This window comes from Gordonia sp. NPDC058843, from assembly GCF_042743165.1.
Taxonomy (GTDB): domain Bacteria; phylum Actinomycetota; class Actinomycetes; order Mycobacteriales; family Mycobacteriaceae; genus Gordonia.
The window spans coordinates 1-57671 of the sequence record NZ_JBHYNC010000021.1; the positions used below are offsets into that span (position 1 = coordinate 1).

Annotated in this window: 53 protein-coding genes and 1 riboswitch (1 of these 54 running past the window's edge); of the genes, 38 read left to right on the plus strand and 15 right to left on the minus strand. The window is 67.0% G+C overall.

Annotation, left to right across the window (positions count from 1 at the left end; all coding sequences use genetic code 11):
* Window positions 1-174 precede the first annotated feature (174 nt).
* From secY to map, 3 genes are read left to right on the plus strand one after another with little or no spacing between them, the layout of a single operon-like run.
* The gene (gene secY, locus ACFW3F_RS14965; protein WP_058251974.1) at window positions 175-1503 is read left to right on the plus strand and encodes a preprotein translocase subunit SecY; all 1329 of its coding nucleotides are present in this window, start codon (window positions 175-177) and stop codon (window positions 1501-1503) included.
* A complete protein-coding gene (locus tag ACFW3F_RS14970) occupies window positions 1500-2054 on the plus strand; it encodes an adenylate kinase (RefSeq protein ID WP_388058614.1) in 555 nt (184 codons plus the stop codon). Before secY ends, ACFW3F_RS14970 begins: the two co-directional genes overlap by 4 nt.
* Before the next feature lie 24 nt (window positions 2055-2078).
* Complete coding sequence (map, locus tag ACFW3F_RS14975) at window positions 2079-2882, plus strand: type I methionyl aminopeptidase (RefSeq protein WP_388058616.1); 804 nt, start codon at window positions 2079-2081, stop codon at window positions 2880-2882.
* A gap of 43 nt (window positions 2883-2925) precedes the next feature.
* Here the strand turns inward: map and ACFW3F_RS14980 are convergent, their stop codons facing one another.
* On the minus strand, window positions 2926-3822 hold the full coding sequence (locus tag ACFW3F_RS14980) for an alpha/beta hydrolase (RefSeq protein ID WP_388058618.1): 897 nt from the start codon (window positions 3820-3822) through the stop codon (window positions 2926-2928).
* Between the two features lie 41 nt (window positions 3823-3863).
* Between ACFW3F_RS14980 and ACFW3F_RS14985 the strand changes: the two genes are divergently transcribed.
* Window positions 3864-4061, plus strand: coding sequence for a hypothetical protein (locus ACFW3F_RS14985; protein WP_388058620.1), 198 nt, complete (start codon window positions 3864-3866; stop codon window positions 4059-4061).
* A 374-nt stretch (window positions 4062-4435) separates the two neighbouring features.
* Here ACFW3F_RS14985 and ACFW3F_RS14990 read toward each other — a convergent pair whose 3' ends face one another.
* Window positions 4436-6067 carry a DUF222 domain-containing protein gene (locus ACFW3F_RS14990; RefSeq protein WP_388058622.1) on the minus strand — a complete coding sequence of 544 codons (1632 nt, stop codon included), beginning with the start codon at window positions 6065-6067 and terminating at the stop codon, window positions 4436-4438.
* 632 nt (window positions 6068-6699) lie between these two features.
* Between ACFW3F_RS14990 and ACFW3F_RS14995 the strand changes: the two genes are divergently transcribed.
* The 5 genes from ACFW3F_RS14995 (at window position 6700) to ACFW3F_RS15015 (ending at window position 13327) form a co-directional block, all read left to right on the plus strand.
* Entirely contained in the window at window positions 6700-8787 is a 2088-nt protein-coding gene (locus ACFW3F_RS14995) for a bifunctional lysylphosphatidylglycerol flippase/synthetase MprF (protein WP_388058624.1), read from the plus strand.
* Between the two features lie 99 nt (window positions 8788-8886).
* A complete protein-coding gene (locus ACFW3F_RS15000) occupies window positions 8887-9801 on the plus strand; it encodes a carbohydrate ABC transporter permease (RefSeq protein WP_388058626.1) in 915 nt (304 codons plus the stop codon).
* 89 nt (window positions 9802-9890) lie between these two features.
* Window positions 9891-10748, plus strand: a complete 858-nt coding sequence (locus tag ACFW3F_RS15005) for a carbohydrate ABC transporter permease (protein WP_388058628.1) — start codon at window positions 9891-9893, stop codon at window positions 10746-10748.
* An 85-nt stretch (window positions 10749-10833) separates the two neighbouring features.
* Complete coding sequence (locus ACFW3F_RS15010) at window positions 10834-12147, plus strand: ABC transporter substrate-binding protein (protein ID WP_388058630.1); 1314 nt, start codon at window positions 10834-10836, stop codon at window positions 12145-12147.
* 46 nt (window positions 12148-12193) lie between these two features.
* Window positions 12194-13327, plus strand: coding sequence for an ABC transporter ATP-binding protein (locus ACFW3F_RS15015; protein ID WP_388058632.1), 1134 nt, complete (start codon window positions 12194-12196; stop codon window positions 13325-13327).
* On the opposite strand, the gene fdhD is transcribed toward ACFW3F_RS15015, so the two are convergent.
* From fdhD to ACFW3F_RS15040, 5 genes are all read right to left on the minus strand, one after another.
* Window positions 13296-14156: a formate dehydrogenase accessory sulfurtransferase FdhD gene (fdhD, locus tag ACFW3F_RS15020; protein ID WP_388058634.1), complete on the minus strand. Its 861-nt coding sequence runs from the start codon at window positions 14154-14156 to the stop codon at window positions 13296-13298. The genes ACFW3F_RS15015 and fdhD overlap by 32 nt on opposite strands.
* Window positions 14157-14196: 40 nt before the next feature.
* Window positions 14197-14646, minus strand: coding sequence for a D-aminoacyl-tRNA deacylase (gene dtd / locus ACFW3F_RS15025; protein WP_388058636.1), 450 nt, complete (start codon window positions 14644-14646; stop codon window positions 14197-14199).
* 14 nt (window positions 14647-14660) lie between these two features.
* Window positions 14661-15401, minus strand: coding sequence for an SIMPL domain-containing protein (locus tag ACFW3F_RS15030; protein WP_388058638.1), 741 nt, complete (start codon window positions 15399-15401; stop codon window positions 14661-14663).
* Window positions 15398-15790 (minus strand): phage holin family protein, encoded by a 393-nt coding sequence (locus tag ACFW3F_RS15035; RefSeq protein WP_388058640.1) that lies wholly within the window; start codon window positions 15788-15790, stop codon window positions 15398-15400. Before ACFW3F_RS15035 ends, ACFW3F_RS15030 begins: the two co-directional genes overlap by 4 nt.
* A gap of 66 nt (window positions 15791-15856) precedes the next feature.
* The gene (locus ACFW3F_RS15040) at window positions 15857-17284 is read right to left on the minus strand and encodes a short-chain fatty acyl-CoA regulator family protein (RefSeq protein WP_388058739.1); all 1428 of its coding nucleotides are present in this window, start codon (window positions 17282-17284) and stop codon (window positions 15857-15859) included.
* A gap of 154 nt (window positions 17285-17438) precedes the next feature.
* On the opposite strand from ACFW3F_RS15040, the gene prpD reads away from it, so the two are divergent.
* The 4 genes from prpD to ACFW3F_RS15060 are packed head-to-tail and all read left to right on the plus strand — an operon-like array spanning window position 17439 to window position 24468.
* Window positions 17439-18944, plus strand: coding sequence for a 2-methylcitrate dehydratase PrpD (gene prpD, locus ACFW3F_RS15045; RefSeq protein ID WP_388058642.1), 1506 nt, complete (start codon window positions 17439-17441; stop codon window positions 18942-18944).
* Window positions 18941-19894, plus strand: coding sequence for a methylisocitrate lyase (gene prpB / locus ACFW3F_RS15050; protein ID WP_388058644.1), 954 nt, complete (start codon window positions 18941-18943; stop codon window positions 19892-19894). The genes prpD and prpB overlap by 4 nt, the downstream gene beginning before the upstream one ends.
* Window positions 19891-21042: a bifunctional 2-methylcitrate synthase/citrate synthase gene (locus ACFW3F_RS15055; protein WP_388058646.1), complete on the plus strand. Its 1152-nt coding sequence runs from the start codon at window positions 19891-19893 to the stop codon at window positions 21040-21042. Before prpB ends, ACFW3F_RS15055 begins: the two co-directional genes overlap by 4 nt.
* 33 nt (window positions 21043-21075) lie before the next feature.
* Window positions 21076-24468, plus strand: coding sequence for a pyruvate carboxylase (locus ACFW3F_RS15060; protein WP_388058648.1), 3393 nt, complete (start codon window positions 21076-21078; stop codon window positions 24466-24468).
* Between the two features lie 128 nt (window positions 24469-24596).
* Here the strand turns inward: ACFW3F_RS15060 and metE are convergent, their stop codons facing one another.
* Window positions 24597-26891, minus strand: a complete 2295-nt coding sequence (metE, locus tag ACFW3F_RS15065) for a 5-methyltetrahydropteroyltriglutamate--homocysteine S-methyltransferase (protein WP_388058650.1) — start codon at window positions 26889-26891, stop codon at window positions 24597-24599.
* Window positions 26892-27035: 144 nt separating this feature from the next.
* Window positions 27036-27247: riboswitch (cobalamin riboswitch) on the minus strand.
* 536 nt (window positions 27248-27783) lie between these two features.
* Between metE and infA the strand changes: the two genes are divergently transcribed.
* From infA to truA, 8 genes are all read left to right on the plus strand, one after another.
* Complete coding sequence (gene infA, locus ACFW3F_RS15070; RefSeq protein WP_004023539.1) at window positions 27784-28005, plus strand: translation initiation factor IF-1; 222 nt, start codon at window positions 27784-27786, stop codon at window positions 28003-28005.
* Window positions 28006-28122: 117 nt separating this feature from the next.
* Window positions 28123-28236, plus strand: coding sequence for a 50S ribosomal protein L36 (gene rpmJ, locus ACFW3F_RS15075; RefSeq protein WP_005207978.1), 114 nt, complete (start codon window positions 28123-28125; stop codon window positions 28234-28236).
* Window positions 28237-28447: 211 nt separating this feature from the next.
* Window positions 28448-28816: a 30S ribosomal protein S13 gene (rpsM, locus tag ACFW3F_RS15080; RefSeq protein WP_004023537.1), complete on the plus strand. Its 369-nt coding sequence runs from the start codon at window positions 28448-28450 to the stop codon at window positions 28814-28816.
* Window positions 28816-29223, plus strand: a complete 408-nt coding sequence (rpsK, locus tag ACFW3F_RS15085) for a 30S ribosomal protein S11 (protein ID WP_004023536.1) — start codon at window positions 28816-28818, stop codon at window positions 29221-29223. Before rpsM ends, rpsK begins: the two co-directional genes overlap by 1 nt.
* Before the next feature lie 24 nt (window positions 29224-29247).
* A complete protein-coding gene (gene rpsD, locus ACFW3F_RS15090; protein WP_086534445.1) occupies window positions 29248-29853 on the plus strand; it encodes a 30S ribosomal protein S4 in 606 nt (201 codons plus the stop codon).
* Between the two features lie 82 nt (window positions 29854-29935).
* Window positions 29936-30988, plus strand: a complete 1053-nt coding sequence (locus ACFW3F_RS15095; RefSeq protein WP_004023534.1) for a DNA-directed RNA polymerase subunit alpha — start codon at window positions 29936-29938, stop codon at window positions 30986-30988.
* A gap of 82 nt (window positions 30989-31070) precedes the next feature.
* On the plus strand, window positions 31071-31697 hold the full coding sequence (gene rplQ / locus ACFW3F_RS15100; protein ID WP_388058652.1) for a 50S ribosomal protein L17: 627 nt from the start codon (window positions 31071-31073) through the stop codon (window positions 31695-31697).
* A complete protein-coding gene (gene truA / locus ACFW3F_RS15105; RefSeq protein WP_388058654.1) occupies window positions 31654-32592 on the plus strand; it encodes a tRNA pseudouridine(38-40) synthase TruA in 939 nt (312 codons plus the stop codon). The genes rplQ and truA overlap by 44 nt, the downstream gene beginning before the upstream one ends.
* Before the next feature lie 183 nt (window positions 32593-32775).
* Here truA and ACFW3F_RS15110 read toward each other — a convergent pair whose 3' ends face one another.
* The 3 genes from ACFW3F_RS15110 to ACFW3F_RS15120 form a co-directional block, all read right to left on the minus strand.
* Complete coding sequence (locus tag ACFW3F_RS15110; RefSeq protein WP_388058656.1) at window positions 32776-33456, minus strand: TM2 domain-containing protein; 681 nt, start codon at window positions 33454-33456, stop codon at window positions 32776-32778.
* A gap of 72 nt (window positions 33457-33528) precedes the next feature.
* Window positions 33529-34071 (minus strand): hypothetical protein, encoded by a 543-nt coding sequence (locus ACFW3F_RS15115; protein WP_388058658.1) that lies wholly within the window; start codon window positions 34069-34071, stop codon window positions 33529-33531.
* Window positions 34072-34105: 34 nt separating this feature from the next.
* Window positions 34106-35182 carry an alpha/beta fold hydrolase gene (locus ACFW3F_RS15120; RefSeq protein ID WP_388058660.1) on the minus strand — a complete coding sequence of 359 codons (1077 nt, stop codon included), beginning with the start codon at window positions 35180-35182 and terminating at the stop codon, window positions 34106-34108.
* Window positions 35183-35446: 264 nt separating this feature from the next.
* Here ACFW3F_RS15120 and ACFW3F_RS15125 point away from each other — a divergent pair, with 264 nt between their 5' ends.
* Entirely contained in the window at window positions 35447-36073 is a 627-nt protein-coding gene (locus tag ACFW3F_RS15125) for a DedA family protein (protein ID WP_388058662.1), read from the plus strand.
* Between the two features lie 23 nt (window positions 36074-36096).
* Here the strand turns inward: ACFW3F_RS15125 and ACFW3F_RS15130 are convergent, their stop codons facing one another.
* Window positions 36097-37773 (minus strand): AAA family ATPase, encoded by a 1677-nt coding sequence (locus ACFW3F_RS15130; RefSeq protein WP_388058664.1) that lies wholly within the window; start codon window positions 37771-37773, stop codon window positions 36097-36099.
* Window positions 37774-38143: 370 nt separating this feature from the next.
* On the opposite strand from ACFW3F_RS15130, the gene ACFW3F_RS15135 reads away from it, so the two are divergent.
* From ACFW3F_RS15135 to ahcY, 11 genes are all read left to right on the plus strand, one after another.
* Window positions 38144-38524, plus strand: coding sequence for a hypothetical protein (locus tag ACFW3F_RS15135; protein ID WP_388058666.1), 381 nt, complete (start codon window positions 38144-38146; stop codon window positions 38522-38524).
* Between the two features lie 8 nt (window positions 38525-38532).
* Window positions 38533-38844: a YbaB/EbfC family nucleoid-associated protein gene (locus tag ACFW3F_RS15140; protein WP_388058668.1), complete on the plus strand. Its 312-nt coding sequence runs from the start codon at window positions 38533-38535 to the stop codon at window positions 38842-38844.
* A 58-nt stretch (window positions 38845-38902) separates the two neighbouring features.
* Window positions 38903-39211: a type VII secretion target gene (locus ACFW3F_RS15145; RefSeq protein WP_014927795.1), complete on the plus strand. Its 309-nt coding sequence runs from the start codon at window positions 38903-38905 to the stop codon at window positions 39209-39211.
* Between the two features lie 59 nt (window positions 39212-39270).
* The gene (locus ACFW3F_RS15150; RefSeq protein WP_388058670.1) at window positions 39271-40563 is read left to right on the plus strand and encodes a hypothetical protein; all 1293 of its coding nucleotides are present in this window, start codon (window positions 39271-39273) and stop codon (window positions 40561-40563) included.
* Entirely contained in the window at window positions 40560-40871 is a 312-nt protein-coding gene (locus tag ACFW3F_RS15155) for a PE family protein (protein ID WP_388058672.1), read from the plus strand. Before ACFW3F_RS15150 ends, ACFW3F_RS15155 begins: the two co-directional genes overlap by 4 nt.
* Window positions 40872-40950: 79 nt before the next feature.
* On the plus strand, window positions 40951-42012 hold the full coding sequence (locus tag ACFW3F_RS15160) for a PPE domain-containing protein (protein WP_388058674.1): 1062 nt from the start codon (window positions 40951-40953) through the stop codon (window positions 42010-42012).
* Window positions 42009-42848 (plus strand): ESX secretion-associated protein EspG, encoded by an 840-nt coding sequence (locus ACFW3F_RS15165; protein WP_388058676.1) that lies wholly within the window; start codon window positions 42009-42011, stop codon window positions 42846-42848. Before ACFW3F_RS15160 ends, ACFW3F_RS15165 begins: the two co-directional genes overlap by 4 nt.
* A gap of 118 nt (window positions 42849-42966) precedes the next feature.
* A complete protein-coding gene (locus ACFW3F_RS15170) occupies window positions 42967-43290 on the plus strand; it encodes a WXG100 family type VII secretion target (RefSeq protein ID WP_388058678.1) in 324 nt (107 codons plus the stop codon).
* A gap of 45 nt (window positions 43291-43335) precedes the next feature.
* Entirely contained in the window at window positions 43336-43638 is a 303-nt protein-coding gene (locus ACFW3F_RS15175) for a WXG100 family type VII secretion target (RefSeq protein WP_086534460.1), read from the plus strand.
* Window positions 43639-43944: 306 nt separating this feature from the next.
* Window positions 43945-45501, plus strand: coding sequence for an amino acid permease (locus tag ACFW3F_RS15180; protein ID WP_388058680.1), 1557 nt, complete (start codon window positions 43945-43947; stop codon window positions 45499-45501).
* A 106-nt stretch (window positions 45502-45607) separates the two neighbouring features.
* Window positions 45608-47083: an adenosylhomocysteinase gene (ahcY, locus tag ACFW3F_RS15185; protein WP_388058682.1), complete on the plus strand. Its 1476-nt coding sequence runs from the start codon at window positions 45608-45610 to the stop codon at window positions 47081-47083.
* Window positions 47084-47151: 68 nt separating this feature from the next.
* Here ahcY and ACFW3F_RS15190 read toward each other — a convergent pair whose 3' ends face one another.
* Together ACFW3F_RS15190 and ACFW3F_RS15195 are read right to left on the minus strand one after the other, a co-directional pair.
* A complete protein-coding gene (locus tag ACFW3F_RS15190) occupies window positions 47152-47625 on the minus strand; it encodes a hypothetical protein (RefSeq protein WP_388058683.1) in 474 nt (157 codons plus the stop codon).
* A 433-nt stretch (window positions 47626-48058) separates the two neighbouring features.
* Window positions 48059-48712, minus strand: coding sequence for a dTMP kinase (locus tag ACFW3F_RS15195; RefSeq protein WP_388058685.1), 654 nt, complete (start codon window positions 48710-48712; stop codon window positions 48059-48061).
* A 98-nt stretch (window positions 48713-48810) separates the two neighbouring features.
* Between ACFW3F_RS15195 and mtrA the strand changes: the two genes are divergently transcribed.
* The 3 genes from mtrA to lpqB are packed head-to-tail and all read left to right on the plus strand — an operon-like array spanning window position 48811 to window position 52906.
* Window positions 48811-49488, plus strand: coding sequence for an MtrAB system response regulator MtrA (mtrA, locus tag ACFW3F_RS15200; protein ID WP_004023513.1), 678 nt, complete (start codon window positions 48811-48813; stop codon window positions 49486-49488).
* Window positions 49485-51161 carry an MtrAB system histidine kinase MtrB gene (mtrB, locus tag ACFW3F_RS15205; protein WP_388058687.1) on the plus strand — a complete coding sequence of 559 codons (1677 nt, stop codon included), beginning with the start codon at window positions 49485-49487 and terminating at the stop codon, window positions 51159-51161. Before mtrA ends, mtrB begins: the two co-directional genes overlap by 4 nt.
* Window positions 51158-52906, plus strand: a complete 1749-nt coding sequence (gene lpqB, locus ACFW3F_RS15210) for an MtrAB system accessory lipoprotein LpqB (protein WP_388058689.1) — start codon at window positions 51158-51160, stop codon at window positions 52904-52906. The genes mtrB and lpqB overlap by 4 nt, the downstream gene beginning before the upstream one ends.
* Window positions 52907-53130: 224 nt before the next feature.
* Here the strand turns inward: lpqB and ACFW3F_RS15215 are convergent, their stop codons facing one another.
* Window positions 53131-53802 carry a ComF family protein gene (locus ACFW3F_RS15215; RefSeq protein WP_388058691.1) on the minus strand — a complete coding sequence of 224 codons (672 nt, stop codon included), beginning with the start codon at window positions 53800-53802 and terminating at the stop codon, window positions 53131-53133.
* A 349-nt stretch (window positions 53803-54151) separates the two neighbouring features.
* Between ACFW3F_RS15215 and hpf the strand changes: the two genes are divergently transcribed.
* Window positions 54152-54973, plus strand: a complete 822-nt coding sequence (gene hpf, locus ACFW3F_RS15220; protein WP_388058693.1) for a ribosome hibernation-promoting factor, HPF/YfiA family — start codon at window positions 54152-54154, stop codon at window positions 54971-54973.
* A 175-nt stretch (window positions 54974-55148) separates the two neighbouring features.
* Window positions 55149-57671 carry the 5' portion of a preprotein translocase subunit SecA gene (gene secA / locus ACFW3F_RS15225; protein ID WP_388058695.1) on the plus strand. Its footprint extends 300 nt past the window's final position, so only the first 2523 of its 2823 coding nucleotides appear in the window; the start codon lies at window positions 55149-55151; its stop codon lies off the right edge, out of view.

Below are 57671 nucleotides of genomic sequence, written 5' to 3' on the forward strand. Positions count from 1 at the left end.
GCTGCCGCCCGACCGGGGCGTTTCGGTGTGACTGTTAGAGTCTCAGACGTTGTCCCGCCGGACACCGCAAGACCGCCGCATCCCGAAAGATCATCGTCGATTGCCGAGCACACGGGGGCCGGGTCGCACCGGCCCGGAACGTTGACCTCGCGTGGTCGTTACTAGGAGGAGTTAGTGCTTTCCCCCCTCTTCGCGGCCATTCGGACGCCGGATCTGAGGAAGAAGATCCTCTTCGTTCTCGGCATCATCATCCTGTATCGGTTGGGTGCGACGGTCCCGTCGCCGGGCGTCGACTACCAGGCCGTTCAGGCGTGTCTCGACGAGGTCTCGTCCGGTGAGTCGAGCTCGGTCTATTCCCTGATCAACCTGTTCTCCGGTGGCGCATTGCTGCAGCTGTCGGTGTTCGCGATCGGCATCATGCCGTACATCACCGCGGCCATCATCGTGCAGCTGCTGACCGTCGTCATCCCGCGCTTCGAGCAACTCCGCAAGGAGGGGCAGGCCGGGCAGGCCAAGATGACGCAGTACACGCGCTATCTGGCGGTGGCCCTCGCCCTGCTGCAGTCGACCGGCATCGTGGCACTCGCCGATCGTGGACAGCTCCTCCCGCAGTCCTGTGCGCAGAGCGGTGAGGTCCTCAACGACCAGAGCATCTTCGGCCTCTCGATCATCGTGCTCGTCATGACCGCGGGCGCCTGTGTCGTCATGTGGTTCGGCGAGCTCATCACCGAGCGTGGCATCGGCAACGGCATGTCGCTGCTGATCTTCGCCGGTATCGCCGCTCGTATCCCGGCCGAGGGTCGGACCATCCTCAACAGCCGCGGCGGACTCGTCTTCGCCCTGGTGTGTGTCGCCGCGCTGATCATCGTCGCCGGCGTCGTGTTCATCGAGCAGGGTCAGCGCCGCATCCCGGTCCAGTACGCCAAGCGTATGGTCGGCCGCAAGATGTACGGCGGGTCGTCTACCTACCTGCCGCTGAAGGTCAACCAGGCCGGTGTCATCCCGGTGATCTTCGCCTCGTCGCTGCTGTACCTACCGCAGCTGATCGTCGAGCTGACGCGTAATCCCGATGGGACGCAGTCGACGTGGCAGGAGTACGTCACCAGGTATCTGACCGATCCCAGTAACGGTGTCTACATCGCCGTGTACTTCCTGATGATCATCTTCTTCACGTACTTCTACGTGGCGGTGACGTTCAATCCGGAGGAACGTGCCGACGAGATGAAGAAGTACGGTGGGTTCATCCCGGGCATCAGGCCGGGAGCCCCGACCGCCGAATACCTCGGGTATGTGCTCAGTCGCATCACTCTGCCGGGCTCGATCTACCTCGGTATCATCGCGGTGCTCCCGAACCTGTTCCTCGAGATCGGTAACAGCGGCAATGTCCAGAACCTGCCGTTCGGTGGTACAGCCGTGCTGATCATGGTCGGTGTGGGTCTGGACACGATGAAGCAGATCAACAGTCAGTTGATGCAACGCAAGTACGAAGGATTCCTGAAGTGAGACTTGTCATTCTCGGCCCGCCCGGAGCAGGCAAAGGCACGCAGGCGGAACTCTTGAGCGAAGCACTCGGGATCCCTCACATCTCGACCGGCGACCTCTTCCGCGCCAACATCTCTCAGGGCACCGCCGTGGGTGTCGAGGCCAAGAAGTACCTCGACGCCGGCAATCTCGTCCCGTCGGAGATCACCGTCGACATGGTCCGCGCCCGCGTCGGCGAGCCGGATGCGGCGAAGGGCTTCATCCTCGACGGATTCCCGCGGTCGACCGAGCAGGCCGATGCTCTCAACGACATCCTCGCGAACCTCGATGCCTCGCTCGACGCGGTTCTCTCGTTCGTCGTCGACACCGATGTCGTCGTGGAGCGCATGCTGGCGCGTGGCCGCGCCGACGACACCGAAGAGGTCATCCGCAACCGGATGGACGTCTACACCCGCGAGACCGCGCCGCTGCTCGCCTACTACGGCGACCACGTCAAGACCATCGACGCAGTCGGTGACATCCAGGGTGTTCACCAGCGTGTGCTGAGCGCACTCGGCGCCGGCGTCTCCTGACACACTGAGAAATCGCTGTAGGGCATGGGTTTTCGTAAGCGCAAGCGTGTCGTCCCGTTCCGCAGTGCGGGCGAGCTCGATGCGATGGCTGCTGCGGGCGCGGTCGTCGGGGCCGCGCTCGTCGCGGTGCGCGACGCGGCGAAACCGGGCGTGAGCACCCTCGACCTCGACGAGGTCGCCGAGTCCGTGATCCGCGGAGCGGGCGCGGTGCCGTCGTTCAAGGGCTATCACGGGTTTCCCGGCTCCATCTGCAGCTCGGTGAACGAGGTGGTCGTCCACGGAATCCCGTCGGCCGATGTGGTTCTCGCCGAGGGCGACCTCGTGTCCATCGACTGCGGGGCGATCCTCGACGGATGGCACGGCGACTCGGCATGGACCTTCGGGGTCGGTGAGTTGTCGACCGCCGACGCGGAACTGTCCGAGGCGACGCGCCTGTCGATGGAGGCGGGTATCGCGGCGATGGTCGACGGTGCACGTCTCACCGACATCTCCCACGCCATCGAACTGGGTACTCGCGCCGCCGAGGAGAAGTTCGGCCGGCCGTTCGGCATCGTCGACGGTTACGGCGGTCACGGAATCGGCCGTGAGATGCATATGGAGCCATTCCTGGCCAACGAGGGGGAGCCCGGCAAAGGGCCGACACTCGTGATCGGCTCGACTCTCGCGATCGAGCCGATGCTGACGCTCGGTACCGAGGACACCACGGTTCTCGACGACGACTGGACCGTTGTCACCGACGACGGGTCCCGCTCCGCCCATTGGGAACACACCGTCGCGGTCACCGCCGACGGCCCGCGGATTCTGACTCTGCGTCCCGCGGGGGCCTGACCGTCCGGTTGCCGGTCGAAGCTCCGGCCGGCCAGGCGTGCCGCTACGCGGGACAGGTCACGTCCTGCTCCGGCATGGTGCCATCGACCAGATAGTCGGTGATGACGTCCTGGGCGCATGCGTTTGCGCCGAGTGCGTAGACGCCGTGTCCGCTACCGTCGACGCTGAGCAGCCTGGAGCGGTCACCGAACTTCTCGTCGATGCGCTCACCGTTCACGTGCGGCGTGACGGGATCGCGCTCATGTTGTGCCACAAGTACATTGGTCGGTCCCTCGTCATCGACGGCCACCGGTGGTGCGGTTCGGTCGATCTGCCAGTACGCGCAGGGCATGATGTTGGCGGCCGCGGCTCCGAACAGCGGATACTTCTGCCGGTCTTCGTCGATGGCCCGCTCGTATGCTTCGGGCTCACTTGGCCATTCGACGTCGTTGCATGTCACCGCGAGGAACACCGACCAGCTGTTGTCCACGTCCGCAGCGGCCGCGCCGATGGCCAGCGGGGTGTCGTTGGGTGCACTGTCGCGCATGGCGGTCCAGTTCTGTGCTGTCGCGTCGTAGGAGGCGGGGTTGTACAGCGAGACGAAGGTGCCCAGTCGGAATGTGTGGCCGTCGATCCCGTCGACCGGGCCGCGATCGAGTTTGTCTGCGATGGCGAAGTATGTGTCGCGCACCGCCTCGGGTGTGCTGCCGAGGCCGTACTGGTCGTCTCGCGCTGCTGCCCACCGTGCGAAGTCCGGGAACGTGTCCTGCATGCCGCGTGCGTAGCGCCGCATTCCGTCCCGGTCGAGGTGGGTGTCACCGATGTTGCTGTCCAACACGATTCGGTCCGTTGCGGCCGGGAACATCGATGCGTACGCGGCCCCGAGCGCGGTGCCGTAGGAGCAACCGAGGAAGTTCCCTTCTCCTCGCCGAGTGCGGCGCGGATCATGTCCAGCAGACACGCTCGGCGTACCTGGCCATGGTCGCCGAAGGGACTCGCCGGATGGAACATTGGCTGACGGTCCTGGACGGAGAGGGCGCACTGATCAACGGTGACGTGACGCAGCACGCGAGCTTCTTGAATGCCGTCGTCAACGGGGTGTCGATCGAGCGGGCACTGCCCGCCGACATGTCGATCCTCGAGAGGGAGAACGCCATCCTGTATCTGGCCGTCGACGCAGTCGTGAAGTCGGCCGAGTAGCGACTTGCGAGGAGCGTTGGCGGGGACCTCTGCTCCCTGATCCGAAAGAACCGCATAACCCCTGGTCCCTAATCCGAAAGAACCGCATAACCCCTGGTCCCTGAGGTGCGAGGAGCGCAAGCGACGAGCCTCGAAGGGCCTGGTGAGGCACGTTGCGAGACCCTTCGTGGCTCGCTTCGCTCGCACCTCAGGGAGCAGAGGGGGTCTTTCGTGGTCCACGACGGCCGCCAGGTCGCAGATACTGGGGTGTGAGGAGTGTTGGCGGGGTCCTCTGCTCCCTGAGGTGTGAGGAGTGTTGGCGGCGACCTCTGCTCCCTGAGGTGTGAGGAGCGTTAGCGACGAGCCTCGAAGGGTCCTCTTGTGTTGCAGCGCAGTCAGTTACGTGCGAGGAGTTCGGCGAGGCATGCCTCGATGAGGGAGGGTCGGGGCGCACGTGGCCCGGGCCGTGGTGGTCGGACGTCGATGACGTGGCTGATTTTCGACCATGAGCGGCGCGCGTCGTGGGGGTGTGGCGTCTCGGGGCGTGCTTGATCGCCGGGCCGGGTTGGCGGTCCGTGGATCTCGTCGCGCACGGTATGGAGGTGTTCTGCGTATCGCCTGGGTATGTCGGGCCGGCGGTTGATGTGTTCGGGGTTGGGTGGCACGCCCGGTTCGGCGTTCAGTCGCCACGCGCACCGCCCCTCGTCGGGGCCGTCGCGCACCACCCGGGTTGTGTACTGGCCGGGCTTCTTGCCCACCATGCGGTTGTGACGCGGGCAGGCGGGTGCGAGGTCGTCGATGTCGGTGACCCCACCGTCGGCCCAGTCCCGTTGTGCGTGATGCATGTCGACGTGGGTCGCCGGTTGGTCGCATCCCGGCGCCGAGCACACCTCGCCGTCGGGTCGGGCGAAGGACACGAGGCGCTGGTGCCGGGTGGCGAAGCGCTTGCCGCGTCCGAAATACAAAGGGACGGTAGTGGCGTCCTTGAACACCGCCAGCCACGGCTGCGCATCCGCGGCGAGCGCGATGACATCTCTGATGGGCAGCAGGGTTCCGGTCGCGGTGGTGGCGAGTCCGGCTTCCCGGACGAGGTCGCCGAGGTCGGCCTTGATCAGCAATTGCACGGGGAGGCCGCGGTGCGACTTCCCGAGCGATCCGTCCGCGAACCCTGCGGCGAGTGCGGCATCGAGCGCGTCGTGGTTGATCTGGGCGAGGCTACGACCGTCACGATCGGCAGCGGCTGCCACAGCGTCGGGGTCGGCGTGCCCGGCCGGCCCGCGGGGCGAATCGGGGTCGGCGGGGTTGTTCAGTCCGGGCTTCCCCCACACCGCGAGCATCATCGTCAGTCGGGCGACGAGTTCGGGGCTGAGGGTGCCGGACAGTTTGGCCGTGCCGTCGGCGCGTTGCCGGCCGATCCACAGATTGCGGCGTCGCTTCTGGTCGGTGTCGTCGGACAGCTTGCCGTCCGGATCGAGGTGCGCCAGGAGGCGGGCGCCGAGTTGTGCGACGTCAGCGGGGGTGTGGTCGGTCGCGATCTCGGCCATCTGTCGTTCCGCGGCGACTCGCACATCGTGTTCGACGGCTGCCGGGATGCGGTCGAGGACGTCCAGTACGGCCTGGACGTGCGCCGTACCCACCGTTCCCTGCGCAAAAGCTTCAGCGAGGCAGGGGTGTTCGGGCTGTAGGACGTCGCCGCCGAGGCTGGTGCGGTGGGCGGTCGCGTCCATCTGCTTGCGGCGACGCATCGGATTCGAGACACGCAACCGATGTGTCATGAACTGCATGAGCGTTCGGCAACCGGTCTTGCGGGGAAGGTCGCGAGCCTCGATCTGATCGATCTGTCGGTCGCCGGCGACGGTCAGGCGCGCGATGGCGCGTTCGGTGCCCGCTGCGACGCCGACGAGTTCGGCATCGGTGCACGGAGACAGTGCCACGGTCTGCAGTTCGTCCAGGATGCGGTGGAGATCGGCCACCAATTCGACCGCACGGGACGGAGGCAGGTCATGATCGGTGACGGACTCGATCACTGGACCACACCCCCCGGCTGACGATTGTGTCGAATGCATGTTCCAATCTACTCGTGATCGCGCTGTAGCGCAACGACTTTCGAGAACGATCCATCGAACCGTTTTGTCGGTGGGCAATGCTATTGGGCTGAGATGCGGGCATCGCGCGTGATCCCTGCGCGAGAGGCGATGGCGACGAGCCACGAATGGTCGGCGACGCCCCGTTTCGTGACCGACAGACTTCAACTCGACTCCCAGACCTCGATCGAAGTCCATCGGTCGAGTCGAAGTCTGCCGGTCGCGGACACGACCGCCCGACCCTGTGTCGTTGCTCTGCTCGACCCCGGCGGGCCGCTCGTTCCGGACTTCGGGAACCGCACAGCTGGCGGCTCTTTCGGAGTGGGTAGGAGGGGCCACGGCTCCTCGGTTTGTCAGCGGGAGCGGCGAGCAGCAGCGCCAACGGCTTGGATGCGCGCGATGTGCAAGTAGCGCGCCTCTGCGGGCCGCGACTTCCACGCAGTCCTTTGCGATACTCATCGACGACATGTCCACGGTCTGGCGCCGTGACGACGAACGCTGGTGTGCGACGCCCACGGAGTGATCGATCATCGCGATGACCGTGTGGCCGCGGCAGTGTCGTCGTACGGTTGACCATGCATTCTGACGTGTCGTGGCTCACAGTCGTGCGCCGGCTCCCGTTCACCGTCGCCCTCGCGGCGGCCCTGTTGATCGTCGGCGCAGCGACGGGGTCGCTGTGGGGTCGGGCGTCGGACAAGTCCTGGTATCGCGAGGTCGCCTTCGGACTGCCCGCTCTCCGCGAGGGGCGGTGGTGGACGCCTGTGACGTCGGCCTTCGTCGAACCCGGCCCCTGGCTGTACCTGCTGGCGGTGGTGGCGGTCGTTGTCGGTATGGGCTGGGCCGAATGGCAATTGGGCACCGTCAGAGCTGTTCTGGTCGGTGTCGGTGGTCACCTCGTCTCATGTCTGCTGACGGTTCTGCTGCTGTGGCTGCTGTCCTCGGAGGTCACGTCCTGGCGCTGGGCCGAACAACTGGCGGACTCGCGTGCCACGGGGGTCGGGGCGCTGGTGGTCTCGGCGGTGGCGGTGGCCTCCGCGACCGTGCGTTCACCGTGGCGGTTGCGCGTGCGGGTCCTGCTGGGGGCCATCGTCTCGGTGGCTTTCCTGTTCGAGGGGACGCTCGCCTCGGTCGAGTACGTCCTCGCGGCCGTGATCATGCTGATCGTCGGGGAGAAGTTCTTCGCCTCCAACGAGCGCGGCTGGGTTCCGCGCACGCGGCGCGAGGTCCGCATGCTGGGTTGCGCTGCGCTGCTGATCATCGCGGGCGCGAACCTGCTGGTGTTCCTGTTCCCCGGCAGCGGACCGCTCGGTCCCACCGACTCCGGGGACGACTCGGTGTTCACGATGCTGATCGGGCTCGTCATCAATGTGCTCATCGCGGATCAACTGCGGCGGGGCAAACGGTGGGCGTGGTGGGTGGCCGTCGTTCTCGGCGCGCTCAACGTCATCGTGACCGTGCTGGCGGTGTTCCTCGTCATCTTCTCCGACATGTCGACCGAGGGGGCCGTCACCCTGGGCACCACCCTCCTGTGGGTGCTCGTGCTGGCCATCCTCATCCCGGGCCGGTTCGCGTTCGCCGTGCCATGGCGGGTGCGGCAGGTGGGCACTTTCGGGGACGACGACGACCCGGTCGAACGGGTCCGAGAACTGTTGCGCACCCACGGCGGCGGCACGATGTCCTGGATGACGACCTGGCCCGGCAACAGCTACCAGTTCATCGGGGACGCGGGCGACCTCGACGACCAGTGTGTGGTGACCTACCGGAAGCACGTCGGGACGATGCTGGCGCTGGCGGATCCGGTCTGTGCGCCCGACCGGTTGCGCGACGCGGTCGGCGCCTTCATCGATCTCGCCGAGAGCTCGGGTGCGACGCCGCGTTGGTTCTCGATCGGGTCGGCCACCTCGGACATCGTCACCGAACGCGGTTGGCTCAGTGTGCAGATCGCCGAGGACACGATCGTCGACCTGCCGGGACTGGAGTTCAAGGGCAAGCCGTGGCAGCACGTGCGATCCGCGATGAACAAGGCCACCAAACAAGACATCTCGACGCGGATGGTCTCGTTGGCCGAGGAGTCGTTCGCCGTCAAGACGCAGGTGCGGGCGATCTCGGAGGAATGGGTGGGGGACAAGGGCCTACCCGAGATGGGCTTCACCCTGGGCAGTGTCGAGGAGGCGATGGACCCGGCCGTGCGGGTCGCGCTCGCAGTCGACCCGGCGGGCAACGTACACGGCGTGCTGTCGTGGCTGCCGGTATACGCGGCCGGCGGTGAGGTGGCCGGCTGGACGCTCGACATCATGAGACGCCGCACCGACGGGTTCGGACCGGTCGTGGAGTATCTCATCGCCTCGTCGGCGGTCGCCTTCAAAGACGAGGGTGCGCAGTTCATCTCGCTGTCGGGCGCTCCGCTGGCGAGGACCGGGGACTTCGAGGCCGAGCCGCTGGACAAACTGCTCGACACGCTGGGGGCTGCCCTCGAGCCGTATTACGGGTTCCGGTCGCTGCACACCTTCAAGAAGAAGTTCAATCCCCGATACGAGCCGGTCTACCTGGCGTTCCGAGACGAATCCGACCTACCACGTATCGGTGTGGCCGTGTCGAGGGCGTACCTGCCCGACGCCACGACCGGCCAGTTGGTCAGGCTGGCCGCCTCCAGAGACGGCTGATCACCCCGTCGCGCAGTCGCGTCGGCTGTGTGGTCACCGTTCACCGGAGGCGTTGCCTGAGTTCACCATCCCGTCGTCTCCTGCGGACAGACTGCGCCAGTGCCATCGGTCGACGAACATGTGCTTCCCGCAACGGGGCGACGTCCGTGGCGGAGCTACGGGTTGTTCCTGGTGCTCGTCCTGCCGAATCTGATCCTGCTCGGCGTCTTCACATATCGGCCCCTCGTCGAGAACGTCCGGATGTCGTTTTTCGACTGGAACATCGCCGAACCCGGAGCCACATTCGTCGGGATCGACAACTACATCGAGTGGTTCACCCGTGCCGATACCCGGGTGATCGTGTCGAACACAGTGATCTTCACCGTCGTGGCCGTCGTCGGAAGCATGGTCGCGGGTCTGGCTCTCGCACTGCTGCTCGACCGTAAGCTCCGCGGACGCAATCTGGTGCGATCGGTGACGTTCGCCCCCTTCGTGCTGTCCGGAGCGGCGATCGGCATCGCCTTCCAGTTCGTCTTCGATCCCAGTTTCGGGCTGATCAACGACCTGATGGTGCGGTTCGGACTGGGTTCTGCTCCCGATTTCTACCAGCAACCGTCGTGGGCGCTGTTCATGATCACGGTGACCTACATCTGGAAGAACCTCGGCTACACCTTCGTCATCTATCTGGCTGCGCTGCAGGGCAAACGGACCGATCTCGACGAGGCGGCCGCGATCGACGGTGCCGGGTGGTGGACCTACTTCCGTAGGGTGCTGCTCCCGCAGCTGCGACCCACGACGTTCTTCCTGTCGATCACCGTGCTGCTCAACTCGTTACAGGTGTTCGACATCATCAACGTGATGACCCGGGGTGGGCCACTGGGCAACGGCACCACCACGATGGTGTACCAGGTCTACGAGGAGAGCTTCGTCAACTTCCGTGCCGGCTACGGCGCGACGGTCGCGACCGTCATGTTCGTCGTCCTGCTGGCCATCACCGTCATCCAGGTGCGCATGATGGATCGGGGCGCGCGATGAGGCCCGTCGCTGCGAGTCCGGTCACGAAACCCGCTACCGCACGGTCAGACAGGGAGCGACCGAGCCGTGCGTCGGCCGGCTCGCAGCCGATGCGTCCCCACGGGCCGTCGATGTCACCGGCCACACGCAGGCGGCTGGCCGACGCGTGCGGGTACGCCGCGATGGCGGTGGTGCTGGTGGTCATCGCCCTGCCACTGGTCTGGATCCTGTTGGCGTCACTCAAGGACCGCTCGGAGATCTACGTGCAACCAGCGGTGTGGTGGCCGTCGACGTGGCGCCCCGAGAATTACGCCGAGGCCACCACGTCGGTCCCGTTCTGGACCTATCTGCGCAACTCCCTCATCGTGACCGGAATCCTCGGCGTGGCCAAGTTCGTACTGGGCGTGCTGAGCGCCTATGGACTGGTGTTCCTGCGTTTCCCGGGCAAGAACATCGTGTTCATCGTCATCATCGCCGCGCTCATGGTGCCGAATCAGATCACCGTCATCACCAACTACGCGCTGGTGGCCCAGCTCGGATTTCGGAACACCTTCATCGGCATCATCCTGCCGCTCGCCGGGGTCGCGTTCGGAACCTTCCTGATGCGCAACCACTTTCTCTCCATCCCGCCGGAGATCATCGAGGCCGCACGCATGGACGGGGCCGGCCACTTCCGGTTGCTCACGCGGGTGGTGCTCCCGCTGTCGATACCCACGATGGTCGCGTTCGCGACGATCACCCTGGTCAACGAGTGGAACGAGTACCTCTGGCCGTTCCTGATGGCAGATGACTCCACCGTGGCCACGCTCCCGGTGGGGTTGACCCTCCTGCAGAACAGTGACGGTCTCACCAACTGGGGGCCGGTCATGGCGGCCACCGTGCTCGCGATGCTGCCGATGCTCATCCTGTTCCTGGCCCTCCAGCGACACATGATCAAGGGCCTCACCTCCGGAGCGGTCAAGGGTTGACCGCCCCGATCGTCCGATACCGACACCGAGGCCGGCGACCCCAGACCGGCAATCGCAGAACGAGCTTCACCGACAGGAGACGACAATGATCAACATGTCCCGGCGCGGATTTCTGGCCGCGTCCGCGACGGCAGCGGCGAGTGCACTGGTGGCCGCCTGTGCCGGTAGCTCCGGAGACGGCGGTTCGTCGTCGGGCGACGCCTCGAAGCTGACGTTCTGGTCCAACCACCCGGGCAAGTCGGTCGAGGTCGAGCGAGAGCTGATCTCGCGCTTCGAGGCGGCGAATCCCGGTCTCTCGGTGCAACTGGTCGACGCCGGCAAGAACTACGAGGAGGCGGCGCAGAAGTTCAACGCCGCGCTGTCCGGCGGCGCGGTGCCCGACATCATGATCCTGTCCGACGTCTGGTGGTTCAACTTCGCGTTGATCGGGGCGATCACACCGCTGGACGACCTGTTCGGCCGTGCGAACGTCGATACGTCCGACTACGTCGATTCACTGGTGGGCGACTACAAGTCTAACGATCAGATCTGGGCGCTGCCGTACGCCCGGTCGACGCCGCTGTTCTACTACAACAAGGACGTGTGGCGGCGGGCCGGACTGCCCGACCGCGGACCGCAGACGTGGGACGAGTTCGACGACTGGGGTCCCCGGATCCAGACCGTGGTCGGCGGCGACAAACGCGCTCACGGGTGGGGCAACGCCACCGACTACCTCGGCTGGACCTTCCAGGGCCCGACGTGGACCTTCGGTGGTGCGTACTCCGAGGGCTGGGAACTGAAGTTCACCGATCCCAAGACGGTCGCCGCCGCGCAGTATCTGAGCGATTCGATCAACACCAAGCGCTACGCCAAGATCTCCAACGACATCGCAGGCGATTTCAGCGCCGGCATCATCGCCTCGACGATCGCGTCGACCGGAGACCTGTCCGGGATCACCGACAACGCCGGCTTCGACTTCGGCACGGCGTTCCTGCCCGCTCCGCAGGGGGTCTCGGGGTGTCCGACCGGTGGTGCCGGTCTGGCGATCCCGGCCAAGGTGCCCGACGAGCGCAAGGTGAACGCGCTGAAGTTCATCGAGTTCATCACCAACACCGAGAACACCGCGTACTTCTCTCAGAACGTCGGCTACATGCCGGTACGCAAGTCTGCCCAGGACGATCCGTCGATGGTCGCGTTCCTCGCGCAGAACCCCAACTTCGCCACCGCCATCGAACAGTTGCCCCGGACGCAGCCGCAGAACAACGCGCGGGTCTTCGTGCCCGGCGGTGACAAGATCATCGGCACCGGGTACGAGCGGATCGGTCTGCAGAACGCCGATGTCGCGTCGACCCTCGCCGACACGCAGCGTCAGATCGCCCAGATCTACGAGGCGCAGATCAAGCCGAAGCTCCCGGCGTGACGGCCGAACCGACGGGGCCGGTTGCGCGGGTGTGCGGAGGCACGACATGGCCTCGGTGACCTACGACGGGGCGACCCGACGCTTCGCCGACGGTCAGCAGCCCGCGGTCGATTCTCTCGACCTGGATGTCGACGACGGCGAGTTCATGGTGCTCGTGGGCCCATCCGGGTGCGGTAAGTCGACGAGCCTGCGGATGGTCGCCGGGCTGGAATCGGTCGAGTCGGGTGCGATCCTGATCGACGACGTCGATGTCGTCGGGATGGCGCCGAAGGCCCGGGACGTGGCGATGGTCTTCCAGAACTATGCGCTCTACCCCAACATGACGGTCGCCGACAACATGGGTTTCGCGCTGCGCAACGCCGGGATGAGCAAGCCGGACACCGCAGCCCGGGTCGGCGAGGTGGCAGAGATGCTGGAGCTCACAACCCTTCTCGACCGCAAGCCGGCGAAGCTCTCCGGCGGACAGCGTCAGCGGGTGGCGATGGGGCGGGCGATCGTCCGGCGCCCCAAAGTGTTCTGCATGGACGAGCCGCTGTCGAACCTCGACGCGAAGTTGCGGGTCAGTACCCGCGCCCAGATCGCTTCCATGCAGCGCGAACTCGGCATCACGACCCTGTACGTCACCCACGACCAGGTCGAAGCGATGACGATGGGGCACCGCGTGGCGGTGCTCGATCACGGTGTGCTGCAACAGGTCGCCACACCGCGGGAGATCTACTCGCGTCCGGCCAACCTGTTCGTGGCGTCCTTCATGGGTTCGCCGCAGATGTGCCTGATCGACGCCCGGGTCGAGAACGGGTCGATTCGCCTCGGCGACGCGACGGTGCCGGTCCCGGGCTCGGTGCGTTCGTCGCTGACCTCGCGCGACGTCGTCGTGGGATTGCGCGCCGAATCCTGGCAGGTGTCCGCGGTTCCCCAGTCCGGCACCCTGTCCGCGACGGTGGACCTCGTGGAGGAACTCGGTGCCGAGCAGTTCGTGTACTGCAGCGCGGACCTGTCGCTCCGGAGCAGCCGGGTCGTCGTACGCGTGGACCATCGACGAACCATCGAGGCCGGCGACGTCATCGGACTGACCCCGGTCGTCGACGAGACCTACTGGTTCGATCCCGTCACCGGGGTCGCACTCGACGATCCGAGCCGCCACGAACTCAACTCGGGGCGACCGCTGCGTGTTCGGTGACCGCGGTCGTGATCCGGTCGGGACGTGTGTAGACCACCATCGACTCACCGCGTGAGAAACCGACGAGGGTGACGCCGAGGTCCTCGGCGGCGTCGACGGCGAGCGACGACGGTGCCGACACCGCACAGAGCATGGGAATGCCGGCCATGGCGGCCTTCTGGACGAGTTCGAAACTCGCTCGGCCCGAGACCTGCAGGACGGTGCCGGTGAGCGGCAGTCGATCGGCGAGCACCGCCCACCCGATCACCTTGTCGACGGCGTTGTGTCTGCCGACGTCCTCGCGGACGGTCAGCATCGTTCCGTCCGCGGCGAACAGCGCTGCGGCGTGCAGGCCGCCGGTCTTGTCGAAGACGGTCTGTTCGGCGCGCAATCGATCAGGCAGATCCAGCACGGCGTTCGCGGCGACCGTCATCGGATCGGCGCCGGGATCGTGCACAGACGCCGTGTGCACGGACTCGATGCTGTCCTTGCCGCAGATGCCGCAGGCGCTCGTCATGGTATTGGAGCGGGCCAGTCCGGACGCCGGTGGCGAGACGTGCGCGGTGAGCGAGACGTCGACGACGTTGTAGGTGTTGATCCCGTCGGCGTCGGTGCCCGCGCAGTAGCGGGCCGTCGAATAGTCAGAACCGACGGTGATGACGCCTTCGGAGACCAGGTAGCCGGCCACGAGTTCGAAGTCGTGCCCGGGGGTGCGCATGGTGACCGAGACCGAGGTCCCGCCGACCCGGATCTCGAGCGGTTCCTCGACGGCCAGGGTGTCGGCACGCTGCGTCGGTTCCGCATCGCGTCGGATGCGGGTGACGCGGCGGCGTGCGGTGATTCGTCCCACGACACCGACGATAGTCGTGAGATCGATCGCCCCGGTGGTCTCAGACGTCCAGTACGAGGGTGACCGGTCCGTCGTTGACGAGGTCGACTGTCATGTGGGCGCCGAATTGCCCGGTGGCCACGGTGGCCCCGGCCGTCCGCAGTGCCTCGACGACCGCGTCGACGAGCGGCTCGGCGACCGGGCCGGGGGCCGCGGCGTTCCACGAGGGCCGACGTCCCTTCGCGGTGTTGGCGTACAGGGTGAACTGGCTGATGACGAGGATCGGGGCGTCGACGTCGGCGGCTGCCCGTTCCGGACCGTCGCCACCGTCGAAGATGCGTAACCGCCAGATCTTGTCGGCGAGCCGGGCCGCGTGGTCGGGGGTGTCGTCGTGGGTGACGCCCACGAGTACGACGAGGCCGGCGCCGCCCTCGGGGATGTCGAGATCGCCGACGATCTCGTCGTCGACGCTCACACTGGCTCGGCTGACCCGTTGGAGTACGCCGCGCATGTCGGTGTCGGCTCTCAGTCCAGGGCGAAGGTGACGTTCACGGTGAACGTGAGTTCCTGCTGCCCGGGTTCGACCGGGACCGGCGCCGCGGCCAGATCGCGTTCGAAGGTGCCGGGTGCCGCGGACTTCTCCTGACCACTCGTGCTCTCGGTGATGGTCAGGACTTTGCCGAGGGAGTCGCCGGCGAGATTCGCGTACTGCTCGGCGCGGCCGCGTGCGTCGGTGAACGCTGCCTCGCGGGCCTGGTCGAGGAGGTCCGAGTCGTCGTCGATGGCGAAGGAGACGTTGCTGATGCGGGTGTTGTCACCGCCGGCGGTCGCGGCAGCGCTCAGCACCGCGGAGGCCTTCGAGATGTCCCGGATGGTGACCCGGATCGTGTTGGAGGCGATGTAACCGCCGACCTCACTCGTCCCGCCGGGGGAGGGGCTCGTGTACTGCGGATTCACCGACACCTGCTGTGTCGCGACGTCCTTGCGCTCCACCCCGGCGGCGACGACGGCGTCGGTGACGTCGGTGACCTTGGCGCTGGTCTCGTTCAGCGCAGTCGTGACGTCGGGGGCGGTCGCCTCCACACCGATGTCGGCGCGCAGGGTGTCCGGGGTGCCGGTCACCTGTCCCGTCCCGACCACGGTCACCGACCGTGGCTGATCCCCGGCCGGGTCACTCCCGCAGCCGGACACGACGACTGCCACCGCGGCGATCACGGCCAGTGCCGATGCCCGCAGTGCCGTCCGGGTTCGGTTCCCGGTTCTCATCGATCCGCCGGATCGCGCATGACGAGGGCGAGCAACCACCCGACGACCGACACGACGATCGCGCCGAGGATCGCCGACCAGAAGAAGTCGTCGACCTCCAGGCCCCAATGCGTGGTGTTACGGGTGATCCACGCGGTGAGCTCGAGCATCGCCGCGTTGATGACGATGTGGATCAAGCCCAGCGTGAGGATGTAGAAGGGGATGGCGATGATCTGCACGACGGGTTTGATGATCGCGTTGAGGACCCCGAAGATCACGGCGACGACCAGCGCGATACCGATCTTCTCAGCGGTCGTCGAACCACCCACGAAGTCGATGCCGGGGACGATCAGCGTCGCGACCCACAGCGCCACCGCGGTGAGGACGGTGCGGACGAGGAAGGCAAGCATGGGCGACAGTCTGCCATTTCGGGTCGCAGGCGGTCGACGCCGAGTTGTATGCACCTGCTGGATCTGTCAGTCCGGAACCGGGCGGGGACGATAGGGCACCGAGTCGCTGACCTCCGGGTCGACGTGGATGGGGCGGCCGAGTTGGGGGAAGGCGCGTTGAGGACAAGCCGGGCGGTCGCACACCTTGCACCCGGCCCCGATGGGCACGACGGTTCGGGAATCGGTGAGGTCGACTCCGGTGGAGTAGACGAGGCGCTCGGCGTGCGAGACATCGCAACCGAGCCCGATCGCGAAACTCTTGTGAGGGCTGAGGTAACCGCCGGGTTCGGCCGTGGTACGCGCGAGCCAGAAGTACGAGCGACCGTCGGGCATGGCCGAGACCTGGGTGACGACCCGACCCGGTGTGGCGAAGGCGTCGTGCACGACCCAGAGCGGGCAGCTCCCGCCGACCCTGGAGAAGTGGAATGCGGTGGCGGACTGACGTTTCGATATGTTGCCCGCGCGGTCGACGCGCACGAAGATGAACGGGATTCCGCGGCTGCCCGGGCGCTGCAGGGTCGACAGGCGATGGCAGATGGTCTCGAAGCCGACTTCGAAGCCGAGGCTGAGTAGTTCGATGTCGTAGTGTGCGGCGTCGGCGGCCTGCCGAAAGATCCCGTAGGGCAGTAGCAACGCGCCGGCGAAATAGTTGGCCAGGCCGATTCGGGCAACCGGAATGGCTTCGTCGCTGAGATCGTCTGCGTCGGCGATGATCTCATCGATGACCTGGGATTGGGTCACCATGGCCAACTGCGTCGCGAGCTGGAACGCGCGTTGTCCCGCGGTCAACCGTCCGGCCAGGTGTACGGTGCGGTCGGTCGGGTCGAACCGACGTTTGGGTGTGCGGGCGCGGACAACCGGGTCGGGATCGTGGGTGATGGCAACCCGGATGCCGTGGTCGGCCGCGAGGACCTCGGCCAACTGGAGGTCGAGACCACCGATGGACAGGCCGTGGTCGGCGAAGATCTGCTCGGCTGCCAGATCGAGGACATCGATGTGATTTCGCCGGTCGTAGAAGAAGTCGCGGACCTCCTCGAAAGGCATCGGTGTCGATGTCGGCCGGGTCGGGTCGCCGGACGCCTGCGCGCGGTAGCTGACCACTTCGTTGTCGACGGCGGTCAGACGACGATGCAGGTTCACCAGTGTCGTGCCGACCGCGGGCATCCGTGCGACGAGTTCGGCGATCTCGGCGCGGCTGATGTCGGGGACATCGGGCTGCGCAGCGAGGACGTCGGCGAGGTCGGCGACGAGCCGGGCATCACCATCCGGGGCGAAATAGTCTGCGTCGAGGTCGAACTCGCGCGACAGCGTCAACAGCACCGGCACCGTGAGGGGCCGCTGATCGTTCTCGAGTTGGTTGACGTAGCTGGTCGACAGGTCGATTCGCCGTGCCAGCGCGGCCTGGGACAACCCTCGCTCGTCGCGTAACCGACGAAGGCGCGCGCCCACGAACATTCGCCGACCCGAGGATCCGCTTGCTGCTCTCACCACGGCGCCAGCATAGCGTGTACACCATCCACAACCTTCGCAAATTGGGCCGGTGGCGTCCGCAACAATACGCATCTGCCAGGTCTTTTCAGTGTGGTTACGAGATGCGTACGGTGCGAACATGATCAATCACCGCGTTCGCACCCGTCGCAGTTCCGAGGACTTTCCGCAGTCCGAACACCTCGCTCAGAAGATCGCCGACATCGCGGTCGACCCGGTCGAGGTGCCCGCAGACGCCCGCGACATGATCATCAACCGCATTATCGACAACGCCGCGGTGAGTGCCGCCTCGGTCATCCGTCGCCCGGTCACCTCCGCGCGTCGACAAGCGCAGGCTCATCCGAGCGCGCAGGGGGCGACGGTGTTCGGGATCGCGGGCGGCTTCTCGCCCGAGTGGTCCGCGTGGGCAAACGGAGTCGCGGTGCGCGAGCTCGACTTCCACGACACGTTCCTGGCCGCGGAGTACTCCCATCCCGGCGACAACATCCCCGCCCTGGTCGCTGTCGGTCAGCATGTCGGTGTCGGTGGTCATGATCTGATCCGCGGACTGGCCACCGCCTACGAGGTCCAGGTCGACCTGGTCCGGGGAATGTGCCTGCACGAGCACAAGATCGATCACGTCGCCCACCTCGGCCCGTCGGTGGCCGCAGGTCTGGGCACGATGTTGGGCCTGGACGCCGAGACCATCTATCAGGCGATCGGGCAGGCGCTGCACCTGACCACGGCGACCCGCCAGTCGCGCAAAGGTCTGATCTCCAGCTGGAAGGCCTACGCGCCGGCCCACGCAGGCAAGATCGCCGTCGAGGCGGTCGACCGCGCCATGCGCGGCGAGGGCGCCCCCGCCCCGATCTGGGAGGGTGAGGACGGAGTCATCGCCTGGCTGCTGAGCGGGCCCGATGCCGAATACACGATCCCGCTCCCCGGGCCGGGAGAGCCCAAACGCGCCATCCTGGACACCTACACCAAAGAGCATTCCGCGGAGTACCAGAGTCAGGCCCCGATCGACCTCGCCCGCCGGATGCGCTCGGCGATCACCGATCTCGACGAGATCGAGTCGATCGTGCTGCACACGAGTCACCACACCCACGTGGTGATCGGAACCGGGTCCGGCGATCCGCAGAAGTTCGATCCGACGGCGAGCCGCGAGACCCTGGATCACTCGGTGATGTACATCTTCGCCGTCGCACTGCAGGACGGCACCTGGGATCACGAGAGGTCCTATGCGCCCGAGCGGGCCGCACGGCCGGACACCATCGCGCTCTGGAAGAAGATTTCCACCGTCGAGGACCCCGAGTGGACCCGCCGGTACCACTCGAGTGACCCGAGCGAGAAGGCGTTCGGCGCGAAGGCGGTCATCACGCTGCGCAACGGTGACGTGATCACCGACGAGCTCGCCGTCGCCGATGCGCATCCGTTGGGAGCCCGCCCATTCGGGCGCGATCAGTACATCGCGAAGTTCCGCTCGATGGCGCAGGGCGTCATCGACACCGACGAGCAGGACCGATTCCTCGGGGACGTCGAGAAGCTCGAGACGCTCACCCCCGGCAGTCTCTCCGCGCTGAACACGCTTGTGCTGCCGGCAGTCCTGGACGAGGCCCCGCAGACCGGGAAGGGCATCTTCTCATGACATCGACCTCCGCACCGGCCTCCGCATCCTCGGTCTCGGGTCTGTTCTCGTCGAGCACCTCCGCATCCGCGAAGCGGCAGGCCCTGCGGGCGGGTCTCGACTCCGGGAACCTGCAGCGTTGGCCGGGAGCATTCTCACCACTTGTGGCGAAACTGATCGCCGACATCGGTTTCGAGGGTGTCTACGTGTCCGGTGCGGTGCTCTCGGCCGACCTGGGACTACCCGACATCGGGCTCACCACCCTCACCGAAGTCGCGACTCGGGGTGGATCCATCGCCCGCGCAACCGAACTGCCCACCCTCGTCGATGCCGATACCGGCTTCGGCGAACCGATGAGCGCGGCCCGCACCGTCGCGGCGCTCGAGGACGCCGGACTCGCGGGCTGTCACCTCGAGGATCAGGTCAATCCCAAACGCTGCGGCCACCTCGACGGCAAAGACGTCGTCCCCGCCGGCGACATGATCAAGCGACTCGGGGCGGCGGTCGCCGCCCGCCGCGACAGTGACTTCGTCATCTGCGCACGGACCGACGCCCGCGCGATCGAGGGAATCGACGCGGCCATCGACCGGGCCAAGGCCTATGCCGACGCGGGCGCCGACCTCATCTTCACCGAAGCGCTCCGCGACCTCGGCGAGTTCGAGCGGTTCCGCAAGGCCGTCGACGTGCCGTTGCTGGCCAACATGACGGAGTTCGGCAAATCCGACCTGGTGACCGCCGAGGAGTTGACGGGTGTCGGCTACAACGCCGTCATCTACCCGGTGACCACGCTGCGCATCGCCATGGGCGCGGTCGAACGCGGCTTGCGCGACATCTTCTCGCAGGGAACGCAATCCGGGCTGCTCGGGGACATGCAACACCGCAGCCGGCTGTACGAACTCCTCCGCTACGCGGAGTACAACGACTTCGACTCCGACCTGTTCACTTTCACCATCGAGGGAGCACCGCAATGACCACTACCGAAGCGGGCGCCGCCCAAGCGGTTGAAACCCCCACCATCTACAAGGGGCTTGCCGGTGTCGTCGTCGACACCACGGCCGTCTCCAAGGTCGTCCCCGAGACCAACTCGCTGACCTATCGTGGCTATGCCGTGCAGGATCTGGCCGAACACTGCTCGTTCGAACAGGTCGCGTACCTGCTCTGGCACGGCGAGCTGCCCACCGACGGACAACTGGCGCTCTTCGCGCAGCGTGAGCGGTCGAGTCGCCGACTCGACCGTTCGACACAGTCTGTCCTGCAACGTATTCCGGAGAATTGCCACCCGATGGACGTTGTGCGGACGGCCATCAGTTTCCTGGGCACCGAAGACCCCGACGAGGAACTCAGCACCCCCGAAGCCAACTACGACAAGGCGCTGCGCATGTTCGCCGTGCTGCCGACGATCGTCGCCGCCGACATGCGTCGACGCCGCGGCCAGGACCCCATCGCACCCCATCACGGGTTGGGTTACGCCGAGAACTTCCTGAACATGTGCTTCGGCGAGGTCCCCGACCCGGTGATCGTCCGGGCGTTCGAGAAATCGATGGTTCTCTACGCCGAGCACAGCTTCAACGCATCGACCTTCGCGGCACGCGTGGTGACCTCGACTCGGTCCGACATCTACAGTGCGGTCACCGCCGCGATCGGAGCGCTGAAAGGGTCGCTGCACGGTGGCGCCAACGAGGCCGTCATGTACGACATGATCGACATCGACCGGCCCGACCGAGCCGCGCCATGGCTCACGGCCAAACTCGATGCCAACGAAAAGGTCATGGGATTCGGTCACCGCGTCTACAAGAACGGTGACTCGCGCGTTCCCACCATGAAGAAGGCCTTGCTCGACGTTGCGAATCACCTCGGTGAGACCAAGTGGTGCGACATCTACACCGAACTCGAAACAGCCATGGGCGCACGTACCGGTATCAAACCCAACCTCGATTACCCCACCGGCCCTGCCTATTACCTGATGGGTTTCGACATCGCCTCCTTCACGCCGATCTTCGTGATGAGCCGGATCACCGGCTGGACCGCGCACATCATGGAACAGGTCGCCTCCAATGCCCTGATCCGCCCGCTCAGCCAGTACTCGGGCCTGCCCCAGCGGTCGCTGACCTCGGCATAGTCATCACATCCCAGCCCGACGAGAGAGAGACACGTGTTCGAGAAAGTCCTGGTCGCCAATCGAGGCGAGATCGCTGTGCGGGCCTTCCGCGCGGCCTTCGAACTCGGTGCCCGAACAGTCGCGGTCTTCCCCCACGAGGACCGCAACTCCGTACACCGGGCGAAAGCCGACGAGTCGTATCAGATCGGCAACCCAGGGCAACCGGTGCGCGCCTATCTGTCGGTCGAGGAGGTGGTCGCGGCAGCGGAACGCTGTGGCGCCGACGCGATCTACCCGGGCTATGGCTTCCTGTCGGAGAACCAGGGCCTGGCCCGGGCCTGCGCGGCCGCAGGGATCACCTTCGTCGGACCGTCCGCGGACGTGCTGGAGCTGACGGGCAACAAGGCAACGGCCGTGGCCGCGGCGAAGGCGGCGGGATTGCCGGTTCTGGCGTCGTCGGAGCCGTCGGCCGACGTCGACGAGTTGGTCCGTGCCGGCCGTGACATGGACTTCCCGGTGTTCGTGAAGGCCGTGGCCGGCGGCGGCGGACGCGGTATGCGGCGGGTGGGGCGGATCGCCGAACTGGCTGATGCGATCGGGGCCGCCTCGCGGGAGGCCGAGGCGGCGTTCGGCGATCCGACGGTGTTCCTGGAACAGGCGGTGGTCGAGCCACGCCATATCGAGGTGCAGATCCTCGCCGACAACCACGGCAACGTGATCCACCTGTTCGAGCGGGACTGCTCGGTGCAGCGACGCCACCAGAAGGTGATCGAACTGGCGCCGGCACCGAACCTCTCGGCGGAACTGCGTGAACGGATCTGTTCCGACGCAGTCGCATTCGCGAGGCACATCGGATACACCTGCGCCGGCACGGTCGAGTTCCTGCTCGACGAGCAGAACCGGCATGTGTTCATCGAGATGAATCCGCGCATCCAGGTCGAACACACGGTCACCGAGGAGATCACCGACGTCGATCTGGTTGCCGCGCAATTGCGTATCGCCTCAGGCGAATCCCTGGACGACCTCGGTCTGAGTCAGGACACGCTACGGATTCGTGGTGCGGCGCTGCAGTGCCGCATCACCACCGAGGATCCGGCCGCCGACTTCCGGCCCGACGTCGGGCGGATCACCGCCTACCGCAGTCCGGGTGGAGCCGGGGTGCGCCTGGACGGTGGTGCGGTCCTCGGTGCCGAGGTCAGTGGGCACTTCGACTCGATGCTGGTCAAACTGACCTGTCGAGGGCGCGACTTCGCAACAGCGGTACGCCGCGCCCGGCGTGCGGTTGCCGAGTTCCGCATCCGTGGTGTGGCCACGAACATCCCTTTCCTGCAGGCTGTGCTCGACGATGCCGATTTCCGTGAGGGGCGGGTCACGACCTCGTTCATCGAGGACCGGCCCTGGCTGCTGACCTCGAGATCGTCGGCGGACCGCGGCACGAAGATCCTGTCCTATCTGGCTGATGTCACGGTGAACAAACCCCACGGTGAGCGTCCGACGACGGTGTACCCGCGAGACAAGCTGCCGGTCCTCGACCGAGCGACGTTGGCGTCGCCGCCGGACGGGTCTCGGCAGCGACTGCTCACCCTGGGGCCGCAGGGATTTGCCGACGCCCTGCGCGATTCGAAGGCGCTGGGTGTCACCGACACGACGTTCCGCGATGCGCATCAGTCGTTGCTGGCCACTCGGGTTCGTACCTCGGGTCTGATGATGGTCGCCCCGTACGTGGCGGCCATGACCCCGCAGTTGTTGTCGCTGGAGTGCTGGGGCGGCGCCACCTACGATGTCGCGCTGCGGTTTCTGAAGGAAGACCCGTGGGACCGGCTGGCGCAGTTGCGGAACGCGGTGCCCAACATCTGTCTCCAGATGTTGCTGCGCGGTGCGAACACCGTCGGATACACCCCGTACCCGTCGAAGGTGACCACGGCGTTCGTCGCCGAGGCGACCGCCACCGGCATCGACATCTTCCGGATCTTCGACGCGCTCAACAACATCGACGCGATGCGCCCGGCGATCGATGCGGTCCGCGAGACGGGAACCGCGGTCGCCGAGGTCGCCATGTCGTACACCGGTGATCTGGCGAACCCCGCCGAGGATCTCTACACGCTGGACTACTACCTACGCCTGGCCGAACAGATAGTCGACGCCGGTGCACACATTCTGGCCGTCAAGGACATGGCGGGACTGCTGCGTGCCCCCGCTGCGACGACACTGGTGTCGGCGTTGAGCCGTGAGTTCGACCTGCCGGTGCACGTGCACACCCACGACACCCCCGGTGGGCAGTTGGCGACCTATCTGGCGGCCTGGCAGGCCGGCGCATCGGCGGTCGACGGTGCCAGTGCCGCGCTGGCCGGCACCACCAGCCAGCCGGCACTGTCGGCGATCGTGGCCGCGGCCGCGCATTCCGAGCGCGACACCGGCCTCGATCTCCAGGCGGTGTGCGATCTCGAACCGTACTGGGAGGCGTTGCGCAAGGTGTATGCCCCGTTCGAATCCGGACTACCGGCGCCGACCGGCCGCGTCTACACGCACGAGATCCCTGGCGGACAGTTGTCGAACCTGCGACAGCAGGCCATCGCACTCGGACTCGGCAACCGGTTCGAGGCGGTCGAGCAGGCCTATGCCGCGGCCGACCGCATGTTGGGCAGGCTGATCAAGGTCACGCCGTCGTCGAAGGTCGTCGGTGATCTCGCCCTGGCGCTGGTGGGCAGTGGGATCACGGCCGAGGAGTTCGCCGCCGATCCGCGTTCCCACGACATCCCGGATTCGGTCGTCGGATTCCTGCGCGGCGAGCTCGGCGACCCGGCCGGCGGGTGGCCGGAACCGCTACGCACGGTCGCGCTGGAGGGCCGAGCCGATTCGGCGCCGGTGTCCGGGAACCTCTCGGACGAGGACTCGGGAGCACTGGACACACCGGGCCGCGAGCGGCAGCACACTCTCAACCGGCTCCTCTTCCCCGGCCCCACCAAGGAGTTCGGCGACCATCACGACACCTACGGCGACACCTCACGATTGTCGGCGAACCAGTTCTTCTACGGCTTGCGCTACGGCGAGGAGCACCGCGTCGAACTCGAACCGGGCGTGGAGCTGCTCATCGGACTCGAAGCGATCAGCGAACCCGACGACAAAGGCATGCGCACCGTCATGTGCATCCTCAACGGGCAACTTCGGCCGGTGCAGGTGCGTGACCGGTCGGTCGACGCCGAGGTGGCCGCCGCAGAGAAGGCCGACCGGGCCAACCCGCGCCACATCGGTGCTCCGTTCGCCGGTGTCGTGTCCCTGACGGTCGGCGTCGGCGACGAGATCGCTGCCGGCGCGGCCATCGGCACCATCGAGGCGATGAAGATGGAGGCCACCATCACCGCGCCCGTCGGTGGCACGGTCGCGCGGGTCGCCATCGAGTCGGTCACCCAGGTCGTCCCCGGCGACCTGTTGATCGAGATCGGTTGACGCACAGGCGCTCCGAGGCCGCATGAGGACGGTGGCCCCAGATGATCACGGCCGTCGCACTCTCAGTGAGTGCGACGGCCGTGATCAGTCGTGGAACCGGTGATCGGCGAGCCCGTTCGGCGCGATCGTCAGGAGATCGTCTCGCGCAGGCGCGCTGCCGCGGCAACCATGTTGGTGAGCGATTCGACCACCTCCGGGGTCCCGCGGGTCTTCAGTCCGCAGTCCGGGTTGACCCACAGGCGCGCGGTGCCGACGCTCGACATCGCCGAGGACAGGGCCGTGAAGATCTCGTCCTGCTCGGGCACACGTGGTGAGTGGATGTCGTAGACACCCGGGCCGACCGCGTTGCGGAAGCCGGCCTCGTCGAGGTCGTCGAGGACTTCCATGTGCGAGCGCGCCGCCTCGATCGAGGTGACGTCGGCGTCGAGGTCGGCGATCGCACCGATGACCTCGCCGAACTCCGAGTAGCACAGGTGGGTGTGGATCTGGGTGTCGTCGCGGACCCCCGAGGTCGCGATGCGGAATGCCCGCACGGCCCAGTGCAGGTAAGCGGGCTTGTCGGCGTTGCGTAGCGGCAGCAACTCGCGCAGCGCCGGCTCGTCGACCTGGATGATCCCGACCCCTGCCGTTTCCAGATCGACGGTCTCGTCACGGATGGCCAGTGCGATCTGATCGGCAGATGTCGACAGTGGCTGGTCGTTGCGAACGAACGACCAGGCAAGGATCGTCACCGGGCCGGTCAGCATTCCCTTGACCGGCTTGCCGGTCAGTGTCTGGGCGTAGGTGATCCAGTCGACGGTCATCGGCGCGGGACGAGCGACATCGCCGTAGAGGATCGGTGGGCGTACGCACCGCGAGCCGTAGGACTGTACCCAGCCGTTGGCGGTGGCGAAATAGCCGTCGAACTGCTCGGCGAAGTACTGCACCATGTCATTGCGCTCGGGTTCCCCGTGCACCAACACATCCAGGCCGACCGACTCCTGCAGTGCCACGACGTCGGCGATCTCCGCCTTCATCCGGTTCACGTACTCGGCCTGATCGATCTCGCCCGACCGCAGCGCGGCTCGCGCCAGCCGGATGGCAGCGGTCTGCGGGTACGAGCCGATCGTGGTGGTCGGCAGCGGTGGCAACCCCAGGCGTTCCTGCTGGGCGGACAGACGGCTCTCGGCCGGACCGCGCGTGGCGTCGGTGTCGGTCACCGCGTCCAGACGCGCGCGGACTTCGGCGTTGTGCAGGCGAGGGTCGGTGGCGCGGCTGGCCAACGCCATCGCGCTCTCGGCGAACGCCACAGCCTGCGCGGCACGGCCCTCGCGCAGTGCCGACGACAACACCGAGACCTCGCGGAATTTCTCGGCGGCGAACGCCAGCCAGCCGCGAAGGTTGGTGTCGAGTTCGTCCTCGGCGTCCAGGGTGTAGGGGACGTGCAAGGTCGAGCACGACGTCGACACGGCGACCGATCGAGCGGACCCGAGGACGGTGGCCAGCGTCGCGGCGGCCTTGTCCAGGTCGGTGCGCCACACGTTGCGGCCGTCCACGATGCCGGCGATCAGGAGTTTGTCCGCCAGACCGGGGGTGCCGGCCACGGTCTCGACCGCGCCTTCGACGAGGTCGACGGCGACGGCCTCGATCGGTGTCCGCGCCAGGTGTGCCAATCGATCACCGGCGTCACCGAAGTACGTTGCCACCGCGATGGCAGGACGCCGGTCGTGCGAGCCCAGGGCGTTGTACACCGATTCGGCTCGAGGCCCCAGGTCCGCGGCTGCGTCGGTGACCAGGACTGGTTCGTCCAGCTGGACCCAGTCGACGCCGGCCTCGGCCAGCCGGGTCAAGAGGTCGCGGTAGATCGGGACCAGCTCGTCGAGGCGATCGAGCGGTGCGCTCGCGCCGTCCACCGCCTTGGACAGCGCCAGGAACGTCACCGGCCCGACGATCACCGGACGGGCCGGGATACCCAGTTCCCTGGCCTCGGCAACCTCGGCCAGCACCTTGTCGGGATTCAGCGAGAACGTGGTCGACGGGCCGATCTCCGGGACCAGGTAGTGGTAGTTGGTGTCGAACCACTTGGTCATCTCCAGCGGAGTGACCTCGGCGGTGCCGCGCGCCGCTGCAAAATATCGGTCGAGGGGATCGTCGATGCCGGCGAACCTGGGCGGTAGCGCGTTGAGCAGGACCGAGGTGTCGAGCACCTGGTCGTAGTACGAGAACGTGTTGACCGGGATCGAGTCGTGCCCGGCCTGGGTGAGCTGGACCCACTGGTCGTGGCGCAGACGTTGCGCCACCTTCGTGAGTTCGGTGCGGTCGATACGACCGGCCCAATAGCCTTCGACGGCCCTCTTCAGCTCTCGCCGGGGACCGATGCGTGCGGTACCGAGAACGGTGGTCGTGAACGGTGCCGCGGAGTCGCGGCGGACGGTGTCGGACATGTGAGTCGACTTCTCCTACTGACGGGCGGATGGTTCACCGCCCAGCAGGTGAGATCGATCGGGCCACGTCACGGCAGCAGAGAGCGCGCGACGATCACCGGTTCGACCTGCGCCCAGTCCTCGAGGCGGCGAGCCACCGGACGCGGCGCGTCCGGTACACCTGGCAGGTCTTCGGGCTCGCCGTCGCATCTCGATCGAGATTCCTACTGACCGTCGCTTCCCAGGCCGGAGCCCAGTGCTGATGACGGTGGTCGTTACGGCATACCGCTGCGGGGACAGCTCCGGATTCGAACCGGATTCCCTCTCGTCCGCCGACGTGACGCCGGCGACTCGACGCCGCGGAAGGGAACCGAAACGATCTCCGACGCGGCGAACCACATGCGTCGTCGACCCTAACCCAGGAAAGCCGAGCCGCCACACCGGAGGTGCGACGAGGCGATGGTCAGCCGTCGATCTGATCGCGACGGAAGGTCATCATCGCGCGGATCGCGTCGTCCGACGGAGGGGTGTCGGGCCGGAGGGGAGTCGGGCTGGAAACCCTACCGTGCCCCACGGGCGAGGTCGTAGATGTGCCGGATGACCTCGCGGTCGGCGGGGTCGAGTTCGGCCAAGTACTCGTCGACAGTGCCCATGTCATCGGTCCTCGCCGTCATCGGCCCCTCGTGGTGCCCGGACGCATTTGGAGTGTTCCCGCAGTTCGCGTAACATGGATCGTCGGTGCGCATCGCGTGCCGGGCATCGGCGTGTCAGCACGCGGGTCCGGCTGATTCGCACCGGGTACAGGTCCTCGCGGACCGGTGCCAACACCCTAACGGACAAACACTGATTCAACCCGGCCAACGGCCGCAGCATCGTCGAGATGTCGTGGTCACGGCCAGGAATCGCGGAGGACATGGCGAAGAAAGACGGGGCCATCGAGGTCGAGGGTCGAGTGATCGAACCCCTGCCCAATGCGATGTTTCGTATTGAGTTGGAGAACGGGCACAAGGTTCTCGCCCACATCAGCGGCAAGATGCGGCAGCACTACATCCGCATCCTGCCCGAGGACCGGGTCGTCGTGGAACTCTCGCCCTACGACCTGGCTCGTGGGCGAATCGTGTACCGCTACAAGTAGGACTTTCCCGGCGTTGCCGGGGACAGGCTTCTCGGACATCCGTCCGGGAGGAGACCGACACCCACGTGTACGGCCGTTTCGGCGTGCGCGCGGGCGAGCCGAGCAGGAGAGATTGACGTGAAGGTTCAGCCGAGCGTCAAGCCGATCTGCGAGAAGTGCAAGGTGATCCGCCGCAACGGTCGGGTCATGGTGATCTGCGAGAACCTGCGTCACAAGCAGCGTCAGGGCTGATCACGCGCACCCTCCGGGTCGCTTGAGTCAGAACAACTGAAGACCGACAACTGAATATCCAAGGACCTCTCAACACCAGCGGCGACAGACGCGTCACCGCCTACCTCCGGATCAGAGGCCGGAGCCCACGAGGCCGGACACACGGTTCGGCACCAGCTCGCGGGACGGACTGGGAGCAGACCTCTGAGAAATCGAAAAGGAAATCCGCCACATGGCACGTGTTGCTGGTGTGGATCTCCCCCGCGAGAAGCGGCTGGAGATCGCACTGACCTACATCTACGGAGTTGGGCGTACCACCTCCAAGGAGATCCTCGAGGGAACGGGCCTGAGCCCCGACCTGCGAGCCAAGGATCTCACCGACGCAGACGTCTCGAAGCTGCGTGAGTACATCGAAGCCTCGGTGAAGGTCGAGGGTGACCTGCGTCGCGAGGTGCAGGCCGATATCCGTCGCAAGATCGAGATCGGCTGCTACCAGGGTCTGCGCCACCGTCGTGGCCTGCCCGTTCGTGGACAGCGCACCAAGACCAATGCCCGCACTCGCAAGGGCCCGAAGAAGACCATCGCCGGGAAGAAGAAGTAATGCCTCCGAAGTCACGTAGCGCAGGCCCCAAGAAGGGCACCCGCCGTCGCGATAAGAAGAACGTCCCGCACGGCCACGCACACATCAAGTCGACGTTCAACAACACCATCGTGTCGATCAGCGACCCCAGCGGAAACATCATCAGCTGGGCGTCGTCGGGCCACGTCGGTTTCAAGGGCTCGCGCAAGAGCACCCCGTTCGCGGCTCAGCTCGCGGCCGAGAACGCTGCGCGCAAGGCCCAGGAGCACGGCGTCAAGAAGGTCGACGTGTTCGTCAAGGGACCGGGTTCGGGTCGCGAGACCGCCATCCGCTCCCTGCAGGCAGCCGGCCTCGAAGTCGGCACCATTTCCGATGTCACCCCGCAGCCGCACAACGGTTGCCGTCCGCCCAAGCGGCGTCGGGTCTAGCGGGAAAGGGAGGAACAGAGAAACATGGCTCGTTATACCGGCCCCGCAACCAAGAAGTCTCGTCGCCTTCGCGTCGACCTGATCGGTGGAGACGCTGCATTCGAGCGTCGCCCCTACCCGCCCGGCCAGCACGGCCGCTCGCGGATCAAGGAGAGCGAATACCTGCTCCAGCTGCAGGAGAAGCAGAAGGCGCGCTTCACCTACGGAGTGATGGAGAAGCAGTTCCGTCGCTACTTCGAAGAGGCGAATCGTCGCAACGGCAAGACCGGTGACGAACTGCTGAAGCTGCTCGAGACCCGTCTGGACAACGTCGTGTACCGCTCGGGCATCGCCCGGACGCGTCGTCAGGCCCGCCAGCTGGTCAGCCACGGCCACTTCACCGTCAACGGTGTGAAGGTCGACGTGCCCAGCTACCGCGTCAGCCAGTACGACATCATCGACGTCCGCCCGAAGTCGCTGCAGACCGTCCCGTTCCAGATCGCCAAGGAGCTCGTCGGCGATCGTCCGGTCCCGGGTTGGCTGCAGGTCGTGCCCTCGACCCTGCGCATCCTCGTGCACAGCGTGCCCGAGCGTGCCCAGATCGATGTCCCGCTGACCGAGCAGCTCATCGTCGAGTTCTACTCGAAGTAAGACACACCGCCCGACAGCATCAGCTGTTCGGTTCACCCTCGAGGCCGTCATATAGCGGTCGGCCAAAGGAGAGATCCAAGAAATGCTCATCTCACAGCGACCCACCCTCACCGAGGAAGTGCTTGCCGAGGACCGTTCGAAGTTCGTCATCGAGCCGCTCGAGCCGGGCTTCGGTTACACCCTCGGCAACTCGCTGCGGCGTACCCTGCTCAGCTCGATCCCGGGTGCAGCCATCACCAGCATCCGTATCGACGGTGTCCTCCACGAGTTCACCACCGTGGCCGGGGTCAAGGAAGACGTCACCGACATCATCCTGAACCTCAAGGGCCTCGTGGTCAGCTCGGATGAGGACGAGCCGGTCACCATGTACGTGCGCAAGCAGGGTCCGGGCACCGTCACCGGTGCCGACATCGTGCCCCCGGCCGGTGTCACCGTGCACAACCCTGATCTGCACATCGCCACCCTGAACGACAAGGGCAAGCTCGAGATCGAGCTCGTCGTCGAGCGGGGCCGCGGCTACGTGCCGGCCGTGCAGAACAAGGCGTCGGGTGCCGAGATCGGCCGCATCCCGGTCGACTCGATCTACTCGCCGGTGCTCAAGGTGACTTACAAGGTCGAGGCCACTCGTGTCGAGCAGCGCACCGACTTCGATCGTCTGGTGCTCGATGTGGAGACCAAGAACTCGATCAGTGCGCGTGACGCGCTGGCGTCGGCGGGCAAGACCCTGGTGGAGCTGTTCGGGCTCGCCCGGGAGCTCAACGTCGAGGCCGAGGGCATCGAGATCGGGCCGTCGCCGGCCGAGGCCGACCACATCGCGTCGTTCAGCCTGCCGATCGAGGATCTCGAGCTGACCGTTCGTTCCTACAACTGCCTCAAGCGCGAGGGTGTGCACACCGTCGGCGAGCTCGTTGCCCGGACCGAGTCGGATCTGCTCGACATCCGTAACTTCGGACAGAAGTCGATCGACGAGGTCAAGGTCAAGCTGCACGCGCTCGGTCTGTCCCTCAAGGACAGCCCGGCCAGCTTCGATCCGTCGCAGGTCGCGGGTTACGACCCGGCCACCGGCACGTGGTCGGAAGACGCGTCCTTCGACGCCGATTCCGGTGAGGATTTCGCGGAGACCGAGCAGCTGTAGTCGCTTCGACGCGGCGGTAGCTGTCACTGCCCAAACCCTGACTTCCGCATCGCGTGATGTGGAGTCCTCCTAGGAGAAGACAATGCCCAAGCCCACCAAGGGTGCCCGCCTCGGCGGGTCGGCCAGCCACCAGAAGGCGATGCTGGCGAATCTCGCCACCTCGCTCTTCGAGCACGGCCGCATCACCACCACGGAAGCCAAGGCCAAGCGCCTGCGTCCGTACGCGGAGAAGATCATCACCCACGCCAAGGCCGGCAAGCTGGCCAACCGTCGTGAGGTGCTGAAGGACATCCGTGACAAGGACATCGTCCACGTGCTGTTCGACGAGATCGGCCCGTCGTTCGCCGATCGTCCCGGTGGCTACACCCGCATCATCAAGACGCTGCCGCGCAAGGGTGACAACGCCCCGATGGCCGTGATCGAGTTGGTGCGCGAGTCCACCGCGTCGAGCGAGGCAAGCCGCGCGACCCGCGTCGCCGCCTCCAAGAAGGCCGCCGAGGACAAGCTCGACGCCACCGAAGAGGTTGTCGCCGATACCGATTCGGACGCAGGCTCGGACAACGTGGTGGAGGCCGTCGAGGCCGACGCCACCGATGCCGAGGTCGCCAACGCCGAGGCCGTGGCCGAGGCCGTCGACGACGAGTCCACCGCGGCGACCGCTCCCGATGCCGAGGCAGCCGGAGCAGACGTCGACGGCGACAAGAAGTAGTCGACTGAGTCGAGAAGTGCAGACCGAACCCGTCGGCCCGGATCCCGGTGCCGACGGGTTCTGTCGTCTCCGCCTCGACGTCTCCTACGACGGAACCGACTTCGCCGGGTGGGCACGGCAGATCGGTCAGCGCAGCGTCTGCGAGGAACTCGAGACCCGGTTGTCGACGGTGCTGCGTGCGCCGGTGCGGCTGACCGTGGCGGGCCGCACCGATGCCGGTGTGCACGCGACTGGGCAGGTCGCACATGCCGACGTCCCGCGGTCGGCACTGGCGACCCGCTCGATCGGCGGCGACCCGTCGACGCTGGTCGGACGCCTGGCGAAGATGTGTCCCGACGACGTGCGGGTGACGGCGGCCCGCATGGTCCCGAGAGATTTCGATGCCCGGTTCTCGGCGCTGCGCCGTCACTACCGCTACCGCATGACCGATGTGCGGTGGGGTGCCGAGCCGGTGGAGGCACGGACGACTGCGACGTGGCGCCGACCTCTCGACGTCGACGCGATGAACGCGGCGTCGGCGGAGCTGCTGGGGCTCAACGACTTCGCGGCGTTCTGTCGCCGCCGAGAAGGTGCGACGACCATCCGCGAACTGCAGCGCTTCTCGTGGTCCCGCGACGACACCGGTGTTCTCGTCGGTGAGGTCAGTGCAGACGCGTTCTGCTGGTCTATGGTGCGTTCGCTGGTCGGCGCGGTCGCCAGTGTCGGCGACGGACGGCGCGACATCGACTGGTGCCGTGGGCTTCTCGAGGAGCGAGAGCGCAGCAGCGAAGTGCCCGTGGCGCAGGCTCGAGGGCTGTGTCTGGTCGGCGTCGACTATCCCGCCGACGACGAGCTCGCCGCACGCAACACGGTGACCCGCGACGTGCGCGGGTCGACCGGTTGCTGCGGCGGTTGATCGCCCGCCGCATGGCGAGTCTCTGATAACCGCCCTCGAGGCGGCCACCGGCGCCCATATGTCGACGGTGACTGTCTCAGGGGTGGTTCTCAGTGGCCATATGTAGGACAGGGCCGATCGTGCCGAAGTGGTTGCGATACAACGAGACCCCGGGGACACATCCCCGGGGTCTGCCGATCGGTCTCAGTTGCCGAGCTTGAGCCCGTTCTTGTCCCGCACGCTGCCGGTCAGCATCATGATGCCGTCGACGAGGGCCCAGATGGCGACGCCGAAGATGATGATGAACCCGACCAGGAAGATCGCGGTGATGTAACCGAGGATGGTCAGGCCGAGCTGGATCGCGCCGGTGGTGTTGTCGCCGATGTAGAAGCGGCCGACGCCGAGGCTCCCGAGAAAGATCTGCAGCAGACCGGCGACGAGCTTGGACTTGTCGGACAGCGGCTCGCCGGTTGCCGGGTCGCGGCCATACGGCGCGGTGGGGTCGGGTGCGCCGCCGTAACCGTAGCCGGGAGCCGCGGGATATCCGCCTTGCGGCGCCCCGTAGGGCTGGGCCGCACCGAACTGCTGCGGTGCCCCGTATTGTTGCTGGCCCCCGTACTGCTGCGGTGCCCCGTATTGTTGCTGGTCGCCGTACTGCTGGGGTGTCCCGTATTGCTGGTCGCCGTACTGCTGGGCTGTCCCGTACTGCTGGTCGCCGTACTGGGGATTGTCGAAGCCGGGCTGGGACGTCCCAGCCGTTCCGAAGTCCGGACTTCCCGGCTGCTGCGCGGGGTCGGTGCCGTAGGCCGGCGTCGCATCGGCCGGCGGGGGCTGCTTCACGAACGGGTCGTTGGGCTTGTTGTCCGGACTGTCTGGCGTGGTCATCGGGTGATCCTCCTCGTGACGTGGGTCGAACGGCGTTGCGGGTCGAAGGGGCGGGCGGTCAGGCGACTCGGCTCATGCGACGGCGGCCAGCTGGCGCGCGTAGTGCACGCGGCCGGACACGTCGCTCATCACCCAGGCCGATGTCGCCGGGATGTTGGTGACGTGCATCGTGCCCCCTGCGCCCCGGACTCTCACCTGGATGTGGCCCGTCGTGCGCCGTTCTTTCATCAGCAAGAACAGCAGACTCAGAAAGCAGACCAGAAAGAAGCCGACCAGCGCCAGGACGAGGCCCGTCTGTGACATCTGTTCGGTCGACACCGACATGTCGGTGACCTCCCACTGCGAACCGGCGAGTGGAAACGTGCCCGACGGTGTGATCACGTAGTGCTGCGTGCAGGTGATGTCGCCGATGACCACGAGTGGCGTCTCGGGCAGCGCGGCCGCCCCCGCGTCGTAATACGGGCCACCGTATGCGGGTGCCGCACCGGGGCTCGGGAATTGGGTCGGATTCGGGTAGTCGGCGGGCGCCGGCACGAAACCAGGACTGGAGTCGTACGCATTCGGCTGATGCGGCAACGGACGTGTGCCGTGATCGCCACTACCCGGGTAGGTCATCCAGCAATGGTGGCATACGCGAGTGTCTTTCGGGTCAGGTGGCGTTGCGCTCGTCTTCGAAGGCCTCGAGCACCTCGTCGACGGTGTCGTCGTCCCCGACGAAATGTTCCGGATGGGCACCCTCGGACATGAGATGCCGCCAGTTGAGGGGGTCGAACTCGACCGGTGCGTGGCGCGAGATGAAGTCGATGACGATCCGGCAGAAGCGCTCGGGATCGTCGTGGAACGGGAAATGGCCTGACCCCGAGAAGGTCTCGAACTCGGAGTGCGGGATCGCCGAATGTGCGAGCTCGCCGTGGTGGTGGGGGATCACGATGTCCCGGTCGCCCCATACGAGCAGGACCGGCAGGCGTTCAGTGAGGTAGCAGCGGTCGAGCATCGTGACGGACTGCCCGCGCCAGTCGACGACGGCGCGCAGGGTCCGGAGGAAAGCTGCCGAAGCGGTGGGGTCGGCGAGCCCGCCGAGCACGCGCATGAGGTCTTCGTGGTCGGCCAGCAGGTGTTCGGGCGTCGCCGAGGACGGGAACAGCGGCGGCAGCGGCGCGGCGACGATCGCTCGCGCGAGCGCCGTGAGTCCCGGGACGACACCGGGGACACGAAGTACCGACAGGGCCTGCGGAACAACCGGCAGTGAGAACAGGCGCAGGGCCGGATTGACGTCGCGGGTCACGCCGCCGGCGGCGACCAGCACGAGGCGTTCGACGAACCGCGGGAACTGGTAGCAGAACTGCATCGCCACGCCGCCACCGAGCGAGTGGCCGACGACAGTCACCTTGCTGATCCCCAGGACGACGAGAAGGTCGCGCATGCCGTTGGCGAACGCAGGCACCGAATAGTCGGCGCGGGGCTTGTCGGAGTTCCCGTGCCCGAGCAGATCCGGTGCGATGACGGTGTAGTGCTGCGCGAGGATGGGGATGACCTCGTCCCACGTCGACGAGTTGTCGCCGATCCCGTGGATGAGCAGCAGGGCAGGACCGGTGCCCGCGATCCGGTAGGCGCGGCGGTAACCGTGAATGGTGTGGTACTCGGTGCGGACGTCGGTGTCGGACACCGGGCGCAGCGTGGGGCCGGACGACGTGCCGGGGGACGGATCGAGGTGCTTGGTGGGCACTGTCTCTCCCCTCGGTGTCGCTCGTACGTGTGTCGGCTCGCGTCATCGGCGACGGACCGTTATGTGGCAACGGCCCGTGTAAGCCTGAGAGACCGAGTACGCCTCAGAGACCGAGTAAACCGCATCCCCGGCGGTCGTGCGCGTCGGGGCCTGACGCGGTGTCGATGACCGGGGGTTACGGGGAACTGAATGCTTGCCGACGCCTTGCACGTCGCGACGTGACAGGGCTCCGAACGGCCGTCCGCGCAACTACTGTTGGATTCGATGAATCCCTTCGACATCGAGTCCTTCGTGGCCACCGGCGGCCTCATCGGCCTCTGCGTGCTGATCTTCGTGGAAACCGGCATCCTGGTCGGGTTCATCTTCCCCGGCGACTCGGTGCTCTTCACCGCAGGCGTGTTCGCCGCGCAGCCCGATCCCTTCGCTCCGCTGTGGCTCCTGTGTATTGCGGTACCGCTGGCGGCGATCATCGGCGACCAGTGCGGCTACTTCATCGGCCGGCGCGTGGGTCGCAGCGTGGTCGAGGGCAAGCTGATGCGGACCATCGGGCCGGAGTACCTCGCGAAGACGAACCACTACTTCGACCGTTTCGGGCCGCTCACCGTGTTCTTCGGCAGGTTCATCGGGATCGTCCGCACGCTGACCCCGCTGGTCGCAGGCTTCAGCGGGATGTCCCACCGGACGTTCACCCTCTTCAGCGTCCTGGGCAGCTTCACGTGGGCCGCCGGGATCATCCTGCTCGGCTATTTCCTCGGCAACGTCCCGATCATCCGCGACAACATCGAGATCTTCATCATCGCCTCGGTACTCACCATCGTCGTGCCCACGTTCATCCACCTGGCGCGGCGCTGGCGGATCGCGCGACGGGATCGGCGCGCCGAAGCGTCCTGAGACTGCCGAGGGTCAGGTCCGGGTCATCGCAGGAAAGGCTCCTCGCGATGTCCGGGCCCACCCGAGAAATCGTCGGCGATGGTGGTCGCGAGCTCGACGAACGACCGCTTCGTGGGCTTCGACATCAATTCCAGATCGACATCTGCGCCCTCGGCGAGATGATCGTCGAACGGGATCTTGTGCACGGCGCGGCATCGGGTGAGAAAGTGCTGGCCCAGTTGGTCGGTGTCGATGGTCGACGACCCTGGTCGCGACGAACTCAGGACGACGACGGCACGCGACACGAGGTGCCCGAACCCGTGCGCCTCCAGCCAGTCGAGGGTTGCTCCGGCACTGCGGGCACCGTCGAGAGCCGGTGAGCTGACGAGGATGATCGTGTTCGCGAGGTCGAGGACGCCGTTCATCGCCGAGTGACTCAGGCCGGTACCGCAGTCGGTGATGATGATGTTGTAGAAGCGCTGCAGCACGGTGATGACGCCGCGGTACTCCTCCTCGTTGAACGCCTCGGCCATTGCCGGATCTCGTTCGGAGGCAAGAACTTCGAGACGGCTCGGGGCCTGCGAGGTGTGTGCCCGGACGTCAGAGTATCGGTAGACGTTCTCGTCGGCGAGCAGGTCGCGGACCGTCGACCTGGTCTGTTGCGGAATCCGCTGTGCGAGCGTGCCGAGGTCGGGGTTGGCATCGACGGCGATCACGCGGTCGCCGCGCAATGACGCGAAGGTCGAGCCGAGACCCACGGTGGTCGTCGTTTTTCCCACGCCACCCTTCAGCGACAACACGGCGATGCGGTAGTCCCCCCGAACCGGCCGGTTCACCCGTTCGAGCAGTTGCTGGAACTCGATGTCGCCCTGCGACTCACCGGGATTGATGGCGCCGGCCGACAGTGTGTGCACGGCGCGTCGCCACCCACGACTCGGCGCGCGACGAGCCTTTCGGATGAGCGCGACCTCATCGAGCGACGGCCCTCCCGGCGGCGGCCCGTACCCGTGGTGCACAGGTTGTCCGGGAAATGGTTGTCCTGGGAACGTCGGAGCAGGACCGGGGCCCATCGGGACCGGGCCTGCCTGGGGCGGGGGTTGATGACCGGCAACCGGAGTCGGCGGCATCCCTTGGTGGGCCGGCCCCGGGGTTCCGCCATGGGGAGTCGGCGCGGGTGAACCGGGTGGGGGGATGTGCGGGTCGCCGTGGCTCGGTGACATCCCGGGCCTCGGTGTCGGGCCGGTGATGTGATCCGGTGCGATCTGGTCGGGCCCGAACTGGTCTGGTCTGAACTGATCCGGTCTGTGCTGATCCGGTCTGGGACTCGGTGGTACCTGCTGCGGCCATGGGGGAGCCGTCGGGTTCGCGGTGGGCGGGACCTCGGGACGGAAGGGCGGCGGACCGGACCCGCCGGGCAGATTCCGATCGACGGGCGGCGCGGCTCCGGGAGAGGCGGTACCGCCGAATGGGTCGGCGGGCGGCCACCCGGAGACCGGTTGATCCGACAGGGGCGGCGCCGGATCGGTCTCGACCTCGGGCCTCGGGGGCATCGGCTCGCCGACCGGCGATCCGCTGTCATTCGGACGAGGGGCCGGCTGAGGCGGCGGCTCGGGATCGAAAGTCGGCGGCGCGAACTGCAGCCAGGGCGGCGGCGCCGGCGCGTCGGCACCCGGGCCGTCGGGCCCAGCTCCCTCGGGCCTGGTTGGGTTCTCGTACGTCATCGGGGAATCCTCTGGTCAAGCGGCCGGGCGCCGATCGCGGTGCTGCGAGTTCGGCGAGGCGTGCAGCGATCCACCCCGTTTTGTCGATCAACCCCGGCTGCGTCGTGCGGGAGTCTACCGAAGACCATCGGCCCGGTCCGGACGACATCCACAGAGCCGACTCCCTGTACAGGTTTGGCATCCCGTATCGCTGGTGTGGTGGCGTTCAGGCGAGTATGGCAGTATCAGGCACTCACACATGTGCGCAGCGGGGTGCGTGGTTCCTCACGGAACCGTATGTGGGAGGTCCGGTTCCGTCGAACGAAAATTCGATGGAACCGAAAGGTACCCCGGCTGCGTCATATTCGGCGTGAAGGGGGTGCAGATTTCCATGACCTACTCCGACGATCCTCGGGATTCCGTCGACGGTGTCTCCGACGACCCGTGGGCGGCGATACACGAGTTCACGACGGCCCGATCCCGATCCGGCGGACTCGGCGTCCGGACCACCGCCCAGGGTCTGCCCGTGGCGGTTCGCATCGAGTCGTCCGAACTCGACAAAGACCCGGCGTTGCTCGCGGCGGACATCCTCCGACTCTGCCAGCAGGCGGCGATGTCCGCGGGTATCCGCCTCCGGGAGAACCTTCTCGCCGCCGGTGTCGACCGAGACCTCGTGCAGGAGATGCAGCTGCCCCGCCCGGACGATCTCGCGCGAGCGGAGTGGCGCGACGACGAGGAAGCCGATGCACCCGCGTCGTGGTTGCAGCGATGACGTGGGGAATGGATGAACTCGAAGCCCGCGCACAGCGGCAGCTCGACGGCCTGCACGACTTCCAGGAGAGGTTGAGCGCGATCTCGGTCCGGGAGACGTCATCTGACGGACTGGTCACTGCCGAGGTGGATGGCAAGGGTGCGCTCATCGACCTGCAACTCGGTTACGGAGCCAATGAACTCGGCGCGAGTCGCCTTGCCGACCAGATCGTGACGACCGCCGCTGTGGCCGCGCAGAAGGTCTATGCCCGGATCGCCGCGGTGACCGAGGAATTCAACGAGTCATTCGGCGACATGCTGGCCGCTCGTCCGGCCGAATGACGGACCCGGCTGATACGAAATCGATCCATCAGACTGACAACCACGAGGGGGTTCGAGAATGACGAACGTCAAGGTGACGCCAGAGGTGCTCGAGGGCTTTGCCGCCACGAATGCCGCGATGGCCACTGCTGTCGGCACCGCAGGGTCGATCGACGCCGCGGCCAACACCGCGGCGATGGTCCCCGTCTTCGGCCTCATCGGCCAGGAGTTCCTCGCCGCTTTCATCGCGGCTCAGGCCAGCCACCTCATGTCGGTGGGGCAGCTGGCGGCCGTCCACGCCGCCACCGCTGCGTCGACCGCGGCGGGGCTCGCCGAATTCGAGGGCACCGACGCATCGAGCGCCGCGGCCATCCGTTCGGTGCTGTGACGGTCCCGCCCCCGCTGCCGGCACTCCCGGGCGTCCCGGATGTGCCTGCCCTCAATCACATGACGGTGCAGCAGATGATCGAGGCGACACCCCTTGGGCCGATCCTCGACCGAACCGTCACCGACGTGCTCGGCGGGATGGGGCTGCCTCCGCTCCCCGTCCTACCGCCGCTTCCGCCGATGCCGGGACTGCCTCCGCTCCAGCCACCGAATCTCGACATGTTCATCAAGCCGATGACGGATCTGCTGGGCGGATTCGGCACCGGTGATCTCTCCGGCGGGGGGTTCGATCCGACGATCATCTTCGAGAGCCTCACCAAGGTGCTCGAGACGTCGATGACCATGGGACAGAGCGCGCTCAAGCTCGCCGATCAGTTGTGGACCGGCCAGGGTGCGGTGAGTGCCGGGGCCAAGACCGCCGAGGCAGGAGCCAACAGTACGGCTCTCGCCACGCAGAGTTCGGGAATCTCGCTGGACACCAAGACGGCCGCCGCGATCGTCGGCAAGGGGCTCGCCGTCGTGCAGGGGATCATCGCGGCAACGGTCGCGAAGATCATGGGCGCGGTGCCCCTCATCACGTCGCCGGCCATCGGCCTCGGACTCAGCTTGGCGGGCGGGTTCGCATCCATGGGGCTGTCGCAGGCGACCGCCGCGGTCGCCGTGACGCGGGCGGAGCTACTCGCCCCGACGACGGCGATGGCGGTGAACGGGGCGCCGGTCGCGGTCACCGGTGCACCCACCGCAGGCGCCGGACAGTCGCCCTTCACGCTCGCCAGCTCGATCCTCGATGTGGTGTCACCGGCCATGTCCACGGCGACCGAACTGCCGACCACCCTGATGCAACCGATCAGCAAGATGATGAACGTCGACCACGCGTCTCCCGCCGTCATCCCCGCTGCGCTGTCGCCGAAGTCGAAGGGCGCGGGTGGTGGCGGTGGTGGCGGTGGCGGCGGCGGTGGTGGCGGCGGAATCGGGGGCGTGGGCGGGATCGCGACCCCGCTCAGCGCTTCTCGTCCGACCGTCCCGACGAATTTCGCCCTCGGCGAGCCCTCCCTCGGTGGGCCGGGGAGCGCGCGGGCTATGACGACGCCTGCCGCGATGCCGATGGGTGGCGCTCCGATGGGTGGTGCCCCGATGGGCGCGGCCGGTGCCCGGGGCGCGGGCGCGTCGGACGATCAGCACGCCGTACCCGACTATCTCGTCACCGAGGACAACGGCCGTCGTGTGGTCGGTGATTCACCCGAGGTCGCTCCGGCGGTCATCGGACACGAAGAAGCCGCCGAAACCGATCCGAGCCCAGACATCGAACTGCGACTGGGTGTGCCCGGTCCACAACGAAACGAGGAAGTATGAGCAATTCGCAACTCCGCGTCGAACCCGCTGAACTGCTCTCGGCGGCAAGCGACCTCGACAGGATCGCGGATCGGCTGGAACTCGCGCTCACCACCACCGGCCGCGCGCTGCCGGTGGCGGCCCAGGGTCGCGACGAAGTGTCGACGGCCGCCGCCGCGAGTTTCACAACGGTCGCCGAGAAGTTCGAGAAGGACACTGCCGGCGGCGTTCTCGAGATGCGGAAGATCGCCGCCGTGCTGCGCGCACAGGCCGCCGGTTTCATCGAGGGCGACGCCGAGGCGTCGGACGCCTTCCGGGTAGCGCTGTAGGGGACCTCGCGAAAATCCTGCGCCCCGACGTCACTCAGCCCACGCATCGACAATCCACCAGCGCCGAAGGGAGGCACTCGTGATCGGCTTCACCGGAATCAATTGGGACGCACGTCCGACCGAACAGCTTGCCGCCGACCTCGGCGCCGGTCCAGGGCCCGCGCCACTGGCGGAGGCCGGTATGGCCTGGGCCTCCCTCGCCGCCGATGTCGGGCAAGCCGGAGTCGAATACGCGGCCGTGCTGGCGCGCCTGGGCGCGCACTGGCAGTCTGCGCACTCCAGCGCGGCCTTCGAGAAACTGACTCGGCTCGCACCGTGGTTCGCCGAGGTCGCGACCGAGGCGGCCGCCAACGCCGCTCGTGCCGAATCCCAGGCCGCGGCGATCACGGTCGCGCGCTTGAACATGCCCGACCTCGCCGAGGTCGACGTCGTCGAGAAGCTGCACGAGATCGCCACCACCGCCACCGCGGTCGCTCCGATCATCGCCGGCGCCGCCGCCCAGGCCGAGCGTGCGGTCGCGCACCAGCGGATGCGCGCCGCCCGAGTCATGCAGACGTACGAGAGCGCCACCGAATCGGTTGCCGCGCCCTGGGAATCATCGCGGTCCGCACCGGTCCTGGTGTCCGGCGATGCACTCGCGGCCGAGCGGGCGGCTTCGGCGCAGGCATCGGCACCCCCACCGCCGACGCCGGTGTCCGCCGCGCCCCCGGTTGCGGCGATGCCCGCGGCATTCGGGGGAGTGTTCGCACCCCCGCCCGAGAAACTGAAGTACGCACCGACCATCGTGGCGAGCGGTCAATCGCAGGTCGCCACCACGACGCCCGGCGGAGCGCCGGGAGCGTCTGCTCCCAACACGGGCCCCGGTGTGCCGCCCCCGGTCGCCCCGGGGGTCGGCTCGGCGGACCGCGGTTCGGTCGTCCGCACTGTCACTGCCGAGGCCACCGAGCTCGACCCATCCGACGCACCGTCCTCGGCGGCGAGCGAGGCCACGGACCAGACGACGACCTGGGCAGACCTGGCCACGTCGGATCGTCCGGCAGCACATTATGTCTCGTCACCGGACGGGCACGGGCAACCCGACGTCGATCCGCGTTACCTGTCGGAGACCCTGATGCTGGGCACCCCGGGTGAACGCCGATGATGCCGATCACCGACGACGCCGCGATGACGCTCGACGCCGCGGTCCTCCGCAGGCTCGGTGAACGCTTCGGGGTCCAGACCTGGCCGGTGGTCCTCGATCTCGGGAACGTCTCCGAGAATCCCTGCGCCAGCACCGAGACCGAATCCCGCGCCCTCGCCGATGGCGATGCCGACGTGACCATCACAGCGCTCGATCTCATCGAACACGGCGAGCCGACCGCGTGGGCCGCGACGGTGCTGCGGGTGCTGGCGCAACCCCGGCGCGAGATCGAGGTGCGTTCGTACTCCGACGGCTCCGTCCGGCGAATCTATCTGGCGCGCAACGGTCACGACCACGTGCTCGCCAAGCGGACGGACCGCCGGGTCGACGTCACGGTTGTCGACGTCGCCGACGTGGGAGCGCTCGCGGCTGTCGTCAGGGCGCAGTTCGACGCGTTCGGGGCGGAGGTGTCGTCGCCGGTCGACTTCACTGCGTTTTCGGCCCCGTCCGACGAAGTCGTCGACCGACTGGGGCGCTGCCGGACGGGCACCGATACGACAGACGCGCTGCATGCGCTGGGCGCGACCCCGGCTGATGCCGCCGTCGTGTCGGCTGCCCTCGCGTCCTGTCGGACGCGCACCGAGATCGTCGCCTCGATGAACGAGGACGGGCGATTCGCTCAATCTTCTGGGGCTGTGGCGGTTTTCGACACTGAACGGGGTCGAATCGTGTGCAGTCCCAGCAAGTCCCCGGACGGTCGGGTGTGGACCACCTTCTCGCCGGGAACGGGTCATCGAATCGCACAGGCGGTCAGCCTGTTGATAGAGACCCTGCCCGACGGGAAATGGATGCCATGATCCGCATCGGGGGATTCCGCGGAACAGATCGCCGCGGGAATCAACTGTCAGGGGTATCTGTGTCACGGATACCAACGGGGGCATCGCCAAACGGTGCCGTTACACAGGAGGAGCACTCATGCTGAACTTGCCCGGAGCAGGCGGCGGCGCCGGCGTCACCGTGAACGTCGCGGACGGACAGGCCACCGCAGCCAAGGTCGGCAGTCTCGTCGAGGACATGAAGGCCGTCATCAACGAGATCGCAAAGCACGCCGGCAACGCGACGCCGACGTGGCAGGGCTCGGCCGGTGTCGCGTTCGACGGCACGCACACCGACTGGAACAAGGCCGCGCTGACGATGAACCAGTTGCTGGAGCAGATCAAGACCCAGCTCACCAACGGCTTCGCCGGTTACGAGGACCAGGACGCGGCTGCGGCTCGCGGACTGAACACCAGCGTCTGACACCGGTCCGCATCCCGAACCTCACGTTCTGCGAAAGGAACCACCATGAACGGCTCGATCAACTACGACTTCGCCGCTCTCGGCGATCTCAGCGGCGGCCTGCGGGCTGCCTTCACCCGGCTCGAGGATCTCAACACGCAGCTCAAGGCGCAGGTTGCCGCCCTCGACGGGAACTGGAACTCGCAACAGGCCAAGGCCGCCTACGTCGACGCGCAGGGCGCTTTCGATCGGATCTTCACCCAGTCCCGTGACTCGCTGACCTCGTTGGAGCAGGGTGTGAGCAACGCCAGCCGTGTCATGCAGGACACCGACGCGGCGATCGGAACGGGTTTCCGCGGACTCGTGTGACTCGAGGTCTGCGCCCGCCGGTGGCGCTCTGACGGGGACTTCGCGGCATCGCGCCGTGGGGTCCCCGTCATCGTCGGCGGGCTGACGCGGTTGCGATGGGCGACGTCGGGCAGAATCCGGACCGACGTTTCGCTCGCGGTTCATCGGGATGAGGACGACGCACACCGACAGACACGCATTCGCGGATGCGCTTCGTTCCGAAGATCGTTCGGATAGCGTAGGCATTCGCTCCAGGCGAGTTCGTCATCGTCGCCACGACCGCGGGCGGGCCAGTGACCCTGTCCCGCCGGACCATGGGAGGACCCGATGAGTAGCCCGTTCAGGCGCGTCAAGTCGGTCGAGCAATCGATCACCGACACCGACGAACCCGACACCAAACTCCGGAAAGATCTCACCTCGTGGGATCTCACCGTCTTCGGCGTCGCCGTGGTCGTCGGTGCCGGAATTTTCACCCTCACTGCGCGAACCGCGGGCAACCTGGCCGGACCGTCGGTCTCGCTCGCGTTCGTACTCGCTGCGATCGCGTGCGCGCTCGCTGCACTCTGCTACGCCGAGTTCGCCTCGACCGTGCCCGTCGCCGGCAGTGCGTACACCTTCACGTTCGCCACATTCGGTGAGTTCATCGCGTGGATCATCGGCTGGGACCTGATCCTCGAGTTCGCCCTCGCCGCGTCGGTGGTCGCCAAGGGGTGGTCGCTCTACCTCGGCAACATCATCGGCACGTCGGCGTCGATACAGATCACCGACTCGGTCAGTTTCGACTGGGGTGCGGTCCTGCTGATCGCCGTCCTGACGGTGCTGCTGGCACTCGGCACCAAGCTGTCGTCTCGGGTGTCGCTGGTCATCACCGCGATCAAGGTGTTCGTCGTCCTCCTGGTGATCGTCGTCGGCGCCTTCTACATCTCGGCGAAGAACTACGATCCGTTCATCCCGCCCGCGGCTCCGCCCGCCGAAGGTGAGTCCGGTCTGCACCAGACGCTGTTCTCGGCGCTCACCGGTGCAGAGGGCAGCACCTTCGGGTGGTACGGCCTGCTCGCCGCTGCGTCGCTGGTGTTCTTCGCCTTCATCGGTTTCGACGTCGTGGCCACAACGGCGGAGGAGACCAAGAACCCGCAGAAGGCGATGCCGCGCGGGATCCTCGGGTCGCTGGCGATCGTGACCGTCCTCTACGTGGGCGTCAGCCTGGTCGTGTCGGGCATGGTGCCCTACCCGGAGCTTGCCGATCAGACAGATCCCGCGACCGGGGAGGTGTCCGGTTCGACCCTCACCACCGCCTTCGAATATCACGGCGTGACGTGGGCGGGCTGGGTCATCGACTTCGGCGCCCTCGCCGGTCTGACAACGGTCGTGATGGTGCTGATGCTCGGTCAGACCCGCGTCGGATTCGCCATGGCACGCGACGGATTGCTGCCGCGGTCGCTCGCCCACACGGGCAAGCGGGGAACACCGGTGCGGTTCACCATCCTGGTCGGTGTCGTCTCGGGTGTGTTGGCGGCCTTCTTCCCGATGGGGACCCTGGAAGAAATGGTCAACATCGGCACTCTCTTCGCGTTCGTGCTGGTCAGTGTCGGCGTCATCGTCCTGCGGCGTACGCGGCCCGATCTCCCGCGCGGTTTCCGTGTGCCGTGGGTTCCGTTCGTCCCGATCCTGTCGATCCTTGCGTGTCTGTGGCTGATGCTGAATCTCTCGGTCGAGACCTGGATTCGGTTCGTCGTGTGGATGGTGCTCGGTGTCGTCGTGTACTTCGCCTACGGCTACCGGAAGTCGGTCTTCGCCCGACGCGAACGAGGTGAGCAGATCGGCACCACGGATACCTCCGCCGGCGGGGTGACCGCCGACGGAGGTCCGCCACGCGACACCTGAGTTCCGGCGCCCTGCCCCTCGGAACCGCTCGGTCGTTCGGTTAGCCTGGATCGAACGCATACGCGCCTGGTCGACAGGCGCCCGACGCGAACGACAAGGGGATCAGATGACGACTGCTCAGGACGAGCTGAAGGCCGACAGCCGCAACGGAATCGACTACAAGGTGGCCGATCTGTCGCTGGCCGATTTCGGTCGCAAGGAGATCGAGCTCGCCGAGCACGAGATGCCCGGTCTCATGGAGCTGCGGCGTGAGAACGCAGATGTGTTGCCGCTCAAGGGAGCACGCATCTCCGGCTCGCTGCACATGACCGTGCAGACCGCAGTTCTCATCGAGACCCTCACCGCGCTCGGCGCCGAGGTCCGTTGGGCGTCGTGCAACATCTTCTCCACCCAGGACCACGCGGCCGCGGCCATCGTCGTCGGGCCTCACGGCACCCCGGACGAGCCGAAGGGCGTGCCGGTCTTCGCCTGGAAGGGCGAGACCCTGGAGGAGTACTGGTGGGCGGCCGAGCAGATGCTCACGTGGCCTGAGGCCGACAAGCCCGCCAACATGATCCTCGACGACGGTGGTGACGCGACGATGCTCGTGCTGCGCGGCGCCGAGTTCGAGAAGGCCGGCGTGGTCCCGCCCGCCGAGGACGACCATCCCGCCGAGTACAAGGTGTTCCTCGAACTGCTGCGCAATCGGTTCGAGTCCGACAAGGGCAAGTGGACCGCGATCGCCGAATCGGTCCAGGGCGTCACCGAGGAGACCACGACAGGTGTGCTGCGGCTGTATCAGTTCGCCGCCGCAGGCGACCTCGCCTTCCCCGCGATCAACGTCAATGACTCGGTCACCAAGTCGAAGTTCGACAACAAGTACGGGACCCGTCACTCGCTGATCGACGGCATCAACCGCGGCACCGACGTCCTCATCGGCGGCAAGAAGGTGCTGATCTGTGGGTACGGCGACGTGGGCAAGGGATGCGCCGAATCGCTCGCCGGTCAGGGAGCCCGTGTCCAGGTCACCGAGATCGACCCGATCAACGCCCTGCAGGCGCTCATGGACGGCTTCGACGTCGTCACCGTCGAGGACGCGATCGGCAACGCCGACATCGTCATCACCTCGACCGGCAACCTCGGCATCATCACCCTCGAGCACATGCGCGCCATGAAGCATCAGGCGATTCTGGGCAACATCGGCCACTTCGACAACGAGATCGACATGGCCGGCCTAGAGCGGTCGGGCGCCAAGCGCATCACCGTCAAGCCACAGGTCGATCAGTGGATCTTCGAGAACGGCAAGTCGATCATCGTCCTGTCCGAGGGACGCCTGCTTAACCTCGGCAACGCGACCGGCCACCCCTCGTTCGTGATGAGCAACAGCTTCTCCAACCAGGTGATCGCCCAGATCGAGTTGTGGACGAAGACCGACGAGTACGACAACGAGGTCTACCGCCTGCCCAAGCACCTCGATGAGAAGGTCGCGCGGATTCACGTCGAGGCTCTCGGCGGAACGCTCACCAAGCTCACCAAGGAGCAGGCCGAGTACATCAACGTCGACGTCGAAGGGCCTTACAAGCCCGAGCACTACCGCTACTGACCCATGCGCGACAGAAGGAGCCCCACCACGGTGGGGCTCCTTCTGTGTCGGAACTCGGGTGCCGGAAGTCAGGTGCCGATGTCGGGCTCGGCGTCGGGGCAGTAGATCCACGAACCCTGCTCCTTGAGGAACCGCTCGTTGGACTTCTCCGAAGCTGTTCTCTCCGTTCCCTTCTCGAGATGCGAGACAACCTCGGACTGAGCGACGTTGCCGTCGAAGACCGTGTCGAGGAAGCCGTCGAGAACGATGTTCCCGCCGTCGGAGGGCGGTGCGCCGGTGATCCGCTCCCGGGACTGGGTGCACACCGCGTCGCGCATTCGTCCGACGTCGCGGGCGTTGCGGGCGGTGATGTAGGCGAGTAGCGCGGCGCGGATCCCCGCCAGCGCCGTGTAGTCGGTCGACTCGGGCTCCGACCCGGTACCGCTCGGTGACGGACCGTCGGAGGTCGAGGTCGGCGCCGACGATGGGCTCGAGGTACCTGCGATCACCGGATCATCAGACGACGTCCTGGTCACGACGACGGTCAGTACCAGCGCGATCACCGCAACGACCGCAACGCCCCCGAGAACCCACGCGACGACCACCCCGGAGTTGCGTCGCGGCGGCGGAGGGCCGGGCGGGCCGCCGGAGCCAGGTGCCCCGGGGCCGTGCGGGCCGTACTGCCCGGGTGCGAACGGAGGGCGGCCGTACGGCGAATGGGGCGGCGGAATCGGCCCACGGCCGGGCGGGGGCCCGTACCCGCCGGGGCCCTGCGGACCCGGACCCCGCTGGCTCGGAACTTGCTGGCTCGGAACTTGCTGACCGGGCCCTTGCGGACCTTGGCCTCGCTGCGGCCCCGGCCCCTGTCGGCCGGGCCCTCGCGGACCGTACGGCGACGGCCCACCACCAGGCGGAGGTGGCTGATAGGTCATGAACTGCCTTCCGAAATCGTTGGTCCAAGGCTATCGAAAGGGCGCCGCGAGAACATCGATCGAGTCATTCGGTCGGTGCCGTTCCGCCGGTGCGGAGTTCGTCGGCCAGCCCCTGGATGTCCTCGCGGTCGTACCGGTACCAGGGCGACATCCAGGAGCCCTCGGCGAGATCGCGGTAGACGGCGTCGACACGGCGCTGCAGGGCGTCGTCGCGCTCGTAGGCGTCGCGCGCCCGGGTCGCGTCCCGTTCGGCGCGCGCCGCAGCACGCTGCATCGCGACCTCCGGTGAGACTCCGAGCAGCACATGCCGATCCGGGACGGGGAGGCCGAACCGTCCGAACTCCAGGTCGACGACCCACCGCACCATCTCCCCGGCGGCGCCCTGGTCGAGTCGCGCCGCGTTGTAGGCGGCGTTGGAAGCGACGTAGCGGTCCAGGATCACGATGTCATGGGTGTCGGTGGCGGCCTGGATCTCCTCGACCGCGCCGGCCCGGTCGAGGGCGAACAGCAGGGCCATCGCGTACACGCTGTCGCGCAGGTCGCCGTGCGATCCGTGGAGTGCTTCGGCGGCGATGTCGGCGGTCGCCGACCGGCCGTAACGCGGAAAGGTGAAGGTGGCGACCCGGAGTCCGGTCGCCGACCACCGATCGATCAGACCGGTGACCAAGGTGTTCTTACCGGCGCCGTCGAGTCCTTCCACGGCTATCAATTGACCCACGCCGGGGAGTCTAGGTGCGTGCGACCAATCGGGTCAGAACGACCGTCCCGGCGCGTCGATCACCACGGTTGCATCACGGTGGTGTCACCATTGAGGGCATGAAGCCCCGCATCCTTGTCGTGGACGACGACGCCGCGCTCGCCGAGATGCTGACGATCGTGCTGCGCGGCGAGGGATTCGAGCCCTTCGTGGTGGGCGACGGCACGCAGGCTCTGACCGCGGTCCGGGAGATCCGTCCCGATCTCGTGCTCCTCGACCTCATGCTGCCCGGCATGAACGGCATCGACGTGTGCCGTGTCCTCCGTGCCGATTCCGGTGTGCCGATCGTGATGCTCACCGCGAAGTCCGACACGGTCGACGTCGTGCTGGGTCTCGAGTCCGGTGCCGACGACTACATGGTCAAGCCGTTCAAGCCGAAGGAACTCGTCGCCCGGGTGCGCGCGCGTCTGCGTCGCACCGACGAGGAGCCCGCCGAGTTGCTGTCCATCGGGCCGGTGGAGATCGACGTGCCCGCGCACAAGGTCACCCGCGACGGTGTGCCGATTTCGCTGACCCCGCTGGAGTTCGACCTGCTCGTCGCCCTCGCGCGCAAGCCCCGCCAGGTGTTCACCCGCGACGTCCTCCTCGAACAGGTGTGGGGATACCGCCATCCGGCGGACACTAGACTCGTCAACGTGCATGTCCAGCGGTTACGCGCCAAGGTCGAAACCGACCCGGAGAATCCCGAGGTCGTCCTGACGGTGAGAGGGGTCGGCTACAAGGCCGGCCCGCCGTGATCGGTCGATCTCGACGACGGGTCAACAGCACTCTCGGACGCTTCACCCGCACCGCCGGCGCTGTCGGACGTGCCTTCGGGCACATCTGGCGGCGCTCGCTGCAGTTGCGGGTCGTGGTGTCCACGTTGGTGCTGTCGGTCGTCGTGCTCCTGATCCTCGGTTTCGTTCTCGTCACCCAGATCACCGACCGATTGCTCGACGTCAAGCTCGCGGCGGCGACCGAGGAGATCGACCGCGCTCGCATCTCGGTCGAACGTGATCTTTCCAGCGGTGCGGGGAACATGTCGGTGCAGAACCGCCTGCGGCAGACGCGGTCCCTGCTCACCGATCGCGACGCCGACACCGGTCAGGCGTCGGGGGCCGTCGGTGCCTTCGACACCGTGCTCCTGGTACCGGGCGGTTCGGACAACGGGGTCGCCAGCGGCGTCGGACCGACCGCCGAGGTGCCGTCGAACCTGCGTGACATGGTGCGTGGCGGGCAGGTGGCCTATCAGTACACGCAGGTCCCCGACGGGACGGGCGGGCGGGCGCCGGCGCTGATCGTGGGCAGCCCCACGAATGCTTCGGTGCCCGGCCTCGAGCTGTATCTCGTGTTCCCGCTGACCGCCGAACAGAACACGCTCGATCTGGTCCGCGGCACACTCTTGACCGGCAGTATCGTGCTGCTCGGTCTGCTGGCGGCGATCGCATGGCTGGTGTCGCGGCAGGTCGTCATCCCGGTGCGCTCGGCGTCGCGGATCGCTGTGCGGTTCGCCGACGGCCGGCTCAAGGAGCGAATGCCGGTCCGCGGTGAGGACGACATGGCCCGTCTCGCGATGTCGTTCAACGACATGGCCGAGAGCCTGTCCAAGCAGATCACCCACCTCGAGGAGTTCGGCGGGCTGCAGCGTCAGTTCACCTCCGACGTCAGTCACGAGCTCCGCACGCCGCTGACCACCGTGCGGATGGCCTCCGACGTGCTCTACGAGGGTCGCGAAGATCTCGATCCCGTCCGCAAGCGGTCGGTGGAGCTGCTCGACAAGGAACTCGACCGGTTCGAGACATTGCTCAACGAACTCCTGGAGATCTCGCGCCACGACGCCGGCATGGCCGAACTCGCCGCCGAGCGGATGGACATGGCGATTCCGATCGACGGTGCGCTGGCCACGGTCGGCCACCTCGCCGAGGAGACCGGCACCGAGCTCGTCCTCGACCTCCCTGCCGAACCCGTTCTGGCCGAGATCGACCCGCGTCGCGTCGAACGCATCCTGCGGAACCTGCTCGCCAACGCCATCGACCACGGCGAGCGGAAGCCGGTGACGCTCACCATGCGTTCGGACGGTGACGCGGTGGCGATCACCGTGCGTGACCAGGGCATCGGTCTGCGGCCGGGGGAGGAGAAGCTGGTGTTCAACCGGTTCTGGCGTTCCGACCCGTCGCGGTTCCGGCGTTCGGGCGGCACCGGACTCGGTCTGGCCATCAGCATCGAGGACGCCCGCCTGCATCAGGGCCGGCTCGAGGCGTGGGGCGAACCGGGCAAGGGTGCGTGCTTCCGGCTGACCCTGCCGCTCGTACGCGGTCACAAGGTCCTCGGGTCGCCGCTGCCGTTGAAGTCGGTGGGCACCTTGCAGCGCACCTCCGCGCCGAAGACAACCGGACGAGTGCCGGGCGGCCCGGGGGTGGGTGCCGAATGAACCGCTCACCCCGGTCGGCAGGCGGCGTACTCGCGTCCGCACTGATCGTCACGGCGCTGCTCGTGCTCACCGCGTGCGGGGCGATCCCCAACGACTCGTCGCCGCAGCCGATCAAATCGTTCGAGCGAGAGGGCGCGACCAACGCCGTCCCGGTGCCGCAGGCCGACATGGATCCCGAGGCGCTGGTGCGTGCTTTCCTCAAGTCCACGGTCGATCCCGATGCGGCTCATCGCGCGGCTCGGGCGTTCCTGACCCCGGTCGCCTCCCAGCAGTGGGACGACCGCGGCGACGCGCTGATCGTCGACGAGATCAACACCTTCGTCGACCAGCGCAACGAGGACTCGGTGCGGATGCGCCTGATCGGCGACAACGTCGGAACACTCAAGTCCGACGGCCAGCTCCTCCCGGCCTCGGGGCGGGTGGAGACCAGCATCAGTCTCACGCGCTCCGGCGACCAGTGGCGGATCGACGGGCCCCTGCCGAACGGCACGATGATCGACCGGGACCAGTTCGACAACACCTACCGGCCGGTGTCGCTGTACTTCAGCGACCGCACCGGCCGGCGACTGGTGCCCGACCCGCGCTGGCTCTACGCCGGACAGGCCACCGACCCGACCGTCCTGGTGAACCGGCTGATCGCCGGACCGGCGTCGGATCTGGCGGCAGCCGTGGACAGCGGAATCCCGAACGACGCCGCCTTGCGGGGCCCGGTCGTGGGACTCGCCGGCGGCGGGGTGCGGGTCGACCTCGACGGCATCGGGAGCGCGTCGGCGCGGGATCGCACCCTGCTCGCGGCGCAGATCATCTGGACGCTCGACGGTGCCGACATCTCCGGGCCGTATGTCATCGACGCCGACGGCGCCCCGCTGGCCGCCGAGCGCGCCTCCGGATGGCAGACCGCCGACGTGCGGGCCTTCGACCCGAATTCCGTGCCCACCACCGACGTCGGGCTCAACATCATCACCGGCGGGGCCCTGCGCGCGGTGACCGACACCGCGACCGTGCCCGTGCAGGGACCGCTGGGGTCCGCGCGTGACCTGCGGTCGGCGACCATCTCCGACAACGGGGCACGCGTCGCGGCGGTGCGGAACCTGTCCGGACCCGACCGCAGGCTCGAGTTGGTGATCGGGGACTACGGCGGCGACGTCGGACCGATCATCGGCGGCTCCTCGATCACCAGGCCGTCTTTCGGCGCCGACGAGAACACGGTCTGGGTCGTCGTCGACGGCAAGCCGATGCAGTGGCAACGCGACGACGACGGGACCCAGACGGTGCCCGTCGAGGCGTCGTCGATCCCGACGGTCGCGCGCGGCGCGATCACCGAGATGCAGGTGGCCCCCGACGGGGTGCGCGCCGCACTGGTGGTGGGCGGACAGATCGTCTTCGCCGTCCTGTCGACCAACACCGAGGGCCAGGTGTCGTTGACGAGCCCGCGGATCGCGGCCTACAACATCGGCAACCGCGCGGTCTCGGTGGACTGGGCGTCGCCGACGACGCTGATGATCGCGCGCGAGGCGCCCGAATCGCCGGTCGTGCAACTGTCGATCGACGGCACCCCGGCGGTGGGTCTGCTGAGCGGGAACGTGTCCCCGCCGGTGCGGGCCGTGGTCGCCAACACGTCGACGATCTATGTGGGCGACCAGCGCGGGGTGCTGCGGCTCGGCAGCAGCAACGGCCAGCCCGACCAGTACTGGACCGAGGTCGAGCCGGCGATGATCGAAGGCGCGCTCCCGGTCCTGCCCTGATCCGAATGAACCGCATAACCCCTGGTCCCTAGTCCGAAAGAAGCGACCCACCCTGCTCCCTGAGAGCGCCCGGAGCTTGCGGAGGGCGCGTCACGAATGGTCCGGCGGCCGAGGTTGCGAGACCCTTCGTGACGCTCGCAAGCTCGCTCCTCAGGGAGCGGAGTTCTTCGTGGTCCACGACGGCCGCCAGGCCGCAGTACTGAGGCGCGCGAACCTCTCCCGCGTCAGGCCGCCGCCAGCACGACGACCGCCGCGACGTCGATCCCGTTCTCCGACAGGACGCGCACCGACTCGGTCGCGGTGGCGCCGGTGGTCAGCACGTCGTCGACCAGAATGGCGGTTGCCCCGCGGTCCGGTTCGCCGCCGGTGCGCAGGCGCACGGCACCGCGGAGATTGCGGGCCCGGGCGCGGGCGTCGAGTCCGGCGGAGTCTCGTGCCATGGCCGACGTCATCAGCAGCGGTGCCACGCGGACGCCTCCGCCCAATGCGGGTGCCGCGTACGCCGCCACAGCTGTGACCGGGTCACCTCCGCGCCGGCGTGCGGTCAGCCGGCGAGTCGGCGCCGGGATCAGCAACAGCCGGTCGGCGTCGGGCAGCTCGCCCCAGCTCGCCAACGCTCGGACACCGCGCGCGAGTGCGGCGCCGAGCGGCCGCGCGAGATCGCGGCGGTCGTGTTCTTTGATCGCGATGATCGCCTGCCGATGCGGACCGCGGTATCGGCCCAGCGCCCAGACGGCGACGCCCGGGTCGACCCGTGGATGGGCTGCGATCGGGCTGTCGGACAACATGCGCTCGCACCGGCGGCACCATCGGGTCTCCGGACGTCCGCAGCCGCCGCAGAGCACGGGGAACACCAGATCGGCTCCCGCGTCGAAGACGTCCCGCCGCCATGTCACGGGCCGACGGTAGACCACCGGGCGGGGTGCGGCGGGTCCGCGGACAGGTGTGTGGACAACCGATGCACCGGATCGATCGGGACCTTGTGCCCCGATCGTCCCGACATGCCGACGCCGCGCCGCAAAACGTGGCCGAGACCGGAACTTGCGGCTACGGTCGGGGGTACAGCAGGTTGCCGGTGGCCGTCGAGTCGCCGGCCACGACCGCTTTTGCCGGGAGGTGATGCCCCTGACGTTGAGTGTCAGCTGTCAGCTGACATGGACACATCCTCGGTGCCGTTCGAATCATCAGTGCGACAACAGATCACGATGATCCAACCGGCGTCGGGACAATTCAGGAGGTAGTTGAATGTCCACAGTCATCCACCGCAAAGGCCAGCGCGAACCGAAAACCGCCGACCCTAGGCAGACCGTGGAGGAGGGCCTCGCGCCCGACCGCCGGCCGGCCGAGAACGATTCCTACGATCCAGAGTTCGCCTTCGTCCGCCCACCGGGAACGGTGGAGTCCGATGATCCCGCCGAACCAACAGCCACGGTCGTGTTCAGCGGCCGCAACGTCGAGATCCCCGACCACTACCGCATCTACGTCGGCGACAAACTCGCTCGCCTCGAGCGATTCGATCCGACCATCTACCGATTCGACGTCGAGCTGAACCACGAGCGCAACCGGAGACAGTCCAAGGTCTGTCAGCAGGTGGAGATCACCGCGACCGGCAAGGGGCCGATCGTACGGGCACAGGCCTGCGGCGAGAACTTCTATGCCGCGCTCGAGCACGCGCTGGACAAGGCGGAATCGCGGTTACGCCGCGTCAAGGATCGCCGTCGCGTCCACCACGGCAATCGTCGCCCTCTGTCGGTCGCCGAGGCCACCGAGATCGGCGCGCCACCTCTGCGCGACAACCAGCTCTCGGTCGACGGTTTCGTCGGTGATCCGGGATCGAACTCCGCCGACACCACCGATCAGTGGGATGACGGCGTGGAGGACTACACGCCCGGTCAGATCGTCCGCGTGAAGGAGCACACCGCCGTGCCGATGACGGTCGACGACGCGCTCTACGAGATGGAACTGGTCGGTCACGACTTCTTCCTGTTCCACGACAAGGAGTCCGACAAGGCCTCCGTCGTGTATCGGAGGCACGCCTTCGACTACGGGCTCATCAGGTTGACCTGACCCCCGAGCGGGCCCCGATCGGAGGCCGCTGGGTCGACATCTGAGGGTCGACCGGTGACGTCCTGACGGTCCGATCAGGGTCTGCTCAGCTCACCTCGCTACCATGGGATCCGGTCTGTGCTTTTGCGCGGGCCGGATTCCGTGTGTTTTCTACAGGTGAGGGACTCGATCCACGGTGCTGAACAAGCTGTTGCGTGTCGGCGAAGGCCGCATGGTCAAGCGACTCGATGCGATCGCATCGCACGTCGAGACGCTGTCCGATGACGTCGAGGCGTTGACCGACGCCGAGTTGCGTGCCAAGACAGACGAGTTCAAGGAGCGGATCGCCGACGGTGCGTCGCTCGACGAGCTGCTGCCCGAGGCGTTCGCGGTCGCCCGCGAGGCGGCGTGGCGTGTACTCGACCAGAAGCACTTCCACGTGCAGATCATGGGTGGCGCGGCGCTGCACTACGGGAACATCGCCGAGATGAAGACCGGTGAGGGCAAGACGCTCACCTGTGTGCTCCCGGCGTACCTGAACGCACTCTCCGGCGACGGCGTGCACGTCGTCACCGTCAACGACTATCTGGCGAAACGTGACTCCGAGTGGATGGGTCGCGTGCACCGGTTCCTGGGTCTCGACACCGCCGTGATCCTCACCGGCATGAGTTCGGCCGCTCGGCGCGAGGCCTACGCCGCCGACATCACCTACGGTACGAACAACGAGTTCGGCTTCGACTACCTGCGCGACAACATGGCGCATTCGCTCGAGGACCTGGTCCAGCGCGGCCACTCGTTCGCGATCGTCGACGAGGTCGACTCGATCCTCGTCGACGAGGCCCGCACGCCGCTGATCATCTCCGGCCCCGCCGAGGGATCGAGCAAGTGGTACACCGAGTTCGCGCGGATCGCACCGCTCCTCGAGCGCGATGTGCACTACGAGGTGGACATCAAGAAGAAGACGGTCGGTGTGCACGAGGCCGGTGTCGAGTTCGTCGAGGACCGTCTCGGCATCGACAACCTGTACGAGGCCGCGAACTCGCCCCTGGTCAGCTACTTGAACAACGCCATCAAGGTCAAGGAGCTGTTCCAGCGCGACAAGGACTACATCGTCCGCAACGGCAATGTCATGATCGTCGACGAGTTCACCGGGCGTGTGCTCGACGGGCGTCGCTTCAACGAGGGTCTGCACCAGGCCATCGAGGCGAAAGAGGGCGTCGAGATCAAGGCCGAGAACCAGACGCTGGCCACGATCACGCTGCAGAACTACTTCCGCCTCTACGAGAAGCTGTCCGGCATGACCGGTACCGCCGAGACCGAGGCCGCCGAGTTCGACCAGATCTACAAGCTCGGGGTGCTGCCGATCCCGACGAACAAGCCGATGGTCCGTAAGGACCAGGGCGACCTGATCTACAAGACCGAAGAGGCGAAGTTCGCCGCGGTCGTCGACGACGTCACCGAGCGGCACGAGGCGGGCCAGCCGGTCCTGATCGGTACCACCAGCGTCGAGCGTTCGGAGTACCTGTCGCGTCAGCTGAAGAAGCGCGAGGTACCCCACAGCGTCCTGAATGCGAAGTTCCACGAGCAGGAAGCGCAGATCATCGCCGAGGCCGGCCGCCTCGGCGCGGTCACCGTGGCCACCAACATGGCCGGCCGCGGTACCGACGTCGTGCTCGGTGGCAACCCCGACATCATCGCCGACACCCGGCTGCGCAAGGCCGGACTCGACCCCGTGCACACCCCTGACGAGTACGAGGCGGCGTGGGACGAGGCGATCGAGGTCGCCCGCACCGACGCCGCGAGCGAGGCCGAGGAGGTCCGGGCGGCCGGCGGTCTGTACGTGCTCGGCACCGAACGCCATGAGTCGCGCCGCATCGACAACCAGCTGCGTGGACGCTCCGGCCGTCAGGGCGACCCGGGTGAGTCGCGGTTCTATCTGTCGGTCGCCGACGAACTGATGCGCCGCTTCAACGGCGGTGCGCTCGAGGCGATCATGAACCGCCTGCCCGACGACGTCCCCATCGAGGCGAAGATGGTGACCAAGGCCATCCGGAGCGCGCAGACCCAGGTCGAGCAGCAGAACTTCGAGATGCGCAAGAACGTCCTCAAGTACGACGAGGTGATGAACGAGCAGCGCAAGGTCATCTACGCCGAGCGTCGCACGATCCTCGAGGGCGAGGACCACCACGAGCAGGTCAAGCAGATGATCGACGACGTCGTCGGGGCCTACGTCGAGGGCGCGACCGCGGAAGGCTACGCCGAGGACTGGGATCTCGACGAGCTGTGGACCGCCATGCGTGCGCTGTACCCGATCGAACTCGATCCCAAGGATGTCGTCGGCGAGTCCGAATACGGTGAGCGCGATGACATCCCGGCCGACGAATTGCGCGAGAGGCTCGTCGCCGACGCGCGCGCGGCGTACGACGCCCGCGAGAAGCAGATCGACGCGATCGCCGGTGAGGGTGCGATGCGCCAGCTCGAGCGGAGCGTGCTGCTGAGCGTGCTCGATCGCAAGTGGCGCGATCACCTGTACGAGATGGACTACCTGCGCGAGGGCATCCACCTGCGCTCGATGGCCCAGCGCGATCCGGTCGTCGAGTACCAGCGCGAGGGCTTCGACATGTTCCACGGCATGCTCGAGGGTCTGAAGGAAGAGACGCTGAGCATCCTGTTCAACGCTCAGGTCCAGACCGAGCAACCGGCCCAGCAGCAACCGCTC

Coding starts and splice junctions, on each gene's coding strand:
- ACFW3F_RS15145 (WP_014927795.1), top strand. CDS start 38,903: ATGACGAACGTCAAGGTGACGCCAGAGGTGCTCGAGGGCTTTGCCGCC.
- ACFW3F_RS15040 (WP_388058739.1), bottom strand. CDS start 17,284: ATGTTCGTGGGCGCGCGCCTTCGTCGGTTACGCGACGAGCGAGGGTTG.
- ACFW3F_RS15035 (WP_388058640.1), bottom strand. CDS start 15,790: ATGCTTGCCTTCCTCGTCCGCACCGTCCTCACCGCGGTGGCGCTGTGG.
- ACFW3F_RS15135 (WP_388058666.1), top strand. CDS start 38,144: ATGACCTACTCCGACGATCCTCGGGATTCCGTCGACGGTGTCTCCGAC.
- infA (WP_004023539.1), top strand. CDS start 27,784: ATGGCGAAGAAAGACGGGGCCATCGAGGTCGAGGGTCGAGTGATCGAA.
- ACFW3F_RS14995 (WP_388058624.1), top strand. CDS start 6,700: ATGCATTCTGACGTGTCGTGGCTCACAGTCGTGCGCCGGCTCCCGTTC.
- ACFW3F_RS15005 (WP_388058628.1), top strand. CDS start 9,891: ATGCGTCCCCACGGGCCGTCGATGTCACCGGCCACACGCAGGCGGCTG.
- rpsD (WP_086534445.1), top strand. CDS start 29,248: ATGGCTCGTTATACCGGCCCCGCAACCAAGAAGTCTCGTCGCCTTCGC.
- ACFW3F_RS15125 (WP_388058662.1), top strand. CDS start 35,447: ATGAATCCCTTCGACATCGAGTCCTTCGTGGCCACCGGCGGCCTCATC.
- ACFW3F_RS15115 (WP_388058658.1), bottom strand. CDS start 34,071: ATGACCTACCCGGGTAGTGGCGATCACGGCACACGTCCGTTGCCGCAT.
- ACFW3F_RS15010 (WP_388058630.1), top strand. CDS start 10,834: ATGATCAACATGTCCCGGCGCGGATTTCTGGCCGCGTCCGCGACGGCA.
- ACFW3F_RS15140 (WP_388058668.1), top strand. CDS start 38,533: ATGGATGAACTCGAAGCCCGCGCACAGCGGCAGCTCGACGGCCTGCAC.
- ACFW3F_RS14985 (WP_388058620.1), top strand. CDS start 3,864: ATGGAACATTGGCTGACGGTCCTGGACGGAGAGGGCGCACTGATCAAC.
- metE (WP_388058650.1), bottom strand. CDS start 26,891: ATGTCCGACACCGTCCGCCGCGACTCCGCGGCACCGTTCACGACCACC.
- lpqB (WP_388058689.1), top strand. CDS start 51,158: ATGAACCGCTCACCCCGGTCGGCAGGCGGCGTACTCGCGTCCGCACTG.
- ACFW3F_RS15165 (WP_388058676.1), top strand. CDS start 42,009: ATGATGCCGATCACCGACGACGCCGCGATGACGCTCGACGCCGCGGTC.
- mtrA (WP_004023513.1), top strand. CDS start 48,811: ATGAAGCCCCGCATCCTTGTCGTGGACGACGACGCCGCGCTCGCCGAG.
- rplQ (WP_388058652.1), top strand. CDS start 31,071: ATGCCCAAGCCCACCAAGGGTGCCCGCCTCGGCGGGTCGGCCAGCCAC.
- dtd (WP_388058636.1), bottom strand. CDS start 14,646: ATGCGCGGCGTACTCCAACGGGTCAGCCGAGCCAGTGTGAGCGTCGAC.
- prpD (WP_388058642.1), top strand. CDS start 17,439: ATGATCAATCACCGCGTTCGCACCCGTCGCAGTTCCGAGGACTTTCCG.
- ACFW3F_RS15170 (WP_388058678.1), top strand. CDS start 42,967: ATGCTGAACTTGCCCGGAGCAGGCGGCGGCGCCGGCGTCACCGTGAAC.
- ACFW3F_RS15150 (WP_388058670.1), top strand. CDS start 39,271: ATGACGGTGCAGCAGATGATCGAGGCGACACCCCTTGGGCCGATCCTC.
- ACFW3F_RS15015 (WP_388058632.1), top strand. CDS start 12,194: ATGGCCTCGGTGACCTACGACGGGGCGACCCGACGCTTCGCCGACGGT.
- ahcY (WP_388058682.1), top strand. CDS start 45,608: ATGACGACTGCTCAGGACGAGCTGAAGGCCGACAGCCGCAACGGAATC.
- ACFW3F_RS15030 (WP_388058638.1), bottom strand. CDS start 15,401: ATGAGAACCGGGAACCGAACCCGGACGGCACTGCGGGCATCGGCACTG.
- ACFW3F_RS15110 (WP_388058656.1), bottom strand. CDS start 33,456: ATGACCACGCCAGACAGTCCGGACAACAAGCCCAACGACCCGTTCGTG.
- ACFW3F_RS15055 (WP_388058646.1), top strand. CDS start 19,891: ATGACCACTACCGAAGCGGGCGCCGCCCAAGCGGTTGAAACCCCCACC.
- rpsK (WP_004023536.1), top strand. CDS start 28,816: ATGCCTCCGAAGTCACGTAGCGCAGGCCCCAAGAAGGGCACCCGCCGT.
- map (WP_388058616.1), top strand. CDS start 2,079: ATGGGTTTTCGTAAGCGCAAGCGTGTCGTCCCGTTCCGCAGTGCGGGC.
- ACFW3F_RS15175 (WP_086534460.1), top strand. CDS start 43,336: ATGAACGGCTCGATCAACTACGACTTCGCCGCTCTCGGCGATCTCAGC.
- ACFW3F_RS15095 (WP_004023534.1), top strand. CDS start 29,936: ATGCTCATCTCACAGCGACCCACCCTCACCGAGGAAGTGCTTGCCGAG.
- rpsM (WP_004023537.1), top strand. CDS start 28,448: ATGGCACGTGTTGCTGGTGTGGATCTCCCCCGCGAGAAGCGGCTGGAG.
- ACFW3F_RS15155 (WP_388058672.1), top strand. CDS start 40,560: ATGAGCAATTCGCAACTCCGCGTCGAACCCGCTGAACTGCTCTCGGCG.
- truA (WP_388058654.1), top strand. CDS start 31,654: ATGCCGAGGCAGCCGGAGCAGACGTCGACGGCGACAAGAAGTAGTCGA.
- ACFW3F_RS15180 (WP_388058680.1), top strand. CDS start 43,945: ATGAGTAGCCCGTTCAGGCGCGTCAAGTCGGTCGAGCAATCGATCACC.
- ACFW3F_RS15130 (WP_388058664.1), bottom strand. CDS start 37,773: ATGACGTACGAGAACCCAACCAGGCCCGAGGGAGCTGGGCCCGACGGC.
- hpf (WP_388058693.1), top strand. CDS start 54,152: ATGTCCACAGTCATCCACCGCAAAGGCCAGCGCGAACCGAAAACCGCC.
- prpB (WP_388058644.1), top strand. CDS start 18,941: ATGACATCGACCTCCGCACCGGCCTCCGCATCCTCGGTCTCGGGTCTG.